Source organism: Nocardia sp. NPDC001965, from assembly GCF_053594175.1.
In genome coordinates this window covers 66,001-107,341 of record NZ_JBSFDZ010000020.1, presented here as the reverse complement: position 1 = coordinate 107,341, position 41,341 = coordinate 66,001, and the positions used below count along the sequence as shown (strand labels likewise).

Sequence of the window (41,341 nt, the reverse complement as noted above, 5' to 3'; positions counted from 1 at the left end):
GGTCAACGCGTTCGCGATCACCTTCGCCGACCGCTGGCCCGACGCCCGAACCTACTGAGAGAAACCGCCGGAAACACCGTTACCGAGATAGTCCCTGCCGCGCCGATTCACGCGGGTAAGCCCGGGTATCGGCTGGATTTGGATCGCAATAAGGACGGTGTCGCCTGCGAATGATCAGTTATGAAAGCGTCCCGCCTGTCCGCAGATTGAATGGGTGGGGCGGCTTCACGATTGGGTAATCGTCCTGACAACCGGTTGACGGTTGCCGCTATCGAGGTTGACACCCGCAGGCGAGTACGGTCAGTCTGGCATCAGTGACCCTGGTCGAAGCCCCCACTCCCGAAGGCATTGTTCGAATCCGAAAAGTCGACTCCGTTGAAGTGGAAGTTCACGACGCCAGCGATAGCGCGTGCGTCATCCTCTGAAGCTGTAGCGTCACCAGCGTTCGGTACCCGCTCCTCAATCTCCAGTGCGAGATCAAGAACCCGATCCCGAATCGTGTCTAGGATCTGTGAAAACTTTCGCCCAGAGACGTAGTAGTAGGTCCGGCCGGGCGTCTCGCGTTCGCGCAGACTACCCAGGTGCATACCGCCAACAGAGCTCGCTCTCCCGGTTCGGTATGTTCTTGTCTCGTACGCGGCCCGGACATCGTCTGGTTCGCCTTCCAGCGGCCAGAAAAACCTGGTTTGCGCCTTTTTGGCGTACTCCTCAAGGTCCGCGACCGATTCACGGAATGCCCGCGTGAAATACCATTCTCCACGGCTGGCTTCTGGCACCTCTTCCAACTTCAAAGCCACCACCCGACTGTCGCCACCCGCGGAGTACTCTCTGCGAGGACTCACCTCGATCTGCCCCCGATAAACCGGCAACAGGGTGCCGTGAGGGTATCCGCGGAGTTCGTGTTCGATCCATTCGAGCATGTCTTTCGCGCCCGCCCGGAACGCAACAACCTTCAGCTTCCGCAGCAGATCGCGAACCGGGCCGTTCTCCTGAGCAAGGTCGATAACCTCCTGGATCTGCGACATCGGCGCGCTCTACTCTCCGGTCGTTCCGACGGCACCTGGCAGCAGACCGCCTAGCATTTGACCGAAGCCACTTCCGCCGAAGGCGTTGTTCGCGCCCGACATGTCGGTTCCGAGGAAGTTGTAGTTGACAATGACCTGCCTCGCTTCGCGCTTTGTGTCGTCTGAGGCGTCCGGTTCACCAGCATCCGGCGCAACTGCCTCAAGCTCAAGCGCCAGGTCAAGCGCCTTGTTCCGAATCTGGTCAAGAATGCCAACAAACACATGATCCGGGACCGAGTAACGCACGCCCACACAGCGAAGCATGGGGTCGACATCACCCTTGCCCTGCTCGATGAGGTAGTTGTACATAGCCAGAGCTTCGGCCGGCCAGCCGAACGAGGTCTCGTCTTCGGACGCTGCGAAGCTCTCGATCTCGGCGACCGGGTGAGGCAACTTCATCTCGAAAAGATAGGACGATTGGGCTTCCTCCGGGAACACTGAACGGCGCACCACGTGATTCTTGACCGAAAATCCGGCCGGGCCTATGAACTGAGCCCGCGGCATCGTCGTGAAGGGGCCCCGATAGGTGGGCACCGGAGAATTTCTCGGGTAGCCGTTTAGCTCCTGATTCACCCATTGCAGCATCTCTGGTGCGCCGGTTCGAGTCGCCAGTACCTTCAGCTTTCTGAGAAGGCCAGCGACCGGACCTGTGCCTTGTGCATCGTTGATGACATCTTGCAGCAGTGTCATCGCTACCCTGCGGCCGCGAAGCCGAGGTAGCCGAACACTGCGGCGACAACTGCATTCATCGACGCCTCGGTGAGGGCCAGCCGGGCATCCGCCAACCATGCTTGCACGCGGGACCCGGCCTGACCGCCATGGATCGGACCGTCGACCTCGATCGCCCTGAGTAGGTTCGCGATGTTGTCGTCGGACACCCCCGCCCGGCGGAGCGAGCTTTCGAGTTGGTCTCGGTCACCGGCCTGCGGGGCTTGGTTGATGGTTTGATGGAACCCTTCGCCACCGAACGCGTTGTTCGACCCGGACATGTCGTTGTCTCTGAACGTGAACTTGTTGTCTGCCATACGGATTCCGCCCTGTTTGCCCGCCAACACGATTGTGGACAAGCCAGGCTAGCAGTCGGCAACCCGGTTGCGGTAGAGGCAATTTCACTCCACAGGGGTTTCTAGTTTCCCACCGCGTAACAGGTACAAACAATGCGTCGATATTTAACGCCGGCGCCGGTCCACACTGCGGGATACCTCCCGGTACAGCTACGGCCCACAAGGGGTACGAGGGGCCGTAGGCATGGGCGCGAGGGCTACACGGCACCAGATGCGTAGCCCAGCCTATGGCGTTAGCAAACATCCCGCAGCCAATTCAGGTCGCGGTTGGTTTCGCCCCTCGGACTGCACAAGGCGGGCGAGGAGTTGGTCCAGAATCTCAGGTCGCTCCCGGCAAATCTTGGCGATACGCGCATAGAGCTCGGGTGGCATCGGGCCGAGGCCGGGCAAATCGACAGGGTGGATCACGATTTTCGGCATGCCACATCGTCTGCGGTGCATCATGAACCGCTCGGAAGGTTCACCGGATGAGCACAGAGTTCACACTCCCGGCCTCGAACACCCACACCGGAATTCTAGCCACCCGGGCGCGCGTGATGCAGTCCTTTGTTCCAGCCGAGCGGCCTACGGGGAACGCACATACGAGATCGACCATCGCCTGATTCCGGAGCACGCCGACCTTCTTGCCGTGCGTCTTCCAGTCGGCGGGGTGTGCTTCTACCCGGAGGTTGCCGCCAGCCCAAATCTCGGCCGCCCGCGAGTCCGCTCCCGCGAAGTGAACGACGAACCGGGGGATCGTGCCTCCGATTCTCCGTGGAGTCGCATGGTCGCCCACCATACACGCTGAACAGTGAGCGGAGCGCCTGCGCCTGGCCGTCGGCCAGCGTGCCACCGCGTGTGGTCGTTCAAAACATTACACAGCGACGGCGGTGACCCCCCGACAACGCGAAACGTCTCCGCCGGCTTTGCCGGCGGAGACGTTTCGCGCTCTGGCAACCGACATCCTGATGTGGAAACCGTCTCGGCCCACTAAAGGCCGCTATCGATGCAAGTTTCCTACTTGAGCCGGACCATGCTCCGTGAAGATTTCCGGTGATCAGTAGACCCGGTGGCCAGTGGGTGTGGTTCGCCGGTGAGGTGCGCGACAGCAAGGGCGACTTCGGTGATAGTGGCGGTGGTGTAGATACCGGTCACTCCCCCACCTGTTTGGCTGTGGCGCGCGAATTCCCGGGCCACAGCGGTGCCGTAGTGGCGCTCGACCCAGGTGATGGTGGTGTGACGCAGCCAATGGATGGAGATCCCGTGGGTGTGCACCCACGGCAGGTGCTTACCGAGACGTTCGAACAGGTGGTTGTAGCGGCGGCGGGTAATCGGGTTGCCGTTCCGCGCGCGCAGCAGCGGACCGGAGGCGGGTGCGCCGCGTTGTTCGGCATGGCGGCACAGGGCCTGCATGAGGGTCGGTGAGATCGGTTGCCACAGCTGTGTGCCGCCCTTTTCGCGCAGCAGGATCACCGATTGCACCGGGTCGAGATCCTGGGGCCGCAGGGCCAGCGCTCCGGCGCGGCGGCAGGCGGTTTCGGTGTGCAGCCGCAGGATTAGGCTGTCCAGTTCCGGGTCGTTGCCGGTGGTGGCGGCAACTTCGACGAGCTGCGCCAGCAGATCGGTCGGGAGGGCGCGGCGGTTGGATCGGGTGCGCTTGGGTTTGGTCAGGCGTGCGGCGGGGTTGTCGCGTGGGTCGACGAGTCGGCTGTCCTCGGCGTGCCGATACAGCTTGCGCAGGGCGTCGATGACGTGGCGTACGACTTCGTTGCCGCCGCGATCGGAACGCCGGATCACCCGAGTGGCGCGGATCTGTTCACACAGGACCTGCAGGTCCGCGGTGGTGGGTTCGTCCAGTCGCCTCTCACCCCAGCCGGGTTGAATCAGGATCTTGTGCCAGTACGTGCAGTAGTGCTCACGAGTGCGGCCCGCGGGCATCCGGTCGATCGCGGCCGGGATGAACTCGGCGAAGGTCGGTGCGAGACGGGCAGTCTCGGCCGAGGCTCGGGCGTCGAGATCGGCGACGGTGAGGCCGAAGCGTTCCATCATCATCTGGACCGCAGCGATATCGGCCTGGGTACCAGCAGTCATTCGGGTGCTCCTTCGGCGAAGCGGCGAGCGAGGATGTCGTCGACGACGTCGGCGGGATAGACGACCAGCAGTGCCTGGTCGGGGTCGGCGGCGAGCAGGACGCGCTCGTGGATGCGGATTCCGGCGGCGTGGCGGACGGCGGCCGGGATCGAGATGTGGCCGTATTTGGTGACGCCGCGGCGGCCGTGCCCGGGTCGGGTGATCAGGACGAGGCCACTGGTGACGCGCCAGGACAGCAGGTCGCCGGGGTGCCAGTCGAGGGCGTCGACGATGGCTTTGTCGACGACGCGGCCGTTGGTGTCGACAGGCCGGATGCTGTGCACGGCCCTCGATCGCACGGGCTCCTCGAGGGTCGCCATCGGCAGGGCGGGACCCGAGGCGAAGACGGACGAATCGCCCAAGCCAGGTCCGGCAGCGAAGGAGGGAAGCAACGGCCGCAGTGTGTCATCGGTCACAAGTTTCACCCCCGCTGGGGGTGAAACCGCAGGTCACGGTGGTGACGGGAAAATGGGTGTCCAGGCAGTGCACGGACACGGTTTCTGGGGCACAAATGCAGCAAAAAAGTGTCCGGAGGGGGACTTGAACCCCCACGCCCGATAAAGGGCACTAGCACCTCAAGCTAGCGCGTCTGCCATTCCGCCACCCGGACCGGTGTGCTCAGCAAGAGTATCGGATCGTGCCACCGGGGCAAAATCGCGGGTCCCACCTGCGGATATCTACACAATTGTCAGCCGCTGACGAATTCGGGTCCGGCCGCTGCGGGTCGTCGGTAGATTATGGGCGCAACGGTGCAGTCGCGGTGAGGAGCGCCAAGTGGGACATGATGTCGCGGTCGTTATCGGGGTGGGCGGTATGGGGCGGGCCATCGCGCGCCGGATAGGGGGTGGGCGGCGGCTGCTGATCGCCGACTTCGACAGGGACAATCTGGACTCGGTGGTGGAGCTGCTCGCCGGGGAAGGGCATGAGGTGGTCGGGCGGCAGGTGGATGTGTCCGATGCCCGGTCGGTGGCTGCGCTGGCACAGGCGGCCGGTGAACTGGGGCGGGTCACTCATATCGCGCATACCGCGGGGGTGTCGCCCACGCAGGCCGTGACGAAGGCGGTGCTGGAGGTGGATCTGCTCGGGACGGCGCTGGTGCTGGACGCGTTCGAGGGGGTGGTCGCCGAGGGCGGGGCCGGTGTGGTGATCGCGAGTATGTCGGCGTATCTGGCGCCGCTACCGGACGACCAGGTCGCCGCGCTCGCGCATACTTCGGCGGGGGAATTGCTGGCGTTGCCGTTCCTCGACCACGACGCGCATCCGGGCATCGCCTACGCGACGGCGAAACGGGGGAATGTGGCGCGGGTTCAGGCCGCGGCGGTCGCGTGGGGGCGGCGGGGGGCGCGGCTCAATTCGATCAGTCCGGGGGTGATCTCGACGCCGATGGGCCGGCAGGAACTGGACGGCGAATCGGGGGCGGCGATGCGGGCGATGGTCGACGCGTCGGCGACCGGCCGGTTGGGGACACCGGACGATATCGCGCATGCGGCGGCATTTCTGCTGGATCCGGCCGCGAGTTTCATCGCGGGGATCGATCTGCTGGTCGACGGCGGGACGGTGGCGGGCGTGCGGGCGCTGACCGCCGGGTGAGGGCCCGGTCCGGGCGGGTTCACGGGAACGGGTTCACCTCCAGTGTCTCGGCACGGGTGAGGACAATTGTTGACGACGCCGGGACTCACGGATGATGATGCGGCCACCAGCCCCGACGTCTCGGAAGTGAACTGTGCCGCCCACCGGAGTTCCCGCAATCCATCTAGGTCCGGATCACGACCTCGCCCTCGCGCGCGGTATCGAAGCGGGCGGTGGCCGCCTGGTTCCGCTGGGCGAAGCCGAGGCGGTGGTGTGGAAGGGCGGACCCGACTCCTTCCCCGAACGACTGCCGGACACGGTGCGGTGGGTGCAGTTGCCGAGTGCGGGGATCGAACGGTGGTTCGCGGCGGGAATCGTCGACGACAGGCGGATCTGGACCTCGGCGGCCGGAGCGTACGCGTCGAGCGTGGCCGAGCATGCGGTGTTGTTGCTGCTGGCGGGCGTGCGGGGACTGGGTGAGCAGGCGCGCGCGAGTTCATGGCGCAAGACCGAGTTCGAAGCGCGGGTGGGTACGTTACGGGGCGCGACGGTCGCGATCATCGGCTGCGGCGGTATCGGCCGGGCGATGATCCCGCTGTTCACCGCATTCGGGGCGGAGGTGCTGGCCTCCACCCGGTCCGGGACGCCCGTGCCGGGAGCAGCCGAAACGGTGGATTCGAGCCGCAACACCGAACTGTTCTCGCGCGCCGACCATTTCGTGATCGCAGCACCGGCGACCGCCGAAACCGCGCGGCTGGTCGACGCGGACGCCCTGGCACAGATGAAACCGACGGCGTGGATCGTCAACATCGCGCGGGGATCGCTGATCGATACCGAGGCACTGGTGCGGGCGCTGCGCGCGGAGACCATCGGCGGCGCGGCGCTGGACGTCACCGATCCGGAGCCGCTTCCGGACGGGCACCCGCTGTGGTCGTTGCCCAATGCGGTGATCACGCCGCATCTGGCGAACCCTTCGGCCGGCCTGCCCGGTCTGCTGGCCGAGCATGTGCGGGCCAATGTCGAGCGGTTCGCGGCCGGCGAACCGCTGCTCTCGCTGGTGGAGATCGACCGCGGCTACTGAACCGCGTCTCCGGGCTCGTGGCCGGTCAGACCTCGAGGATTTCGGCTATCGGACGGCGCGGGGTATCGGCCAGCGGCGCGGCGCGGCGCGAACCCCAGCCGACCCGGACCATGGCCTGCGGGTAGGCGCAGTCGTGCAGCAGGCCGGTCCGGATCTCCTGCCGGGATTCGGCCACCCCGAGCGGTTCGGTCTGCACGCTGGTTGCCAGCCCCAGACCGGTCGCGGTGAGCAGGAGCGCGCTGGTCGCCTCACCGGCCCGCAGCTGTGCCCGCCGGTCGTCGCGGGTGGTCCCGACGACCAGCCATTGGGCGGCGTCGGGCTGATCCGCAGGATCCAGGAGAGCCGGGTCCGCGAAGGTCCGCACCGGGAGTTCACCGGACGGGCGCGCCGCGGGGGCGTTCTGCGACGGTACGCCGTCGGTGAGCCGGTTCCGTCCGCTCCAGCGGGCGATCTCCTCCTGGTATCGGCGGTCGGTGGCGTGGGCGGTGACAGCGCGCCGCAAGGGGGTGGCCAGGCGTGGCAGCAGCGTATCCGGGACCTGCCGGACGGCGGCGCCGTGCGCCGACACCTGAGCGGCCAACGACCTGAGATGGCGGGCCGGGACCGGCCTGGGCAGGAAGTGGCGCCGATCGGTGCGGCGCAACATGATCGCCGCGGCCATATCGACCTGGGCGGCACCGGCCGGACTGCGGGCCGTGTGGATGGTGGCGAGATGCTCCGGGTCGCGAGGATCGGGGCAGTAGTCCACGGTCGACGCCCAGCCCAGCGCGGCCAATGCGACGCGCATATGGTGCAGCGCCGCTCCGCAGCTGACCACCAGCGAGCGTTGGTTGAAGTCGGTGACTGTCAGCTGCCTGCCGGTATCGGCGAACAACTGGATACCGTCCGCAACGGGCCGCCAGCGCCAGGGCTGGGTGTTGTGGACGGACGGCGCTCGTACTGCCAGGCCGAGGGCGGTATCGGTGACCTCACGATCCAGGATCGCGCAGGGCATTGTGTTTCGTCCTTCCGGTTACGGGCGATGAGGAGATTTCCCGGCCGTGCAACCCGCCGGGTGGCCGCTAAAAGCGGCGTCGCCACCCCACCGCGGCTCGTTGCGGCACCGGCGCCGCCCACCTGCGGTGGTGGATTCACTGCGTTCGAGCGTAGACATTCTGCGCGTGGATGGCACGGGTCGGCCGCCGGATTTGCCGAAAGGTATCCGCGCGGCATAGATCTGTCCTGTCCGAATCCTGCACTGGGCGCGCGGATCCGGTTTTCTCCTGTTGACAGCAATACCTTCGGCAAGTCTGGTGTGATATTCGACACATAATCGACCGTTACCGAGCATTCGCCGGCACACGCGGCTCCGGCCAGAGCAGACACGAACGGTCCGGCGCTGTTTCCCGCACCGGATGCCGGGTAGATCGGCAGTACTCTGGCCTACTACCCCTGGTGACCAGCTGTGACAGATGCGATACACCGAGGAAAGGGATGCACATCATGCTGCTACGCCGGCTTGCCCGCCCCCTACTGGCGAGTGCGTTCGTCGTCAACGGAGTCGAATCACTGATGCATCCGGAATCCCGGGTGAAGGAGGCGTCGACTCTGGTGAACAAGGGCAAGGAGACGCTGCCGTCCGATATCGCGGGCAATCTGCCCGAGGATCCCAGCACGCTGGTGCGCGTCACCGCGGCGGTGCAGATCGCCGGAGGCACCCTGCTCGCACTGGGCAAAGCGCCCAGGCCGGCGGCTTTGATGCTGGCTGCGACAGTGGTGCCGGCGACGGTCACCGAACAGAACTTCTGGGCGGAGAACGATCCGCAGCGCCGGGCGGCCAAGCGAACGGCCTTCCTCAAAGACGTGAGCCTGCTGGGTGGCTTGCTGATCGCCGCCTCCGATACGGCGGGCAAACCCTCGCTGGGCTGGCGTGGGCGCCGGGCCGCACGCCGGGCGGCGACCACGGTGAGCGGTGCGCTCCCGGTCGGATCGTCCGGACGTGGCGGTTCCGGTGACGCCGTGCGGCAGCAACTGCAGCAGGCCTCCGAGCGGGGCCGGGATCTGGCGAGTACCGCGGCGAGCCGGGGTGCGGAACTGGCCGAGACCGCACAGCAGCGCGGACCGGTATGGGCGGAGGCCGCAAAACAGCGGGGTTCCGATTGGGCCGACGTCGCCAAGCATCGGGGTGCGGAGCTCGCCGAGACCGCACAGCACCGCGGACCGGAATGGGCCGAAGTCGCGAAGAACCGTGCCGCGGAGTGGGCCGATTACACCAAACACCGCGGCAGCGAACTCGCCGAGACCGCACAGCACCGCGGGCCGGAATGGGCCGAGGCGGCCAAGAACCGGGCCACCGAACTCGCCGACTACACCAAACACCGCGGCAGCGAACTCGCCGAGACCGCGCAACACCGCGGACCGGAATGGGCCGAGGCGGCCAAGAACCGGGCCACCGAACTCGCCGACTACACCAAACACCGCGGCAGCGAGCTCTCCGCGTCGGCGAAGGCACAGCGTGCCCAGCTGGCGAAGACCAAGGCCAAGGCGGCCAAGGCCAAGGCGAAAGCAAAGAAGAAGTGAGCCCGACCCCGCCGATCAGGTGACCGACACGACGCTGCCCGGGCTTCCGGCCCGGGCAGCGTCGTGTGACGGCGTCGTGTCACATACCGGGGAATTCGAGGATCGGCGCCGGGTAGTCCACCTGCAGCCGCCACGGCCGATGGATCGCCCTGCCCTCGATATCGGCGAGTTCGGGAACCCAGCGGCGGACATAGCCGCCGTCCGGGTCGTAGCGTTCGGCTTGACGCAGGGGGTTGAGCACACGGTTGGGCCGGGTGTCGTTACCGGTGCCCGCGACCCACTGCCAGTTGAGCTGATTGTTCGCCACATCGGCGTCGACCAGCCAGTACCGGAAGTGCCGCGCGCCGATCCGCCAGTCGACGCGCAACGATTTGGTGAGGAAGCTGGCGGTGATCAGGCGGGCCCGATTGTGCATCCAACCCTGGGCGCGCAACTGCCGCATTCCCGCGTCGACGATCGGAATACCGGTCCGCCCTTCGCGCCAGGCTTCGACCGCCTGTTCGTCCTCGCGCCAGCGGATCCCCCGATCGCGATAGTCCGCCCAGGCGGCATCGGGCCGGGCGGCCAGGACCTGATGGTGGAAATCCCGCCACGCCAGCTGCCGGACGAAGGCCGCGGTCCCTTCGGTGGAATCACCGGCCCGGCGGACCACTTCGGCCGGGGACAGACAACCGAAATGCAGATACGGCGAAAGCCGCGAGGTGCTGTCCCCAGCCAGATCGTCACCACCGGTCGCATAGTCGTTCGCGCTGCGGGAGAGCCAGTCCCGCAATATTTTCCGACCGGTCGTCTCGCCGCCGACGGACAACTCCGGCGACGGTTCCCCGGCACCGATATCGCCCGGCTCCGGAAGGAGCCCGGCCGGGATACCGGGCAACTCGAGGTGGTGTGGCGCGCGTAGCGGCGCCCGGCGCTGGGCCGCGGTCCACTGCCGGAGGTAGGGCGTGAAAACCGCGAAATGATCGCGGCCGGACGGGAGCAGATCGCCTGGTTCGACGACGGTCAGCGAGGCGCTGTGCACCCGCAGTTCGCGGCCGTCACGCCCCAGGCGGTCGTGCAGCCGCTGCTCACGCCTGCGGCTGAAGGCACTGAAATCGGCCGCGATATGGACGACCGAGGCATCGGCGTCCGCCGCCACCCGCGCCACTTCCTCGGCGAGATCACCGGAGCGGACGATGAGCCGGCCACCGAGTTCGCGGAGTTCGTCGTCGAGTTCGCGCAGGGCGGCCGCCAGGAAATGCGCGCGATTGGGCGGGCATCCGCCGCCGGCGAGAATGGCCTCGTCGAGTACGAACAGCGGGACCACCGTATCGGCGTCGCGATGGGCTGCGGTGAGCACCGGATTGTCCCGGACCCGTAGGTCGCGGGTGAAGAGAGCGACCGCCGCGGCGGTCACGCGAACCAGACCAGGCAGAAGGTGTGTCCTACCGGATCGGTGTACACCCGGAAAGTCGCTTCCGCGTGGACGAACGTGGCGCCCAGCGCCAGCACGGCCGGTTCGGCGATCTCCACGTCGCGCACCAGCACATCCAGATGGATCTGCTGGGAACCGGCCGGATCCGGGAAGCGTGGCGGCTCGTACTCCGGCGACAGCTGGAACGCGAGCCGGCGACCCTGCGGGTCGACCATGGCCACCCACGTGTCGTCGCTCTCTTCGCGTACCACCTCGCCGCCGAGCAGTCCCACATAGAACTCGGACAACTTCCACGGATCCGGGCAGTCCAGTACGACTGTCCGCAACCCCTCTACCCCGTCGGCCACCATGGACGGGCCCTCCTTCCGATTCTGATCAACGGTGTACACGTACCCGGGCGCACACCGGGAAAACCCGCGAGCGGTGCGCGCCGAGTGTAGGGCGATGATCCGGGTCCGGAGGGTAGGTGGATCAGCGCGTCGGCGTGGGTATCTCCTCGTAGACCTCGCCCACGGCACCGGCGAGCAACCGATCGGTCATCTCCTGCTTCAACACGGTCAGCCGGGCATTCTCGGCGGGACCGCGGTCGCGGCGCGCACCGAGCTCGATGAATTCGCCGGTGACGAAGCCGGCGTCGCGCAGTCGCAGCGTCACGACGCGCTCGCCGTGGGTGAATTCCCAGACGTAGCGGGCGAGTACCGGGCCGCGCGCGGTGTCCGCGAGTTCGGGATCCACCGTGAAGCGGTCGCCGGTGACTGCGCGCAACACCATCTCCACGGCATCCCGCCCGCCCGGGCCGGGAAAGGCTGTGCGGACCGCGATCTCCCGCCGCTCTATCTCGCCGAGCAGCGAAACAGCGTGCCGCACAGCGCAGTACGCGTGCGCGACGCCACCGGGAAATTCGGTGCCGTGATATTTCATCAGGTCGTCGAACGAGAATTCGATCGGCGTACCGGCTTCGAGGACTGTCAGCATGTCTTCTCTCTGTTCCTGGTGGCCCAGTGCAACGCCGAATAGAGCAGTTGGGTGGCGCCGGGCATGAATCCGGATCCGTGGTGGTACACCGGATCCATCGTGGTCACGAGCAGCTTGCCCGCGGTGGAGGTCTCGTCCAGGTACAGGATCGAGCCGTCCCGGACCCCTTCCTCGGTGTACAGGTCGACCAGGCTCACCGCGCCCGCCGGCGGTTCGAGCACACCGTGGTAGTGCCAGATCACCGATCGGTCGGCGAAGAACTCCCATGCGGGGTGGCCGGGTTCGAGTTTCCGCAGCCGGTGGTCCTCGCCGGTGCGCCACCACCAGAACACCGTGGGCCGGGCCTGCTCCCGGACACCGGGTAGCCAGCGCCCGCACTCGTTCTCACCGAAGACGAGAACCGTCGCGCCGCGCTCCAGCCCGGTCAGGACGGGTTCGGTCCAGCGCCGCAGCAGGTCCGGTCGCAGCCGGTCGGCGACCACGATCACCTCGGCCCCGGTGATCTCGTCCGGGGCACCGGTCCGGATGTGCACCGGCCGGATCCGGTAGGGCGCCAGTGCGGGATCGGCGAGAGTGGCCAGTTGCGCGTGGCTGCCGCCGTGCAGCAGGACTATCCCCGAAGCAGGGGCGGGGTCATTCATCGCGAGCCTCCAGCCACTGCAGGAGCTGGTCGTGCAACCGGGCGGTACCGCGGGCGGCGGTGGCAAACTGCGCCAAGTCGTTACCGCCGTGTACCAGTACCCGGCCGGCACCCAGCGGATAGTCGTAGTCGATCGGCGCCCGGGTCCGGCCGATCGTGTGCACCACCCGCGCGCCTTCGGGCAGGTCCAGATAGCAACCGCGCCCGTAGAACCCGGCGACCCCGATACGTTCCAGTTCCGCGAAGGGAACGGGGCCGGGGGTGCCGGTGTTGTAGAGGAAGGCGCGCGGATCGGTTCCGGCCCAGACCGGGTGTTCGGTCACCCGTGTCAACGCGAGATCGCTCGGGTTGCGGAATTCGAGTTTGCGCCATTTCGTCAGGCCGTCGAGGAACAACCGCTGGACATGGCCGTTCACCACGACCCGGCCGCCACGGGTGACGAACGCGTCGAGCAGCGGCCGCTGTCCGGCCAGGTACTCCTGGTCCACATCGCCGGTCAGATAGATACCGGTGACCTCGGCGGTGCACTCCCCCGGCAGATCGTAGACGTCGACCTCGCGGAACCCGCCCGCGATCTCCCCGGTGCGCGGGGCCATCACCGCTTTCAGCACCGTCATCCGATCCCCCGCCCGAAGTCGGGGACCGTCAGACGCCGTATCGCACTGGGTGTCTCGATATCGGCGGTCACGATCGGGACGCCGTACATCTGCGAGAGCAGCGCGCCGGTGAGCAATTCGCGGGTCGGGCCGATGCGCTGATCGTCCGGCGCGACCATCAGCATCGACCGCTCGGCCACGTGCAGGGCGTGATCGGGGTGATGGGTGGTCATCACGACGGCCATTCCTTCGTCGGCCAGCGCGCGTAGCACGGTCAGCACCTGGGCCTGGTTGCGCAGGTCCAGGGCGGCCGCGGGTTCGTCGAGAACGATGGTGTCGCATTCGGAGACCAGTGCGCGGGCGATGAGTACGAGCTGACGCTCCCCGCCGCTGAGCCCGGTGTAATCACGATCGGCCAGATGTGGCACACCGACCCGGCGCAACGCTTCCCGGGCCGCCGCGCGATCGACGGCGGTGGGTGTGCTGTAGATCTTCACCGTGCGGGCCCGGCCCATGAGCACGATATCGAGCACCGAGAACGAGAAAACGACCGAATGGCTCTGCGGGACATAACCGACTCCGCCGGACACCTCGACCGAGCCGGCGACCGGCCGGATGAGACCCGAGAGGCATTTGAGCATGGTCGTCTTACCGCGGGCGTTCGGTCCGAGCACGGCGAGCACCTCGCCCGCGCGGGCGCGGACCGAGACGTCGCGGAAGATCCACGGTCCCTTCTGGGAATAGCGGAAGGACAGCGAGCTGGCTTCAAGCATCGGCACCCCATAGGCGGGAACGGTTGCGGATCAACAGCACCACGAAGAACGGTGCGCCGATGATGGCGGTGAGGATGCCGATCGGTATTTCGGCGGTGCTGATCGTGCGCGAGAGGGTGTCGATGACGGTGAGGTAGGCGGCGCCGAGCAGCGCGCTGACCGGCAACACCAACCGGTTGTCCGTACCGACCATCATGCGCACCAGATGCGGTACCACCAGCCCCACCCAGCCGACGACCCCCGCGACCGAGACCGAACCCGCGGTGATCATCGCGACGCAGACCAGCAGGAAATTCCGCAGGCGTGCGGGTTTCAGGCCCAGCGCGGTGGCGTCCTCATCACCCATGGCGAGAATGTTGAGCCGCCAGCGCAGGGCCAGCACCACCGCACCCGCCGCCACGATCGGAACCGCGGCGGTCAGCACCTTCGGATAACTCGCGGTCGCCAGCGAGCCCATGAGCCAGAAGACGATCGAGGGCAGTTCGCTGTACGGGTCGGCGATATAGGTGATGAACGAGACCATGGCCTGGAACATCGCACCGACCACCGTGCCGCCGAGGATGATCATCAACAACGGCGCGCCCGGTACCGCCCGGGCGATCGTAACCACCAGAACCAATGCCAGGACACCGCCGAGGAAGGCCCCGCCGACCAGCGCCGCACCACCGAAGCCGGCGAGCAGCACCAGCACGCCGCCGAAGGACGCTCCCGAGGACACACCCAGTACCTGGGCGCTGGCCAGCGGATTGCGGAACACGGCCTGCATCACCGCGCCGGTGAGCGCCAGTCCGGCGCCGAGCAGGATCGACAGCAATACCCGCGGCAGCCGCACATCGAGTACCACGGTGCTCTCCTGTGGGTACCAGGTCTGCTCGAGCGGGAAGACCTGTGCCAGCAGGATGCGCACGATCTCGTTCGGCGGGACGGTGTAGCGACCCACCGCGAGCGCGGCGATCGCCACGACCAGCAGCAGGAGGAAGAAGCCCGGGATCGCCAGCAACCGGCGATCGAAGCGCGCGCGGCGCGGCGCCGGAACTTCCGGCGCCGCGACCGCGACAGGTTCAGCGGCGGAACTGGTCATAATCCGCGGCGTCTTTGTTCAGATCGAAACGCAGCACCTGATCGATCTCTTCGTCGGAGATCCGATACGCGAACAGGTCGTCGAAGGCGGCCCGGATATCCGCGCGGAACTTCCCGTCACGCGCGCCCGGGTACAGGATCTGGTGCATCCACTGCCACATCAGCGGCGATTCGGCACTGGGCACCTGCCAGCGGTAGCCGCCGAGCGGAGTCTTGTATACCCGTTTGTTCTGCACCGCGCTGACACTGGCCAGCCGCGGATCGGCGTAGATATCGGCGGGGGTGCTCTCGTCGAAACCGCTGAGCATGATCACTTCGGGATTCCAGGCCAGGATCTGCTCGGGGCTCACCTGCCCGGCGTCGGAGACGAAGCCCTTGGTCACCAGATCCGCGCCGACCAGGTCGAACTGGTAGCCGTCGTAGCCCTTCGGGCTGGTGGTGCTGTAGGTGTCACCGGCCCGGGACAGGATCATCGCCTTCGGCCGCGGGCCCTGCTGTGCCGCTACCCGGTCACGCATCTCGGTCTGCTCGGTACGCTGCCAGTCGACGAGTTGCCGGCCACGTTCGGGTTTACCCGCGATCTGGGCGAACAGGGTGATCCACTGTTCGAGGTCGTCCTGGGTGCCGTATTTCAGGCCCACGACCGGGAATCCCGCCGCCTCGATCGGCGCGGTGACATCGGGTCCGCGGTCGCCCCACTGCACCACGACATCCGGGTCGAGTTGCAGCAGCGTCTCCACATTCGGCACGAAGTCGTTGCCCGCGACGACGGCCGATTCGGCCGATTCGGGGAACATGGTCGCGAACATGCCGCCCTTGTTGGCCACCAGTGTGGACTGGTTGATGCCGACGATGCGGTCGTAGCTGCGGTCGACCGCGGCGAAGATCGACGGCGCCGGCATCACGGTGAACGCCACCTTCGCCGCCGGTCCGTCCAGTGCGACGGTTTCGCCACGCTGATCGACGATGGACAGCGCCCCGGTGGTCGCCACGTCCTCGGTCTGCGGTTCCCGGGTCGAGCACCCGGCGGTCAGCGCGAGGGCCCCGATCATGCCGGCGACCATCCATCGCCGTGGCGGCAAGCTCCGCTTCCACCGCCGTGCACGCTGCATATTCGATGCCATGCGCTTTACCGTCCTACTCTGAATCGTACAAATCGGATTCAGGTTAGCCTTACCTACAAAACCAGTGTGAACCGGGCCCGGCTCACTTATCCACGCGGGCACGCAGACTCCGCCCGGTCGCCTAGTCGGCCGGGCGCAACGCCTCGGAGATGCAGTTCGGAGAGGGTGACGTCGATCGCGGGGCGAACGAAGAGAGCACAGCAATCGGGCACAGCACACCCCGGGACCGGCTCGGTTCCGATCCCGACGAAGCGCCGGCCGACCCGCCGCTACATGAGCACGTAGAGCGTGAACACGACGACGAGGCTGCTCACCAGACCGGCACCGACTTCCACAGCGAGATAGCGGGGTGAATATGTGCCCTGCATCCACAGTGCCCACACCGGCGCGCAGATCCGTAACGCGGCGAAGAGCACGGCGAGGCCCAGCGCACCCGCCGGACCGCTCGACGGCAGCAGCGGATGCAACCACGCGTAGCCGACGGTCATGGCGTACACCTCGATCTGGTCACCCAGGAAATGCTGGGCGGGACCCCGCGCACCCGAACGCCCGCCTCCGGCGGCGACCCCGGTTCTCCGCTGCTCGGCATGGACACGCGCGACCCACGGGTTTCCGTATATCGCCGCCATGGCGACGATGTTGAGCAGTCCCGCGACCAAACCCCACGCGAGAATTCCTATGGCGGCCATTTCCTCGTTCCGGTGATCGGTTCCGCACCACACCACCGATACCCGAGGTGCCGTGATCTCTTCGCGCGAGCAAGCCCGGCAACGGTATCTCGCGACATCACACAGGGGCACATCACCGTTCCCAGAGGTGGCGGTCACCTGTCGCGCCGGGCTACGGGCATCGCCGAACGCATCGGTCACGAACGTCCGCGGTTGTTCCGCGGCAGGAAATTTCGCGACCGCGCAGGACCCGACACATTGTCACCGGTGGGCACAACCACGCGTGGCCGAACGCCTACGGTTGTAGGATACGGCCGAAAGGTGTTGCCGCCTGTATCTCCAGAAGAGGACCCGTTGTAGGTATGAGTGAGGGACCGCTGAACTGGTCCGCATCGCGCGAGCATCAGGTTGTCGCACTGCAGAAGACGCCGGTCGTCTCCTACCCCTTCGGGAAGCAGAAGCAACCGAAACCCCATCCGAGCAGCGGGGTTTCGACCGAAGATCCGAGAATCATGCACGGCCGGATCTCCCCGTCGGCAGAGCTGGACATCCCCGCCGAGGAACCGGACGACAAGGATGCACCCGCGCCGAAAAAGCCTTCCCCGTGGCACAGGAACACCGCCGCGTCTCCACTGGCGGGCGCCACCGGGAACGATGCCGAACGAGCCCCCGGACCGATACCGCAAGCGCTGGCCCTGGCACAGGTGCGTAAGGACATACTCGCCGGCGATTCCGGTATCGACCGGGCATTCTCCGGCAGGCTGGTCGCCGAGCGATTCAGTGTCGGCTGGGTCGTGTACTCACCCGCTGTCGGGAGACAGCGCACCACTGCGATCTACTTTGTCACCGACGACGGAGACATCGAAAAGACCACTTCCGTAGCAGATCCGTCTGCTTACCTAGAACACGTCGAGCAGCGGTTCTGGCAACGCCAGGCCCTGTTCGGGTAGTCCGATCCGGCTACCGAGCGGGTGCCACGCCGAGCTCGGTGAGAAGGCCGCGGACCCGGCCCTCGATGTCGTCGCGGATCCGGCGCACTGTCGCGAGGTCGGCGCCGGCCGGGTCGTCGAGTCGCCAGTCGAGGTAGCGGGTTCCGGGAAAGTAGGGACAGGCGTCGCCGCAGCCCATGGTGATCACCACATCGGAGGATTCGGCAGTATCTGCGGTCAGGACCGTCGGGGTCCGTGCGGAGATATCGATCCCGGCCTCGCGCATCGCCTCGATCGCGACCGGGTTGACCGTGCCGGCGGGTGCGGTGCCGGCGGAGCGGACCAGGACCCGGTCGCCCGCGAGGTGGGCGAGGAACGCGGCGGCCATCTGGGAACGCCCGGCGTTGTGGACACAGACGAACAGCACACTGGGAGCGGCGGACACGGCGGAGACCTTTCAGCCGGCCGGTGCCGAGAAGAGGCGCCGACGCAGGGCGAGAGAGAGATAGACCAGAGCGAGCAGGGCCGGGACCTCGATCAACGGGCCGACCACCCCGGCCAGAGCCTGGCCCGAGGTCGCGCCGTAGGTGGCGATCGCGACGGCGATGGCGAGCTCGAAGTTGTTGCCTGCCGCGGTGAACGCCATCGTCACGGTCCGCGCGTACCCGAGCCGCAGGATCGCACCGAGGGCGATACCGCCGCCCCACATGAGCGCGAAGTAGATCAGCAACGGCACCGCGATCCGCACGACATCCAGTGGCCGCGCAGTGATCTGCTCACCTTGTAGCGCGAACAGGATCACGATGGTGAACAGCAGCCCGTAGAGCGCCCACGGGCCGATCGCCGGGAGCAGCCGGGTTTCGTACCAGTCCCGGCCGCGGGCCTTCTCCCCGATCCGGCGGGTGAGATATCCGGCGGCCAGCGGGATCCCGAGGAACACCAGCACCGAGACCGCGACAGCGACCGGCGAGGCTTCGATCGCCGTCTGTTCCAGGCCCAGCCACCCCGGCAGGACCGACAGATAGAACCAGCCCAGGGCCGCGAACATGAGCACCTGGAACACCGAGTTGATCGCGACCAGCACCGCGGCGGCTTCCCGATCCCCGCAGGCGAGGTCGTTCCAGATGACGACCATCGCGATGCAACGCGCGAGGCCGACGATGATCAGTCCGGTTCGGTATTCGGGCAGGTCCGGCAGCAACAGCCAGGCCAGCGCGAACATCAGTGCGGGTCCGATCACCCAGTTCAGCAGCAGTGACCCGGCGAGGAGGCGCCGATCGCCGGTGACGGTGCGCACGCGGTCGTAGCGGACCTTGGCCAGCACCGGATACATCATGATCAGCAGCCCGGCTGCGATCGGCAGCGAGATCCCCTCGACCTCCACCGCCGACAGCGCTCCGCCCAGTCCGGGCACCAGGCGCCCGAGCGCCAGCCCCGTGGCCATCGCGACCCCGATCCAGACCGGCAGCAGCCGGTCCAGCATCGGCAACCGCGGGGCCGGCGCCTGCACCTTGATGCTCACACCCGCACCACACCGTTTCGTCGCGCCGTGGTCATCGGGCAGCACCAGCGGCCGGGGCACAGCACGCGGTCTCGGCCGGATCGCGGCCTTCGGTACCGCAGCATCCCGGCACCGCTTCCTCATCGGAGACCTCGGCGAACTCCGGCGCGGTACCGAAGGACTCCGAATCGGCCAACACCGTGTAGACCTCCCACCGCTGCGCACCCGGCCCGGTCACCCACACCTTGTCCTGGGTGGCGAAACAACAGGTCGTCGCGATCTGCTCCTCGGTGAACAGGCCTGCCGCCGACAGCCGGGCGATCTCGGAATGGACCTGCTCGGAGGATTCGACCTCGACACCGAGATGATTCAGGCCGCCGCCGTGGCCGGGGTTCTCGATGAGCACCAACTTCAGCGGCGGTTCGGCGATCGCGAAGTTGGCGTAGCCGGGTTTCACCTTCGCCGGTGCGGTACCGAACAGCGCCGAGTAGAACCCGACCGCGGTTTCCAGATCGTCGACGTCGAGCGCGAGCTGTATCCGGGACATCATGACCACCACCTGTGTGACATATATCGAATAGCTGACGGTGTCAGTCTGCCACCTTTACGACATAAGTCAATAAGCTCGGGTAGAATCCCTCGTATGCCGAAAGCATTGCCCGTCATCGATATCACCGCACCCGTCTGCTGCGCCCCCGTGGCAGCCGGCCCGGTCGACGACGAGGCGGCCCTGCACGTCGCACTCAGACTCAAGGCGCTCGCCGACCCGGTCCGGGTCAAACTGATCTCCCTGCTGCTCGCCGACCCCGATCTCGGCCGCACCGGTGGCGACCTGGCCGCCGCGGTCGGGCTGTCCGAGTCGACCGTGAGCCATCACCTCACCCAGCTCCGCAGAGCCGGATTCATCGACTCCGAACGCCACGGCATGAGCGTGTTGCACCGCGCCCGGCGCGATGCCCTCACCGCGCTGTGCGCAGTGCTCGACCCCAACTGCTGCCGCTGACCCCGGCCGAGCGACCAAGGGGGCTACCGCCGCTGCCCCGCGAGTTCGGCGGGCGAGGCCTCGGCGGCGCTCCCGGTGAGACCACTGGGCCACCACACCTTCGGACCGACGAGCGCGAACAGCGCGGGAATGACGACGGTACGCACCAGGAAGGTATCCAGCACGATCCCGATACCGACGATGATGCCGAGCTGGGTGAGCGTGATCAGCGGTAGCACGCCCAGCACACAGAACACCGCGGCCAGCACAATCCCGGCACTGGTGATCACCGCGCCGGTCGCCGAGACCGCGCGGACCATACCGTCGACAGTGCCGTGCCCCGGTGTCTCCTCGCGTGCCCGGGTCACCAGGAAGATCGTGTAATCGATACCCAGCGCCACCAGGAACAGGAAGGCGAACAGCGGCACCGTGGTGTCCAGCGCGGGGAAGCCGAAGATATGGGCGCTCACCAGACTGCCCAGCCCCAGCGCAGCCAGGGCGCTGAGCACAGTGACACCGATCAACAGCACCGCGGCGGGCAACGCGCGCAACAGGACGAGCAGCACCGCGAACACCACCACCAGAATGAGCGGTATCACCAGCAGTTGATCGTGGCGGGCGGCGTCCCGGGTATCGAGTGCCTTGGCGTCACTGCCGCCGACCATCGCCTCGGCGCCGGGAATTCCGGACAGAGTCGTCCGCAATTGTTCGATCGTGGTGTAGGCGGCCTCGGATTCGGGGGCCGCTTCGAGGGTCACCATCCACCGGTCCACACCGTTGTGACTGCCGGTGGGCATCACCGCGGAGACTCCGGGAGCGGTTTCCAGGGCGGGCCGGACCGCCGCGGCGGCGCTGTGCTGGGTGAGTACGACAGTCGGATCTGAGGCACCCGAGGGGAAATGCGCGGCCAGGGTGTCCAGCCCGTCGACCGATTCGGCGCGCACCCGGAACTGCTCGGTCTGCGACAACCCGATATCTGCGCCGGTCAGACCGGCCGCGAAGACGAGCAGGAGCGCGATCGCCCCGCCCGCGACCACCGCGGGCCGGGCCACCACCCGGGTGGCGATCCGGTGCCATACCCCGTGCGTAGCAGTCCCGTCGGCGCTCGCGTGCGGAACGAACGGCCAGAAGATCTTCCGGCCGCACAGGGCCAGGGCGGGCGGGAGCGCCAACAGGACGAACGCCACGGCTACCAGCAGCCCGGCAGCCGCCATGAGCCCGAGCGACCGGGTGTTGGGCAGTGTCGCGAGCAGCAGCGTGCAGAGCGCGAGAACCACGGTCACATTGCTGGCGAGAATGGCCGGACCGGCGCGGCGGACGGCCTCGCGCAGGGCGCCGCGGTGATCGCTGTGCCCGTGCAACTCGTCGCGATAGCGCGACACCAGCAGCAGCGCGTAATTGGTTCCCGCGCCGAAGACCAGCACGCTGGTGATACCCGAGGTGGACCCGTCGAAGGAGAGGTCGGTGATCCGGGCGAGTGCCGTGCCCACACTGGTTGCGGTGCGGTCGGCCAGTCCGATCACCAGCAGCGGCACCAGCCACAGCACCGGCGAGCGATAGGTGACGATCAGTAGCAGCGCGACCACAAGTGCGGTGACGGCGAGCAGGGTCACATCGGCACCGGCGAACGAGTCGGCGATATCGGCGCCGAAGGCCGGGCCGCCGGTGATCTGCACCGTGAGCCCGGGCGGTGCGGATTGCGCGGCCGATTCACGCAGCCGGTCGATCTCGGCGGTGAGATCCTCGCCGCTCAGCTCGGTGGAGACCGTCGCACGACCGAGCGCCGCGCTGCCGTCCGGCGCGACCACGAGCGCGTCGGCTCCCGCGCCGGCGACCTCCTGCACGGTTTCCGCGGCGACGGCGCGGTCGGCCTCGGTCAGTTCGGCGCCGTCGGTCCGGGTGATCACCAGGATGGCCGGCGCGTCGCGGCCACCCGGGAAATCCGCCACGGCAGCCTCGACCTTCGCGGCTTCGGAGTTCTGCGGTAGCGAGGTCGGAGCCTGCCCGGCGTCGTCGTTCGCGCCGACACCACCGATCACCGCGCAGGCGGCGGCGAGGACGGCGACGAGCAGTACCCATGAGCGGCGGCCGGTGACCACGGCGGCGAAGCGTTCCCAGGCGTTCACACGGCAACTATTTCAGAAACTGAAATAACTGGCAATCCCGGGCACCCCCGGGCACCTACACTCTTGCGAGCGGGATCAGGGAAAGGACATCGCAGGTGACACACGAACCGCCGGAGGAGCCGGGGCCATCGAACCGGGAACACGCCGAAACCGAGATCGCCACCGATATCCGCGCCCTCACCGCCGTCTCCGAACAGATCGGCCACCTCTTCGCTCATTCGCATTCCCTGCGCAGCAACGATTTCCGGGCCCTCATGCATATCGCCACCGCCGAAGCCGAGAGCCGGCCCCTCACCGCCGGGCAATTACGCGAACTCATGGGCCTGTCCTCCGCGGCGATCACGTATCTGGTGGAACGGATGATCGCCTCCGGCCATATCCGTCGCGAAACCGATCCCGGCGACCGCCGGCGAGTCCTGCTGCACTACTCCGACCACGGCATGTCCGTGGCCGGCGAATTCTTCCACCCGCTGGGCAGGCGCACCCGTGCGGCGCTGGCCGAGCTGCCGACCACCGATCTCGCCGCGGCGCACCGGGTGCTGGGCGCCGTCGTCACCGCGATGCGTGACCATCACCTCGCACTCACCCAGGAGTCGACCGGCCGCTGAACCGATTCGCCGAGCCGGGAACATCGGTGCATATCACCGCGGGTACGGGGTAAGACGCCCGACGACCCGCGGTCGACCAGCATGCTGATTGCCCCGGCCCCGCGCGGGTATTCGGCCGGGCAGACAGGAGGTGTGTGTCATGCCGAAGGAATGGACGAGCAAACAGGAACGGCAGTACGAACACATCAAGGAATCGGCTGAGGAACGCGGGGCCGGGACGAAGCGGGCCAAGGAGATCGGCGCGCGCACGGTCAACAAGAACCGCGCCCAGGCCGGTCAGTCCAGGACCGCGAGCCGCTCGTCGACCCGTGATATCTCCCCGCAGCGGCGCGGCGGGCTGCGCTCGGGTACCGACAAGCCCAAGGGCCGCACCCGCGACCAGCTGTACAACGAGGCGAAGAGCCGCAACATCAAAGGTCGCTCCAAGATGACCAAGGACGAGCTGGCCGAGGCGCTGGGACGGTCGTAGACCCGAGCACCCTCGACCCCGCGAATTCGGGTCCCGGCCGCGGAATCGACCTGAACCGACCGCGCGGCAGCGTTGGCCACGACGGGCACAGCCGCGGTTCTGTCACGGTAGCGGGCCCGAGCAACGGCCCAGAGTCCGCTACCACGGCTCGCCGGTCAACGACCCGGCCCGAGATCGAGCCGCCGGGTGACGCGATCCACCAGGTCCGGCGGCATTCCGGGTTCCCGGCGCGCGGCCTGCGCCTCGCGCCGGCCGGCCTCGGTCACCTCGGCCCGGATACGTTTGACCGCGACCGCCATCCGGGCGTCCCGCTCCGCCTGGGCGCGGGCGTCCTCGTCGGCCGCTTCCGGATCGGCTCGGGCCAGCCGGCGGCGGATGCCCTCACGGAGCCGCTCGTAGAGTTCTTCGGGTACGTGCTCGGCCTCCGACAGCTCTTTCAGCCGGGCCAGTTCGGCCCCCACCACCCGCTCCCACAGCTGCCGCTCCAGCCGGCGCTCGGCCCGCGTATCGGCGTGCACACCGGTGAGCCGGACGATCAGCGGCAACGTCGGACCCTGGACGAGGAGGGTGAACAGCACGACCGCGAAGGCGGTGAAAAGGATCTGGGTGCGGCCCGGGAAATCCGCACCCGCCTCGGTCGACAGCGGTATGGCCAGGGCCAGCGCCACCGTCGCCACCCCGCGCATACCGGCCCACCAGGTGACCACCGTTTCGCGCCAGGTGTGGGGTTCGTCGGTGTCCTCGTCGGGCCACAGTTTCCGGCGCAGCGACCAGGTCGTCATGAGCCAGAGGAGCCGCAGCACCACCACGACGGCGACCACCGCGCCCGCACCACCGAGCAGTTGCGGCCAACTGTTCCCGGTGGCCGCGAGTACCGCGCTCAGTTCCAGGCCGATCAGGCCGAAGGCGAACCCGCTGATGAGCAGCTCGGTGATCTCCCAGAACGAATTGCCGACCACGCGATAATCGGCGTCGGCGAATTCGGTGACGGCGTCGGTCAGGTACAACGCGCACACGAGTACCGAGAGCACCCCGGAACCGCCCCAGGACTCCGCCAGCCCGTACGCCGCGAAGGGCAGCAGCAGACTGAGCGCCACCTGCCAGCTGGCTTCCCCCAGATAGCGGGTCAGCCGGCTTCCCGCCATACCCAGTACCAGCCCGACCGCCACGGCCACCACCGCCGACACCACGAACTCCAGCGCAGCACGCGGCGCCGAGAACTGCCCGGTGAGTACCGCCTGCACGGCCACCGTGTAGACGACGATCGCGGTGACATCGTTGAACAGCCCCTCGCCGCCCAGCACCACCACCAGCCGGCGCGGTAGTCCGAGCCGTCCGGCCAGCGCGGTCGCCGCCACCGGATCGGGTGGCGCGACGATGGCGCCGAGCACGACGGCCGCGGCCACCGGGAGCCCCGGGAACCACGCGTGGAACACCGCCGCGACCGCGGCCGTGGTGGCCAGCACCAGTCCGACCGCCCGCAGCACAATGGGTTCCCAGCTCTCCGCGAACTGTCGCCACGAGGTGCGCCGGGCCGCCGCGTAGAGCAGCGGGGGCAGTACGAGCGGCAGGATCAGGTGCGGTGGCACCGCGATCTGCGGTACGAACGGCAGCAGCGCGAGCGCGCACCCGAACAGCGTCATCAGGACCGGGGAGGCGATGCCGATCCGCCGCCCGATCGCCTCGGCGAGTATCGCGGCGAACAGGATCACGAATGTCAGCACCAACTGGTCCATGACCGTCCAGTCTGCTGCCACCGGGCCGCCCCGGTCACGCGCAATGCCGGAGGCGCGCGAATCGGCCGGTCGCCGCACCGCCCGCCGCGCAGTCGCGTGCGCGACCGTGGGGCCGGCGCCGTGCACCGGCCGCATCCGCCGTTGTCGGCAGCCCCGTCCGGGAGCTCGTCCGACACCGGTGGGCCCGACTCCGCCGCTTTCCGCCGCCGCGTCGCGGCGGCGGTGATCACCGCGGTCGTTTTCCGGTATCCGATGACCGGAAGCCCGCCGGAGCACGGTAAACACCGCCGCGGCCACTCGAACGACCTGTCCCCCAAGCTATCTCACGGCAATCACCGAACCGGCCGATCAGTTGTCCAGGCGAACGACTTCGGGGCACACTCTTAGGTGACGACGTTCGACGCGCCGATCGAACGCGGGGGCGAGGACACAGAATATGAGAATTAGGCCGCGGCAACAGCTGCTGGATCTGTGGCGGGCCGTGCTGGCCTGCTCCTACCGGGACAAGACCTGGAGCTGGGGCGGCCGGGACGGCACGAACTCGATCAGCGACGCCGAACAGTTGCTGTGCCTGCTGTATCCGGCGACCGAGCTCGAGGCCTTCGCCCTGGATCAACCCGACGATATGGCGACCGACGCCCGGCGTGCCTTCGGCCCCTTCGGCGACGAGACCCGTATCGGCGGAGCGCTGGTCGGTCTGCTCGAGGACTATATGGCGCGCTATACCGGTCCAGACGGCCAACCGGACTTCGCGGCCGGTTCCTACCTCCGTACGGCCGACGAGCGGCCGCCCACCGACGCCCAGCTGGCACTGGATATCGTCGACTCCTATTCCATGTCGCTGAGCCTCTGCATCGCCGCGCTGCGCTTCCTGCGCGGATTCCAGCGCTTCGTCGGTGGCGAGGTCCGGCGCGAGGCCCGGCAGTTGAGCGAGCGCATTCCGCCGGTGATCGACGCGGTGGGCATCCGCCTCACCGCGGCCATGGCCGGTCTGGTGCGCAGTTTCGTCATCCACACCCCCGAGCCGAAATCCGAGGCCGGGCAGGCGATCCTGCACATGATCAACCAGAACGACGCACCCGCCGACGAGGTGATCCGCCGGTTGTCGGCACGTCTGGAGCGGCTGCGGGTCCAGGCGGCGAACGAGGTCCGGCTCAGCCAGGCCACCGAAGTGGATGTCGCCGACGACGAGCGACTGTTCGAATGTGGTTGGGGCTGGGGCATCGTGCGCACCGCCGAGCCCATCGAATTCGTACCCGGTGGCGCCGGGCAGGCGCCCGGCCACGCCGAACCCCGCCCCTATCTGTACTTCACCGCCGTCGCACTCGACGGCATCATCGACCTGTCCTCGCAACGTATCCGGGAACTGGACCTGCTCACCGACGATCAGCGCAAACTGGCCGACGCGCTGCAACTCCGGTTCGAGCTCGCCCGCAACTACTGGGCGACGGTGGCCCGTTTCGGTGGTGGACGCTGGCCGTTGGAAGACATTCCGTGGCGGACCTCCGACGGTGAGGAATCGGACTATTTCAGTCTCACCGTCACCGCCATCCTCATCCAGGACCTCGTCTACCGGGACAGCACCGAGGATCTGGCCCGGACGGTGGCCGTATTCGACCAGCTCGCGCGCCGCGGCCGGATCACCAGCCGCCTCACCGCCGGGGACGCGGCCGCCGTGCTGCACTATCCGGGGGTCCGGCTGGGTCTGGCCGGTAGCGAAAACATCGGCGGCGGCCCTGCCCTCGAGTGGTACGTCCCGGATTTCGTGACGATGATGCTCAAACGCTGCCTCCAGGCGGCCCGTCTGCGCACCGACGTCGACACCCGCGATCAGCTGATGGCCCTGGCCGAGGCGGCCATGGATCATCTCGCCCAGCGCATCCAGCGCGACGGACCGGCGGCCGGACTCTGGGACGACCCGGCGGCCATCCTCGATCCCGCGCTGCCGATCCCCGCCGGCCCGTCCTGGTTCGTCACCGAACGGGTCATGGAATGCCTGGTGATCGCCTACGACACCTTCCGTGAACCGCCGCTGGCCCCCGCGACCATGGTCGCTCGCGCGGTCGATCTGCTGAGCGAGGCCGAACACCTGCTCAACCAGGAGGAGCTCGAGGTCGGCGGGGACGATCTGACTCCGAAACAGGCCGCGGTGAACCGGATCCGCCAGTCGCTGGACCGGGCGCGCGGTGTGCTGCACGAACGGCCCGGCACCGCCTACAGCCTGGCCACCCAGGCCCTGATCCAGCTCGACGAACTGGCGTACGCGCGCCAGGACGCGACCCGGTGAGGAGGGCGTAGGTGCTGGTTTTCTCCACTTCCGACAAGGGCGGCACCGGACGTTCGGTGACCAGCTGCAATATCGCGTACCGGTTGTGTATGTCGGGGCGCAATGTCGCCTATGTGGACTTCGACTTCGGATCACCCACCGCCGGCGCTCTTTTCGAGATCAGCACGGTCGAACGCGGTATCGCCGACGGCGGCGTGCACTCGTATCTGCTGGGTCAGACCGGTACGGCGGCCCGGGTGGATATCGGCACCGCCACCGACCGCCCGGAACTCAAGCGGGTGGCACCCCGCTCCGGCCGGCTGGTCCTGTTCCCGGGGGACGAGGGCGGCGCCGAATTCCTCACCGCGGACGACGCAGTGGTGACCAGGTGCGCGGAACTGCTGGTAGCGCTGGAACAGGAGTTCCGGGTGGTGGTCGTCGATCTGAGCGCCGGACGGTCGGTGGCCCTGGAGATCGCCCTGCAGGCGACCGCGCTCCCGCAACTGCGCCGACGGACCGCGCGCTGGCTGATCTTCCACCGCTGGACGCGTCAGCACATCCTGGCCGCGGCGGGACTGGTCCACGGACCGCACGGTCTGCTGCAGACCGGCGCCGCCTGTGGCCACGACCCGGACGAACTACTCGGCTCGACCCGCTATATCCGCACGGCCGTCCCGGCCGCCGATTCGCATCTCACCGCGCAGCGCGCGGCGCAGGCGGCCTGGCTGCAGGAACAGGATGTCGCGCTGCGGCGGCTGGCCACCGCCAACCGTCTCGGCTCGACCGCCGTCCTGGGGGCCACGCCGATGGAGCCGATACTGCAGTGGCGTGAACAGCTCATCCTCGACAGCGATGTCAACGCCCATATCGCCAATCACGAAACCGCGCAGGCCTATACCGAACTCGCGCGGCGTCTCGTGGACGTCGCCAGCTGGGAGAGGCTCTAGATGCGGGAGAGGCAGGTCTACACCGAGGCCACCGAACAGCCCTGGGTCGCCCCGGTTCCCTTGTCACATCTGTCGATCGAGGTCGGGCACTTCTATCTCAACGACCTGCTCGGCGACCCGGAACGGGTGCGGCAGGAGTTCCGCCGGATCGTGCCGCTGGTCGCGGCGTTCACCGAATCGGCCCGGGTCCGGTTCGGTCCGCAGGTCCGGGTCAGTACCTGCTATCTGATCGACGACTACTTCCAGCCCGATACCGATCCGGCCGAGGTGCTCGGCAAACTGCTCGCCGCCGCCGCCGAATCCGGTCTGACCATCGACTATCTCGCGCGCGAGTCGGGCTGTTGGCAGACCTCGCAGTTCGTGGACGGGGTACCGCTGGGCGAACCGATACCGGTGGCCGAGATGGTGGCCGCGCGGATCGTCGCCGAACCGGCACCACCCGACACCGGGCGCCGGCCACCCACCGCCCAGTCCGGGTGGCTGTGCAACGGCCGCCGGTCCTCCGAACACGAACCGGCCCAGGCGATGCGTGGCCGCAACTACGAACCGCCCGAGGAATTCGGGCGCCGGGAACACTCGATCTTCCTCGATGTGCAGCTGTGGAGCACCCAGGTCGCCGACGGCGTGACGGTGACTCGCTGGTCGTGCCCGTTCCTGGCCGCGGTCTGGCATCTGCTGCGCTTGGGGATGCTGCGGTATCACGGTGCCGCCGTGGTGGATCCGCAGCAGTGGAACGGCGAACCGTGGCCCCGCCGGTGGCAGGAGGTACCGCCGGTGGTGCAGTTGAACCCGGAGGCCGCGCCGTTCGCGGCCTACCAGACCCTGTCGATGCTGCCCAAACGCTATCTCGGAATCGAGCACGCGGTGCGGTTGGTGCTCGATCACCTCGACCTGGACGAGGACGTGCTCGCGCAGATCATCGCGGCCGGGGCCATCGAAGACGTGGTCGTGCCGCGCAAGATCAGCGAGCGGTTGTCCCATCTGCTGCTCGACGGGTCCTGAGATGGCCGCGAGCACGCCCCTGGTCGTCCTCGGCGAGGTACGCACCTGCCTACTACCGTCGGCCACGGCGCTCACCCGCGCCGAGGCCGGTGAACTGCTCGCGCTGTTACCCGGCTGCGGGGTGCGGTGGCGGGAGCGGCCGGGCACCCTGGGCCTGTCGCCGACCACAGCGGTGGGAGTCGATTGCGATCTACGGCTGGGTGAGCAGAACGCCCGGATCGTCGGCACCGTCGCTACCAGTCTCGCGCTGGCCGGCGGCCGCGTGCTGCAGTCCTCGGCTCGCACCCGCGTCGTCCGGGCCGCCGAGCGCCGCCGCCAGACCTGGTCGCACTACATCAGCCAGAAGGGCGTCACCGAGATCGTCACTCGCATCCCCGAACGGATGGCGGCCGGTAACGGCCTGGCCGATGGCTATCTCGCCGCCGCACCTCTCCCCGGTTCGGCACCGCTGGACCTCGCGTCCATCAGTGAGCGCCTGCTGGCCCGGGTGCGCGCCGATTCCCGGCTGGACCAGAGCCCGCCGGTGCAGGCCGGTACCACCAGGCTGCGCTGGACCGCCCGGGTCGGCGGCAGCAGCGGTCCGGCGGCCACGCTGCACATGGACGACGATACCGTCCGCTCGGTGCGGTTGATCGTGCGCGACGAAGTCGATCTGGATGCGGCGCAACGCTTCTGCGAAGACCTGGCCGCACACGACTGGTTGCTGACAGTGCTGGCCGATGTACTCGACGAAGCCGACCGCTTCGCTCCGCACAGCCGCGAACGCATCGATATCCTCGCCCCCGCCCTCGAACATCTGGCCGGACTGTGGATGCCGGGTGCGCATACGCCCCCGGTACTGCGCGCACTCTGGAAGGATCTACAGAACGATCCAGGTTTCTCCCGGCAGTGGAACACACTGGTCGGGCGGTTACGCGACAATATCGCGGTGGCGACACTGTCCGCACTGCGGCACAAGATCTTCGACGCGGAGTGGTGAGGCCGCTACATCCGGAACCATTTGCGGACCAGTAGCGCGAAGAAGACCGACATCGATACCGCACCCGTCCATGCCTCGATCACGAACAGCACCCGTACTGCGCCGTGGAGTTCCCGGGTGTCGCCGGGGCCCGGCGGGTTGAGGAAACCGGTCACGCCCATATAGATCGTATCGGCGGGTGGCTGGACCTTGTCCAGCAGCAGCGCGACTCCGGTGAAGAGCAACATCTGTAACACCACCCAGCCCAGCAGCCACGACGGGCGATACCCGTGCCCGCACAGCAGATAGGAACCCTGGCCGGCCCACCGCCGGACCCCGCGCGGCAGGGCCCGCGTATTCGAGCGGGCGAGTTGCAGACCGCAGCGGTCCTCGGCTTCGTCGTCCTCGTTCACCCGGTACAGCGCCATGGCACGACGGAACGCGAGGGCCGCGTGGGTGGCCAGCCCGACTGTCGAGAGCTGCGCGCCGATCCGCTCGTATTCCTCGGCCAGCAGGGTGTTCTGCCGGGCGCTGAGCCGTAGTGGACCACGGAACTCCACCTCCGCGGCAATGAGCCCGGCGAGTACGGCGCTGGGCACCCGCCAGCCCTCCTCGTCCGCGCTCGGCGTGCGGGCCGCGCCGTAGAGGTGGGGGAAGACCAGAGTGTCGGAGTGCCGACGCCGCGCGCTGGGCGGATCGTAATCGTCGAGCACGGCCTCCACGTGCACGGCGAAGGAGTCCGGTGACATCCGCTCGGGATGCTCGGCGGCATCCAGTTCGGCGGTGTAAGCCGCTGCGTGCCGGGCGATCCGGGTGGAGACCGACGCCACGAACGGCGAGATCTCGCCCATGTGGGCCAGTCTAGCGGTCAGGGATGAAGCCGGTATTCGTAGAGATCGCGGGGCTCGCCCGGCCCGAAATAGCGATCGTCGTGTTCGACGAACTCGAAACCGGCCTGTTTGAACAGGTTTCCGGCCGGGTGGTTGTCGGGGCGGACCGTGAGGTACACGGTATCGGCGCCCAGTTCGCGGCATACGCGCAGCGTCTGGTTCAGTAGTGCGCGGCCGAAACCGGCGCCCTGATACCGCTTGGCCACCGCAAAGGTGAACAGCAGCGCGCGCCCGGATTTCTCCAGGGTGAGCGCGTAGCCGATGACGGTGCCGCCGACCTCGGCGACCAGCCATTCAGTTCCGTGCAGGTCGTAGAGCTGGCGCAACATCAGGTACAGGTACGGCTCGCCGAAGACCTCGGACTCGATGGTAGCGATGTCCTCGAGGTCGGCGAAGCGGGCCTGCCGGTACACCGGTTGTGACGCCTCCGCGATATCCATGTGCTCCCTAATGCCAGGGCATAAGCCGTCCGATACCAGCCTAGAACGTCGACTCGCCGACCGCGTCAGTGTAGAGCTCGCGCAATCGTTCCGTGATGCGCCACGTTCTATCTTCGGCATACCCGCTCACCGGCACCCGTCACAATACCGGCCACCCACCCCTTGACCTGAACAATAGTTGAGGAATCAGAGTGGTTCCCGGAACGGCGCAACCGCCGCCCGGAACCTTCTGGAGGAATCGTGGACAACGCCATCGCCGAGACGCTCGGCACCGCATCCGGTACCGGACCCCTGCGGGTCGCGGTCATCATCGGCAGCAGCCGGGACGGCCGGTTCGCACCCGCGGTCGGCGACTGGTTCCTGGCCAGGGCCGCACGCCGGGCCGATCTCGCGCCGATCACCGTGGATATCGCCACCACCGAACTCCCCCACACGTTCGGGGCTCCGGCTCCCGTCATCGCCGAAACCCGCGAGACACTCGACGCCGCCGATGCTTTCGTGGTCGTCACTCCCGAGTACAACCACAGTTTCCCGGGCACGCTGAAGAATTTCATCGACCTGCACCACGCCGAATGGCAGGCGAAACCGGTCGGATTCGTGAGCTACGGCGGGATCTCCGGCGGCCTGCGGGCGACCGAACATCTGCGTACCGTCTTCGCCGAACTCCACGCGGTCACCGTCCGCGACACCGTCAGTTTCCACAACCCCTGGGAGCAGCGCGACGAGACCGGCGTGCTCGTTCCCGGCACCGGGGCCGATACCGCCGCCACCGCACTGCTCGATCAGCTCGTCTGGTGGGGCGAGGCATTGCGCACGGCCCGCGCGACCCGCCCCTACGGCGGCCGCTGAGACCGCCGGCCCGCCCCGGCCAAGGTGACCGATACCGCCGAAGCTGCCGTCACACCTGGCCATACGATGCTCCGGTGACCGAATACGACCACCTCGACACCTCGACACTGCCGCCACGCCAGCGCCGGATCCTCGCGGCGATACAGGAATGGGTGGTACGGCACGGTTATCCGCCGAATACCCGCCAGCTCGGCGACGCCGTGGGACTGCGGTCGCCGTCCTCGGTGTCGAAACATCTGAAAAGCCTCGAGGAGAAGGGATTCCTGCGCCGCGGCGACGGCGTCTGTCGGCCGATGGATATCCGGCTGTTCCTGAACGCCGGAACGGAGCCGCGCCCGGACCGGGACGCCGTGGCCGTACCGGTGGTCGGCGATATCGCCGCGGGCACGCCGATCCTCGCCGACGAACATACCGACGACATCCTCACCCTGCCCCGCGAACTCGTCGGCCGCGGCACCGTGTTCGGGCTGCGGGTGCGCGGGGATTCGATGGTGGACGCCGCCATCTGCGACGGGGACATCGTGGTGGTGCGCCGCCAGCCCGACGCGCAGACCGGGGAGATCGTCGCCGCGATGCTGGACGGCGAGGCGACGGTCAAGGTGTTCCGCCGGCGGGCCGGCCATGTGTACCTGGAACCGCGCAACCCGGCCTATCAGGTGATCGACGGGGACGAGGCCGTGGTGCTGGGCAAGGTGGTGTCGGTGATGCGGCGGATGTGAACCCGGCGCCCACCGCCCGGCGGTAGGCCGCCGATGGTGCATGATCGAACGTATGGGAGCAGACCCGGGACCGCGGGTCCCCGACAACCTCGACGATTTCCGCACCACGGCACGGGCCCGGCTGTCGGTGTTCCCGCGGATCGCGGTGCCCGATACCGAGGGGCTGCGCCGCGCCGCCGTGGTGTTGTGTGTGGCCGACACCGGTGGGTCGCTCGCGGTCCTGGTCATCAAACGCGCCTACCGGGGTCGCAATGCCGGGCAGTGGGCGCTGCCCGGGGGGCGCCTGGAACCCGGGGAGACGACACAGCAGGCCGCCCTGCGGGAGCTACACGAGGAGCTCGGCCTGACGATCGGCTCCGGCGATGTACTCGGCACCCTCGACGATTTCCCGGCCGCCTCGGGCTTCGCCATCACTCCCCTCGTCGCCACCGTGTCCGATCTCGAAAGCCTGCGCCCGAGCCCGGACGAGGTCCATTCGGTGCATCACGCCACGTTCGATCGTCTCGCCGACGACGACGCACCGCACTGGGTGCTACGGGACTCCGCCCGGATGCACGCCGCCGGCCCGGCGGTCGACGCACCGCCCGGGGAGCCCGGTCTGCTGCAGATGCGTCTGGGCCCGGATATGACCATCCACGCCCCGACCGGGGCCATGCTCTGGCAGTTCCGCGAAGTGGTGTTGCTGGGCAGCGATCCGAAAACGGCCCGGGTCGCGGATTTCGCCCAGCCCGACTGGACGCACCACTGACCGATCACCGGGGTGGGAGCACCACCACCCGCCCTGTTCTCCGGTCCTCGACACCACGACCGCGGCGGCTGCCGTCGTAGGCGGACTCCCGGAGCCGCTGCACTGCCCGCGGTAGCAGCGCCACTTCTGCGGGATGGTTGAGGACCGGGTCGTAGAAATCGGTCCGGTGCTCGCCCGGATCCGCCGCACGCAGGACCAGACGGCCCACCGTGCGCCGCCCTGTCCCGAACCCGGCGACGGATACGGTGTATCCGGCGCGGTGCGCGTGCACATAGCGCTCCAGCGCCGGCAGCGATGTGGTCGCGGGCAACCCGGGGTCCGGTTCCGCGAGAACCCAGAGCGGGCCGGAACCGGCCCACCGGTAGGGCAGCAGACTACCGAACCGCGCGCTGTTCCAACCACGGGCGAGGGTGAGGGACAGCCGGGCGCCCACATTCTGTCCGGTGGTCGCCAGCGCGAAATCCCACGGCCGCTCGTCCCGGTCGAGTACTCGGAAGGCGAGGCCGAGCACATCCGGGACGCCGCCCGGTGTACCCACACCCTTGGACAACCGCGCGAGGGTGGCGCGCTCACCCGCACCGAAGAGTGGCACGAATTCGGGTTCGGCGTGGAAGCGGCCGGTCAACCGGACCCGCGCGGGTGGAAGAAACGAGCGTGCCGCAGCCGTGCTCCGGTGTCGAAGGCACCGCGGACGAGCATCGGCAGCGGATTCGCCGGCAGTTGTCCGGTCATGGTCGGACTCCCTTCGTCGCGTCCCGTCGGTCGAGCAGCGATAGTTGCGATGGGGAGCGGCTACCCAGATGAACCGGAACCACACCATCGATTGCGCGAGGAGACGCCGGTGCACCCGGCGCGACCGAAGGTTCGCACCCGTCTGGGTGGGTTCACCGGCGCCGAGGCCTCCGGTGGCCCGGTTCCGCCTCAACCCGCCAGGATCTGCGGGGAGAGCACCTTGAGCATGGCATTGGTCCAGCGCAGCTGACGCTGGGTTCGTGGACGGCAGTGCTCGGCCAGTTCCAGCAGTTCCGGTTCCCGTGCCGCCTGCGCACCCTGCGCGAGCAGCTCCCAGTCCACCGCGACGCCCGCGGCCAGCTGATGCAACCGGCGCAGATCCCGCAACAGTCGTACGCCGGGATCCAGGGTCCGGCCGCCGGCCCCGCGCAGCCGCGGCCGGCCGAGCCGGGCCCACCGCCGGCGCCGGTCGGCGGCCCCGAACCGAGGTGCCAGCACATCGAGTTCGCGGAGGTGATCCTGCGACCAGCCCGCCAGATCCTGGGCGGTGTCGTGGATCTCGTGCTCGGTACGGTGCCGGACAGCGACCGCCGCCAGTTCACCGGCGAGCTCGCGTTCGGAGAACTGTAGTTCCTCGATGACGATATGCAGTCTCATCGGCCACCTCCCGCGTCGAGGCCGACCGCACCGAGCATTCCGGTGCTTCGGCCCGACCGGACCCCTTCCGCGCAGAGTACGGTCACGAGGCCGACACCGACCGGCCCCGGGGCGGCGCCACCGGGCGCCGTATCGGCACCCGGACCAGGCCGCATACCGTCACCGCGCGGCTGGGCGATACGGTCTCGAATCTTCATATGCCGCAATTACCCAGCGCCACCGCGGTTCACCGCGGTGGTCCCGCTCAGGGGACTCAGGCCCCCGGCCGGGCGCCCGGGGCGCTCGGCGCCGAATGCCCCGGGAGTACGCAGACCGCGTCGAGGCCGAGTACATGGTTGAGCCGGCCGAAGGCCAGCCAGGAGCCCAGGCACATACTCAGTTCCACGATCTCGGCCTGGCTGTAGTGCGCGGTCATCCGGGACCAGAAGTCCTCGTCGAGATTGTGGTGGTCCAGGGCATAGCGTTCGGCGTACTCGGCGGCCAGCCGGGCCCGGTGGTCGAGGACGCCGGTATCGCGCCAGCCGGCGACGGCGGTATCGAAGCCCTCCTCGACCTTCACACCGTCGCGTTCGGTCCGCCAGTCCAGGCAGAACACGCATCCGTTGATCTGGGCGATCCGCAGTCGCGCCGCCTCGAATTCGCGCAGCCCGAGGGTGGTGTGGGCGTACACCGCCAGCGAGAAGTTCGATGCGGCGACACCGATCTCGGGCACCATCTCGCCCCAGACGTAACCGATCGGATCCTTGCCTTCGGGGATGTCAACTCTCATGACCGTTCCTTCCCAGCTTTCCGGCCGCCGGACGCAGCGGCACATCGAGCGCGTCGTAGAGGCCCGGCTCGGCCGCGGCGAGCCAGTCGATAGCGCCGACCAGCCGGCCCACGGCGGTCGCGTTGCCGCCCGCCGCGTAGTTGCCGCCTTCGTCGGTCGCCTCGACGGTGACCTCGATCCGCGGACGTCCTTCGATGATCACCCGATGCGCCCCCTCGCCGTTGGGCGGCGCGGGCCAGTCGGGCGCGCAAGAGGGATGGATCCGGGTGATGTGTTCGACGACGATGCGCGGTTGGCCGGCCACGATCCCCTGCACCTCGAAACGCATCGCCCCCTGGGTACCGGCCTCGAACTTTCCCATGGTCGCGGTCTCGACGGTGGTCTCCAGGGCGAGCCGTTCCACCGTCTCGCGGACCTCGTCCAGTTCGACCCCGAGCGCCCGGGCCATCAGCCGGACCTGGCCGCCCCACACCATGGTCGGGACAGTGGGCATCACCATGGGCGGCACCTGGTCCATGGGCTGGCCCATCCCCACCAGGTAGCGCACGGAATCGGGCTGGTCGTAGGTGGAGTAGTCGAAGATCTCCTGGCAGCGCACCACCTCGACGACACTGCCCAGCCCGCTGACGAGCAGCGGCAGCACATCGTTGCCCCAGCCAGGGTCGATTCCGGAGACGAACAGTGAGCCGCCACCGGATCCGATCGCGGCCAGCACCGGCTCGCGCATCTCGGGCGGGGCGTTGCGCTGGTCGTAGAGCGCGTAGAGCGCCGGTGTCACCACCACCGCTCCGACGCCGATCGCACGGACGATATCGGCGAGGGCGTCGTCGGGTCGGATTTCACCGGAGGCGGCGTACACCACCGCGCCCGGGCCGGCGGCCAGCACCGTGTCGATATCGGTGGTGGCGGCGATGCCCAGCGGCCGGTCCAGCCCGGCCAGGTCGCCCGCGTCCCGGCCGGCCTTGGCGGGATCGTGGACGAGGACAGCACCGAGTTCGAGTCCGGGGTGGGCGTCGACCGCCCGGATGGCGGCCCGGCCCACATTGCCGGTGCCCCAGACGACCGTGGAGATCATCGGCGAATTCTAACAAGCGCTTGGTTGTGAAGGGGCGAATTCGGCGGCTTCGGCGGCGATACCCAGCCGTTCGCCGGGTGGCCCATATCTCCGCAGGCGGGAATGCCGCACTGCCGCAACCCCCGTATCGTTGACCTGGTGACGGAATTCCTCACGGACACAACGGAATCGGACTTACCGTCGGTTACCCGGATGTTACTGCGCGCTGACGGATCCATGACGAGACTGCTGGAGGCGCTGGTCGGCCGCCCACTGGCACTCGATCTCACCGATCAGCACACGACCATCGGACGCGACCTGGACCCCACCGTGCGGGCGGCACTGCGATGCGCCGACGCCGACCCGGTGGTGGTCCGCCGCTCCACCCTCACCACCGGGGACGGCGCCGCCGTCTCCTGGAACAGTGTCGCGGTGGTGGCCACCGACGACGAACTCACCGCCCTGCTCACCGACGAACGGTTGCCCATCGGGCACAGCCTCGCCGCCGCCCGTCGCCATCTCGTGCGCACCGTACTGGGCGCGGGGGTCACCCGATGGCCGGTGGCCGGGAATCAGGAAGACCTGGCCTGCGCCTACAAGGAGAGTGTGCTCTCCGACCACGGATCGACGGTGGTCGCGCATTTGCACGAGCGTTTCAATCCCGCCTACGTACCGTTGCTGGACCCGGCCCGGTGAGGGTCCTGATCGTCGGTGCCGGAATCGGCGGGCTGACGACGGCGTTGAGCCTGCACGCGGCGGGTATCGACGCGCAACTGATCGATCGGGTGCAGACATTGCACCCGCTGGGGGTCGGCATCAATCTGCTGCCGCACGCGACCGGCGTCCTCGCCGAACTCGGCCTGCACGACACTCTCGCCGCGCAGGGGGTCGCCACGTCCGAGCTGGTGCACTACGACAAATTCGGCAACGAGATCTGGCGGGAACCACGCGGCCTCGCGGCCGGGCATCGGTGGCCGCAGTATTCGGTACACCGGGGGCGGTTACAGGCATTGCTGCTGGACGCGGTACTCGGGCGCCTCGGGCCCGGCGCGATACGGACCGGCCACCGGTTCGTCGGCGCGGTACAGGAGGACCGGCGAGTCCGGGTGACCGTGCAGGACCGTGCGGCCGGCACCACCGTAGAGCTGGACGCGGATGTGGTGATCGGCGCCGACGGACTGCATTCCGGAGTCCGCGCGCACCTGTATCCGGGCGAGGGCCCACCGCGCTGGAACGGAATCCGGATGTGGCGCGGGGTCGCCACCGCACCGGCGTTCCTCAGCGGAACGTCGATGCTGATGGCCGGTAGCAATCACGCCGCGAAGCTCGTCGCCTATCCACTCACCACCGCCACGACCGGCGACGTTCTCGTCAATTGGGTCGCGGAGGTGCGGACACCGCAGGACGAGCAGGGCGAAGCCGAGTGGACGCGAACCGGACGGCTCGACGATGTCGCGCCGCACTACCGTGACTGGCGTATCGCGGGTCTGGACGCCGCGGCCCTGCTGGCCGGCAGCGAGCCGCTGCTGGAGTATCCGATGGTGGACCGGGATCCGCTGCCGCGCTGGAGTTTCGGCCGTATCACCCTGCTGGGCGACGCCGCGCACCCGATGTATCCGGTCGGTTCCAACGGTGGTTCCCAGGCGATTCTCGACGCCCGGGCGGTGGCCGCCGGATTGGCCGGCACCGGCGATCCGGTCGCCGGACTGGCGGCCTACGAATCGGCGCGCCGCGAATCCGCCAACACCGTCGTACTGGCCAACCGGGATATTCCGATGGACCGCGCCCTGCGCATCGTCGCGGAACGGGCACCGGCCGGCTTCGATCGCATCCAGGACGTGCTGAGCGAAGCCGAACTGCGCGCGATCACCGACGGCTACCGCCGGACCAGCGCGACCCGGTAGCCGGCGAGCCCGGAAGCAGGCCGGCTGTCGCGATCGGTCTGCTACCCGGATTCGGGGAGCTGATCTCCCTGTACGACCTGGATATCCAGGTCGATCTTGACGGTGGTCCCGATCGCCGCCACGCCCGCACGCACCATCGCGTTGTAGTCGATGGCGAAATCGTCACGCCGCAGCGTGGTCTCGGCGTGGAACGCGGCGCGCACTCCGCCCCAGGGATCCGGGCCGAACCCGCCGTAGGTCAGCGCCAGATCGACCGGGCGGCGCTGCCCGTGCAGCGACAACTCGCCCGACATCACCCAGGTGTCGCCGCCGGTGCGACTGAATCCGTTGCTGATGAACGAGATCAGCGGGTAGTTCTCGACGTCGAGGAAATCACTGGACCGCAGATGGGTGTCGCGCATATCGATACCGGTATCGATGGTGGCCGCCTTGATCTCGGCGTAGCCGGAGGTCTGTTCGAAGCGGTCGGCGATATCGAGCCGGCCGCTCACCTCGGCGAATCGCGCCTTGATACTGGAGATGCCCAGATGGCGCGCGGTGGCGATCACCGAGGAGTGCACCGGATCGATGGTCCACGGGCCGGCCGGCGGCAGCGCGACGGCGTCGACGACGGGCGCCAGCGCGATATCCCCCAGCATCCCCGATCCCGAGGACGAGATCTGCACCGCCCGCGCCGCGGGCTGGTAGCCGGCGGCGGTGATCACCGCCGTGTGCACCCCCGGACGAACCGGTTCGGTGGACACCGCTCCGTTCTCGTCGGATATCGCGCGGCAGATCTGCCGACCGCGCATATCCGTCACGGTCAGCACCGCTTCGGGTACGGGCCAGCCGTCGGCGCCGTGGATGCGGCCGGTCAAACCGGACATGAGCATCACCTTTTCACCACTCAGAGTTGATTAGCACAAGCAACTAGTTGCCGGAGCCGAATATACCCACGCCACCGGACCGCCGACAGGGGCGCCCGCCTCACCGCTCGATGACCGAGAGCGCGCCGCCGATCCGGACGAAGGCGGTGGGCGTGAGCCCGAACATCGCCCGGAAAGTATCGCTGAAATGCGACGGTGAGGCGAACCCCGCATCCGCGGCCGCCCGGGTCATATCGTGGCCCGCCGCGTGGGAACGCGCGATCCGCACCATCCGCGCCCATTGGACATAGCGGCGGAAACTGGTCCCCGTCTGCGCGGCGAAGGTGCGCAGGAAATACGAGGTCGACAAGCCCACGCCGCCCGCACAGGTGGCGGCCCGGTGGGGATGTGCGGGGTCGGCCCGGATCGCCGCCGCCACCGCGGCTATCCGCGCGTCGTGGATCGCCGGTAACGGCACGCTGGCCAGCGCCAGGATCTGTTCGATATCCGGATCGGGAGCGCGGCACAGTGCGGCGAGTTCGTCCTCGTGCCGGTGGGCGTAGGCACAGCCGCCGGCCTCGGCGGTCATACCGCCCAGGCATCGGGTCATCCGGGCGCTGGTCGGATCGAAGAAGCAGAACAGCATCCGCCCGTCGGTCTGGACCACATGGTGGACCACTCGGGCGCGGAACAGGAAACTACGGGCCGTGATGTCCACCGATTCGCCGGCGCGTACCCGGAACGGCGCGTCCACCCCCAGCCCCAGCGAAGGGATCGCCGTGGAATGCGGGGCCAGGCCCAGCCCGGGACCGAGATAGACAGCATGCCCCAGCCGCACCCACAGGCGCGCCGTCGACCCGGGCGCAGCGCACGTTTCCGGAAGTGCCGACAGGGTCATACGCGCGACGATACCGGCGCGTGATCGACCAGCGGTTCGAATGCGATACCCACCGTGGACCACTCCCAGGAGGCAGCGATGACCACCGATCGAATCGACCCCGCCGCGAGCCGGCCCCCGGTGATGTACGAGACCGCCGTGGACGGAGCGCGGCTGTGCTACGCCGCGGCAGGGTCCGGAGACCCGCTGGTCCTGTTACACGGTTGGCCGCAATCACATCTGGCCTGGCGATACCAGATCGGGCCGCTCGCCGAGCACCGGCGGGTGATCGCACCGGACTGGCCCGGCTGGGGTGATTCGGCCCGCGATATCACTCTGTCCTGCGACTACGACAGCGAGGTCGACCGGATCGCGCGTATGCTCGACGCCCTCGAACTCGACCGGGTCGATCTGGCCTGCCACGATTACGGCGGCTTCCTCGGATTGGGTTTCGCCCAGCGCCGGCCCGACCGGGTCCGGCGGCTGGCGCTTCTCAACTCACGGGCACACGGCACTTTCGTCGCACCGTATGCCTTGCTGTTCGGGGCGTTCACCGTCGCCGCCCGGCGCCGGATCGGCCGCCGCCTGATCGCGATACCACCGGTCCATGCCGTGCA

General features: G+C 68.2%; 46 protein-coding genes and 1 tRNA gene (1 of these 47 cut by a window edge). 18 read left to right on the top strand and 29 right to left on the bottom strand.

Translation table 11 applies throughout. The features are described 5' to 3' along the window. The first annotated feature begins 33 nt into the window (after positions 1-33). On the top strand, positions 34-174 hold the full coding sequence (locus ACWCPQ_RS24795; RefSeq protein ID WP_449902894.1) for an excalibur calcium-binding domain-containing protein: 141 nt from the start codon (positions 34-36) through the stop codon (positions 172-174). Between the two features lie 137 nt (positions 175-311). Here the strand turns inward: ACWCPQ_RS24795 and ACWCPQ_RS24790 are convergent, their stop codons facing one another. The 6 genes from ACWCPQ_RS24790 to ACWCPQ_RS24765 all read right to left on the bottom strand — a co-directional run bounded on the left by ACWCPQ_RS24790 (position 312) and on the right by ACWCPQ_RS24765 (position 4,847). Then, positions 312-1,025, bottom strand: a complete 714-nt coding sequence (locus ACWCPQ_RS24790; RefSeq protein ID WP_449902880.1) for an AbiTii domain-containing protein — start codon at positions 1,023-1,025, stop codon at positions 312-314. Between the two features lie 9 nt (positions 1,026-1,034). Further along, on the bottom strand, positions 1,035-1,754 hold the full coding sequence (locus ACWCPQ_RS24785) for an AbiTii domain-containing protein (protein WP_449902878.1): 720 nt from the start codon (positions 1,752-1,754) through the stop codon (positions 1,035-1,037). A gap of 2 nt (positions 1,755-1,756) precedes the next feature. After that, complete coding sequence (locus tag ACWCPQ_RS24780) at positions 1,757-2,089, bottom strand: hypothetical protein (RefSeq protein WP_449902876.1); 333 nt, start codon at positions 2,087-2,089, stop codon at positions 1,757-1,759. A 1,035-nt stretch (positions 2,090-3,124) separates the two neighbouring features. Then, complete coding sequence (locus ACWCPQ_RS24775; protein ID WP_449902875.1) at positions 3,125-4,198, bottom strand: tyrosine-type recombinase/integrase; 1,074 nt, start codon at positions 4,196-4,198, stop codon at positions 3,125-3,127. Continuing rightward, positions 4,195-4,536 (bottom strand): hypothetical protein, encoded by a 342-nt coding sequence (locus ACWCPQ_RS24770; protein ID WP_449902873.1) that lies wholly within the window; start codon positions 4,534-4,536, stop codon positions 4,195-4,197. The genes ACWCPQ_RS24775 and ACWCPQ_RS24770 overlap by 4 nt, the downstream gene beginning before the upstream one ends. 226 nt (positions 4,537-4,762) lie before the next feature. Next, positions 4,763-4,847, bottom strand: a tRNA-Leu gene (locus tag ACWCPQ_RS24765). 164 nt (positions 4,848-5,011) lie between these two features. Between ACWCPQ_RS24765 and ACWCPQ_RS24760 the strand changes: the two genes are divergently transcribed. Together ACWCPQ_RS24760 and ACWCPQ_RS24755 are read left to right on the top strand one after the other, a co-directional pair. After that, the gene (locus ACWCPQ_RS24760) at positions 5,012-5,827 is read left to right on the top strand and encodes an SDR family oxidoreductase (protein WP_449902870.1); all 816 of its coding nucleotides are present in this window, start codon (positions 5,012-5,014) and stop codon (positions 5,825-5,827) included. Positions 5,828-5,960: 133 nt separating this feature from the next. Next, positions 5,961-6,887: a D-isomer specific 2-hydroxyacid dehydrogenase family protein gene (locus ACWCPQ_RS24755; protein ID WP_449902868.1), complete on the top strand. Its 927-nt coding sequence runs from the start codon at positions 5,961-5,963 to the stop codon at positions 6,885-6,887. Positions 6,888-6,912: 25 nt separating this feature from the next. Here ACWCPQ_RS24755 and ACWCPQ_RS24750 read toward each other — a convergent pair whose 3' ends face one another. After that, a complete protein-coding gene (locus ACWCPQ_RS24750; protein ID WP_449902866.1) occupies positions 6,913-7,881 on the bottom strand; it encodes an Acg family FMN-binding oxidoreductase in 969 nt (322 codons plus the stop codon). Between the two features lie 479 nt (positions 7,882-8,360). Here ACWCPQ_RS24750 and ACWCPQ_RS24745 point away from each other — a divergent pair, with 479 nt between their 5' ends. Further along, the gene (locus ACWCPQ_RS24745) at positions 8,361-9,446 is read left to right on the top strand and encodes a DoxX family protein (protein WP_449902864.1); all 1,086 of its coding nucleotides are present in this window, start codon (positions 8,361-8,363) and stop codon (positions 9,444-9,446) included. 79 nt (positions 9,447-9,525) lie between these two features. On the opposite strand, the gene ACWCPQ_RS24740 is transcribed toward ACWCPQ_RS24745, so the two are convergent. The 9 genes from ACWCPQ_RS24740 to ACWCPQ_RS24700 all read right to left on the bottom strand — a co-directional run bounded on the left by ACWCPQ_RS24740 (position 9,526) and on the right by ACWCPQ_RS24700 (position 16,737). Beyond that, positions 9,526-10,842, bottom strand: a complete 1,317-nt coding sequence (locus ACWCPQ_RS24740) for a cryptochrome/photolyase family protein (protein ID WP_449902862.1) — start codon at positions 10,840-10,842, stop codon at positions 9,526-9,528. Then, positions 10,839-11,210 carry a VOC family protein gene (locus ACWCPQ_RS24735; protein WP_449902860.1) on the bottom strand — a complete coding sequence of 124 codons (372 nt, stop codon included), beginning with the start codon at positions 11,208-11,210 and terminating at the stop codon, positions 10,839-10,841. Before ACWCPQ_RS24735 ends, ACWCPQ_RS24740 begins: the two co-directional genes overlap by 4 nt. 121 nt (positions 11,211-11,331) lie before the next feature. Beyond that, positions 11,332-11,835 (bottom strand): hypothetical protein, encoded by a 504-nt coding sequence (locus ACWCPQ_RS24730; protein WP_449902858.1) that lies wholly within the window; start codon positions 11,833-11,835, stop codon positions 11,332-11,334. Beyond that, on the bottom strand, positions 11,829-12,476 hold the full coding sequence (locus ACWCPQ_RS24725; RefSeq protein ID WP_449902856.1) for a hypothetical protein: 648 nt from the start codon (positions 12,474-12,476) through the stop codon (positions 11,829-11,831). Before ACWCPQ_RS24725 ends, ACWCPQ_RS24730 begins: the two co-directional genes overlap by 7 nt. After that, positions 12,469-13,092: a hypothetical protein gene (locus ACWCPQ_RS24720; protein WP_449902854.1), complete on the bottom strand. Its 624-nt coding sequence runs from the start codon at positions 13,090-13,092 to the stop codon at positions 12,469-12,471. Before ACWCPQ_RS24720 ends, ACWCPQ_RS24725 begins: the two co-directional genes overlap by 8 nt. Beyond that, on the bottom strand, positions 13,089-13,844 hold the full coding sequence (locus ACWCPQ_RS24715; RefSeq protein ID WP_449902852.1) for an ABC transporter ATP-binding protein: 756 nt from the start codon (positions 13,842-13,844) through the stop codon (positions 13,089-13,091). The genes ACWCPQ_RS24720 and ACWCPQ_RS24715 overlap by 4 nt, the downstream gene beginning before the upstream one ends. Next, positions 13,837-14,925 (bottom strand): FecCD family ABC transporter permease, encoded by a 1,089-nt coding sequence (locus tag ACWCPQ_RS24710; protein WP_449902850.1) that lies wholly within the window; start codon positions 14,923-14,925, stop codon positions 13,837-13,839. Before ACWCPQ_RS24710 ends, ACWCPQ_RS24715 begins: the two co-directional genes overlap by 8 nt. After that, complete coding sequence (locus tag ACWCPQ_RS24705; protein WP_449902848.1) at positions 14,906-15,976, bottom strand: ABC transporter substrate-binding protein; 1,071 nt, start codon at positions 15,974-15,976, stop codon at positions 14,906-14,908. The genes ACWCPQ_RS24710 and ACWCPQ_RS24705 overlap by 20 nt, the downstream gene beginning before the upstream one ends. Positions 15,977-16,317: 341 nt before the next feature. After that, positions 16,318-16,737, bottom strand: a complete 420-nt coding sequence (locus ACWCPQ_RS24700; RefSeq protein WP_449902846.1) for a hypothetical protein — start codon at positions 16,735-16,737, stop codon at positions 16,318-16,320. 341 nt (positions 16,738-17,078) lie between these two features. On the opposite strand from ACWCPQ_RS24700, the gene ACWCPQ_RS24695 reads away from it, so the two are divergent. After that, positions 17,079-17,666 (top strand): hypothetical protein, encoded by a 588-nt coding sequence (locus ACWCPQ_RS24695; protein ID WP_449902843.1) that lies wholly within the window; start codon positions 17,079-17,081, stop codon positions 17,664-17,666. Positions 17,667-17,676: 10 nt separating this feature from the next. Here the strand turns inward: ACWCPQ_RS24695 and ACWCPQ_RS24690 are convergent, their stop codons facing one another. The 3 genes from ACWCPQ_RS24690 to ACWCPQ_RS24680 form a co-directional block, all read right to left on the bottom strand. Next, positions 17,677-18,090 carry an arsenate reductase ArsC gene (locus tag ACWCPQ_RS24690; RefSeq protein ID WP_449902841.1) on the bottom strand — a complete coding sequence of 138 codons (414 nt, stop codon included), beginning with the start codon at positions 18,088-18,090 and terminating at the stop codon, positions 17,677-17,679. Positions 18,091-18,102: 12 nt separating this feature from the next. Further along, the gene (gene arsB, locus ACWCPQ_RS24685) at positions 18,103-19,128 is read right to left on the bottom strand and encodes an ACR3 family arsenite efflux transporter (protein WP_449902892.1); all 1,026 of its coding nucleotides are present in this window, start codon (positions 19,126-19,128) and stop codon (positions 18,103-18,105) included. Positions 19,129-19,198: 70 nt separating this feature from the next. Then, entirely contained in the window at positions 19,199-19,693 is a 495-nt protein-coding gene (locus tag ACWCPQ_RS24680) for an ArsI/CadI family heavy metal resistance metalloenzyme (RefSeq protein WP_449902890.1), read from the bottom strand. A 96-nt stretch (positions 19,694-19,789) separates the two neighbouring features. Here ACWCPQ_RS24680 and ACWCPQ_RS24675 point away from each other — a divergent pair, with 96 nt between their 5' ends. Next, positions 19,790-20,149, top strand: a complete 360-nt coding sequence (locus tag ACWCPQ_RS24675; RefSeq protein WP_449902839.1) for an Rv2640c family ArsR-like transcriptional regulator — start codon at positions 19,790-19,792, stop codon at positions 20,147-20,149. A 23-nt stretch (positions 20,150-20,172) separates the two neighbouring features. Here ACWCPQ_RS24675 and ACWCPQ_RS24670 read toward each other — a convergent pair whose 3' ends face one another. Continuing rightward, positions 20,173-22,254, bottom strand: a complete 2,082-nt coding sequence (locus ACWCPQ_RS24670) for an MMPL family transporter (RefSeq protein WP_449902837.1) — start codon at positions 22,252-22,254, stop codon at positions 20,173-20,175. A gap of 95 nt (positions 22,255-22,349) precedes the next feature. Between ACWCPQ_RS24670 and ACWCPQ_RS24665 the strand changes: the two genes are divergently transcribed. Both ACWCPQ_RS24665 and ACWCPQ_RS24660 read left to right on the top strand, forming a co-directional pair. Then, positions 22,350-22,862, top strand: coding sequence for a MarR family winged helix-turn-helix transcriptional regulator (locus ACWCPQ_RS24665; RefSeq protein WP_449902835.1), 513 nt, complete (start codon positions 22,350-22,352; stop codon positions 22,860-22,862). Positions 22,863-23,001: 139 nt separating this feature from the next. Next, the gene (locus ACWCPQ_RS24660) at positions 23,002-23,331 is read left to right on the top strand and encodes a plasmid stabilization protein (RefSeq protein WP_449902832.1); all 330 of its coding nucleotides are present in this window, start codon (positions 23,002-23,004) and stop codon (positions 23,329-23,331) included. A gap of 155 nt (positions 23,332-23,486) precedes the next feature. On the opposite strand, the gene ACWCPQ_RS24655 is transcribed toward ACWCPQ_RS24660, so the two are convergent. After that, positions 23,487-25,067: a Na+/H+ antiporter gene (locus tag ACWCPQ_RS24655; protein WP_449902830.1), complete on the bottom strand. Its 1,581-nt coding sequence runs from the start codon at positions 25,065-25,067 to the stop codon at positions 23,487-23,489. A 436-nt stretch (positions 25,068-25,503) separates the two neighbouring features. Here ACWCPQ_RS24655 and ACWCPQ_RS24650 point away from each other — a divergent pair, with 436 nt between their 5' ends. From ACWCPQ_RS24650 to ACWCPQ_RS24635, 4 genes are read left to right on the top strand one after another with little or no spacing between them, the layout of a single operon-like run. Further along, positions 25,504-27,354 (top strand): SCO2524 family protein, encoded by a 1,851-nt coding sequence (locus tag ACWCPQ_RS24650; RefSeq protein WP_449902827.1) that lies wholly within the window; start codon positions 25,504-25,506, stop codon positions 27,352-27,354. 11 nt (positions 27,355-27,365) lie between these two features. After that, positions 27,366-28,280: an SCO2523 family variant P-loop protein gene (locus ACWCPQ_RS24645; protein WP_449902825.1), complete on the top strand. Its 915-nt coding sequence runs from the start codon at positions 27,366-27,368 to the stop codon at positions 28,278-28,280. Beyond that, positions 28,281-29,282 carry an SCO2522 family protein gene (locus ACWCPQ_RS24640; RefSeq protein ID WP_449902823.1) on the top strand — a complete coding sequence of 334 codons (1,002 nt, stop codon included), beginning with the start codon at positions 28,281-28,283 and terminating at the stop codon, positions 29,280-29,282. It abuts the gene before it with no gap. 1 nt (position 29,283) lies between these two features. Beyond that, positions 29,284-30,261, top strand: a complete 978-nt coding sequence (locus tag ACWCPQ_RS24635; RefSeq protein ID WP_449902821.1) for an SCO2521 family protein — start codon at positions 29,284-29,286, stop codon at positions 30,259-30,261. A gap of 5 nt (positions 30,262-30,266) precedes the next feature. On the opposite strand, the gene ACWCPQ_RS24630 is transcribed toward ACWCPQ_RS24635, so the two are convergent. After that, the gene (locus ACWCPQ_RS24630; protein ID WP_449902819.1) at positions 30,267-31,091 is read right to left on the bottom strand and encodes a hypothetical protein; all 825 of its coding nucleotides are present in this window, start codon (positions 31,089-31,091) and stop codon (positions 30,267-30,269) included. A 17-nt stretch (positions 31,092-31,108) separates the two neighbouring features. After that, entirely contained in the window at positions 31,109-31,570 is a 462-nt protein-coding gene (locus ACWCPQ_RS24625; RefSeq protein WP_449902817.1) for a GNAT family N-acetyltransferase, read from the bottom strand. Positions 31,571-31,810: 240 nt separating this feature from the next. Between ACWCPQ_RS24625 and ACWCPQ_RS24620 the strand changes: the two genes are divergently transcribed. The 3 genes from ACWCPQ_RS24620 to ACWCPQ_RS24610 all read left to right on the top strand — a co-directional run bounded on the left by ACWCPQ_RS24620 (position 31,811) and on the right by ACWCPQ_RS24610 (position 33,886). Beyond that, complete coding sequence (locus ACWCPQ_RS24620) at positions 31,811-32,419, top strand: NADPH-dependent FMN reductase (RefSeq protein ID WP_449902814.1); 609 nt, start codon at positions 31,811-31,813, stop codon at positions 32,417-32,419. Positions 32,420-32,493: 74 nt separating this feature from the next. Beyond that, positions 32,494-33,138, top strand: a complete 645-nt coding sequence (gene lexA / locus ACWCPQ_RS24615; protein WP_449902812.1) for a transcriptional repressor LexA — start codon at positions 32,494-32,496, stop codon at positions 33,136-33,138. Between the two features lie 52 nt (positions 33,139-33,190). Then, a complete protein-coding gene (locus ACWCPQ_RS24610) occupies positions 33,191-33,886 on the top strand; it encodes an NUDIX hydrolase (protein ID WP_449902810.1) in 696 nt (231 codons plus the stop codon). 4 nt (positions 33,887-33,890) lie between these two features. Here the strand turns inward: ACWCPQ_RS24610 and ACWCPQ_RS24605 are convergent, their stop codons facing one another. From ACWCPQ_RS24605 to ACWCPQ_RS24590, 4 genes are all read right to left on the bottom strand, one after another. Then, positions 33,891-34,511: a phosphodiesterase gene (locus tag ACWCPQ_RS24605; RefSeq protein WP_449902808.1), complete on the bottom strand. Its 621-nt coding sequence runs from the start codon at positions 34,509-34,511 to the stop codon at positions 33,891-33,893. A 296-nt stretch (positions 34,512-34,807) separates the two neighbouring features. Further along, the gene (locus tag ACWCPQ_RS24600; protein WP_449902805.1) at positions 34,808-35,275 is read right to left on the bottom strand and encodes a hypothetical protein; all 468 of its coding nucleotides are present in this window, start codon (positions 35,273-35,275) and stop codon (positions 34,808-34,810) included. 253 nt (positions 35,276-35,528) lie between these two features. Then, on the bottom strand, positions 35,529-36,044 hold the full coding sequence (locus ACWCPQ_RS24595; RefSeq protein ID WP_449902802.1) for a carboxymuconolactone decarboxylase family protein: 516 nt from the start codon (positions 36,042-36,044) through the stop codon (positions 35,529-35,531). After that, positions 36,034-37,119 carry an NAD(P)H-dependent amine dehydrogenase family protein gene (locus tag ACWCPQ_RS24590; protein WP_449902800.1) on the bottom strand — a complete coding sequence of 362 codons (1,086 nt, stop codon included), beginning with the start codon at positions 37,117-37,119 and terminating at the stop codon, positions 36,034-36,036. The genes ACWCPQ_RS24595 and ACWCPQ_RS24590 overlap by 11 nt, the downstream gene beginning before the upstream one ends. 102 nt (positions 37,120-37,221) lie before the next feature. Between ACWCPQ_RS24590 and ACWCPQ_RS24585 the strand changes: the two genes are divergently transcribed. Both ACWCPQ_RS24585 and ACWCPQ_RS24580 read left to right on the top strand, forming a co-directional pair. Continuing rightward, positions 37,222-37,794, top strand: a complete 573-nt coding sequence (locus ACWCPQ_RS24585; RefSeq protein WP_449902797.1) for a chorismate--pyruvate lyase family protein — start codon at positions 37,222-37,224, stop codon at positions 37,792-37,794. Beyond that, positions 37,791-39,002 (top strand): flavin-dependent oxidoreductase, encoded by a 1,212-nt coding sequence (locus tag ACWCPQ_RS24580; protein ID WP_449902795.1) that lies wholly within the window; start codon positions 37,791-37,793, stop codon positions 39,000-39,002. The genes ACWCPQ_RS24585 and ACWCPQ_RS24580 overlap by 4 nt, the downstream gene beginning before the upstream one ends. Before the next feature lie 41 nt (positions 39,003-39,043). Here the strand turns inward: ACWCPQ_RS24580 and ACWCPQ_RS24575 are convergent, their stop codons facing one another. Beyond that, positions 39,044-39,868: a YceI family protein gene (locus ACWCPQ_RS24575; RefSeq protein WP_449902793.1), complete on the bottom strand. Its 825-nt coding sequence runs from the start codon at positions 39,866-39,868 to the stop codon at positions 39,044-39,046. Between the two features lie 100 nt (positions 39,869-39,968). Then, a complete protein-coding gene (locus tag ACWCPQ_RS24570; RefSeq protein WP_449902791.1) occupies positions 39,969-40,745 on the bottom strand; it encodes a helix-turn-helix domain-containing protein in 777 nt (258 codons plus the stop codon). A 78-nt stretch (positions 40,746-40,823) separates the two neighbouring features. Here ACWCPQ_RS24570 and ACWCPQ_RS24565 point away from each other — a divergent pair, with 78 nt between their 5' ends. Further along, positions 40,824-41,341 carry the 5' portion of an alpha/beta fold hydrolase gene (locus tag ACWCPQ_RS24565; RefSeq protein ID WP_449902789.1) on the top strand. It continues 358 nt past the right edge of the window, so 518 of the gene's 876 nt are visible here — the first part of the coding sequence; its start codon is at positions 40,824-40,826; the stop codon falls past the right edge of the window.

What these genes read in the sequence shown, in the direction of transcription:
- ACWCPQ_RS24650 (WP_449902827.1), top strand. Translation starts at nt 25,504, where the DNA reads ATGAGAATTAGGCCGCGGCAACAGCTGCTGGATCTGTGGCGGGCCGTG.
- ACWCPQ_RS24790 (WP_449902880.1), bottom strand. Translation starts at nt 1,025, where the DNA reads ATGTCGCAGATCCAGGAGGTTATCGACCTTGCTCAGGAGAACGGCCCG.
- ACWCPQ_RS24600 (WP_449902805.1), bottom strand. Translation starts at nt 35,275, where the DNA reads ATGAGACTGCATATCGTCATCGAGGAACTACAGTTCTCCGAACGCGAG.
- ACWCPQ_RS24630 (WP_449902819.1), bottom strand. Translation starts at nt 31,091, where the DNA reads ATGGGCGAGATCTCGCCGTTCGTGGCGTCGGTCTCCACCCGGATCGCC.
- ACWCPQ_RS24675 (WP_449902839.1), top strand. Translation starts at nt 19,790, where the DNA reads ATGCCGAAAGCATTGCCCGTCATCGATATCACCGCACCCGTCTGCTGC.
- ACWCPQ_RS24745 (WP_449902864.1), top strand. Translation starts at nt 8,361, where the DNA reads ATGCACATCATGCTGCTACGCCGGCTTGCCCGCCCCCTACTGGCGAGT.
- arsB (WP_449902892.1), bottom strand. Translation starts at nt 19,128, where the DNA reads ATGCTGGACCGGCTGCTGCCGGTCTGGATCGGGGTCGCGATGGCCACG.
- ACWCPQ_RS24715 (WP_449902852.1), bottom strand. Translation starts at nt 13,844, where the DNA reads ATGCTTGAAGCCAGCTCGCTGTCCTTCCGCTATTCCCAGAAGGGACCG.
- ACWCPQ_RS24695 (WP_449902843.1), top strand. Translation starts at nt 17,079, where the DNA reads ATGAGTGAGGGACCGCTGAACTGGTCCGCATCGCGCGAGCATCAGGTT.
- ACWCPQ_RS24730 (WP_449902858.1), bottom strand. Translation starts at nt 11,835, where the DNA reads ATGCTGACAGTCCTCGAAGCCGGTACGCCGATCGAATTCTCGTTCGAC.
- ACWCPQ_RS24575 (WP_449902793.1), bottom strand. Translation starts at nt 39,868, where the DNA reads ATGTCCGGTTTGACCGGCCGCATCCACGGCGCCGACGGCTGGCCCGTA.
- ACWCPQ_RS24680 (WP_449902890.1), bottom strand. Translation starts at nt 19,693, where the DNA reads ATGTCCCGGATACAGCTCGCGCTCGACGTCGACGATCTGGAAACCGCG.
- ACWCPQ_RS24610 (WP_449902810.1), top strand. Translation starts at nt 33,191, where the DNA reads ATGGGAGCAGACCCGGGACCGCGGGTCCCCGACAACCTCGACGATTTC.
- ACWCPQ_RS24585 (WP_449902797.1), top strand. Translation starts at nt 37,222, where the DNA reads ATGCCGCACTGCCGCAACCCCCGTATCGTTGACCTGGTGACGGAATTC.
- ACWCPQ_RS24705 (WP_449902848.1), bottom strand. Translation starts at nt 15,976, where the DNA reads ATGATCGGGGCCCTCGCGCTGACCGCCGGGTGCTCGACCCGGGAACCG.
- ACWCPQ_RS24710 (WP_449902850.1), bottom strand. Translation starts at nt 14,925, where the DNA reads ATGACCAGTTCCGCCGCTGAACCTGTCGCGGTCGCGGCGCCGGAAGTT.
- ACWCPQ_RS24735 (WP_449902860.1), bottom strand. Translation starts at nt 11,210, where the DNA reads ATGGTGGCCGACGGGGTAGAGGGGTTGCGGACAGTCGTACTGGACTGC.
- ACWCPQ_RS24725 (WP_449902856.1), bottom strand. Translation starts at nt 12,476, where the DNA reads ATGAATGACCCCGCCCCTGCTTCGGGGATAGTCCTGCTGCACGGCGGC.
- ACWCPQ_RS24640 (WP_449902823.1), top strand. Translation starts at nt 28,281, where the DNA reads ATGCGGGAGAGGCAGGTCTACACCGAGGCCACCGAACAGCCCTGGGTC.
- ACWCPQ_RS24590 (WP_449902800.1), bottom strand. Translation starts at nt 37,119, where the DNA reads ATGATCTCCACGGTCGTCTGGGGCACCGGCAATGTGGGCCGGGCCGCC.
- ACWCPQ_RS24750 (WP_449902866.1), bottom strand. Translation starts at nt 7,881, where the DNA reads ATGCCCTGCGCGATCCTGGATCGTGAGGTCACCGATACCGCCCTCGGC.
- ACWCPQ_RS24720 (WP_449902854.1), bottom strand. Translation starts at nt 13,092, where the DNA reads ATGACGGTGCTGAAAGCGGTGATGGCCCCGCGCACCGGGGAGATCGCG.
- ACWCPQ_RS24660 (WP_449902832.1), top strand. Translation starts at nt 23,002, where the DNA reads ATGCCGAAGGAATGGACGAGCAAACAGGAACGGCAGTACGAACACATC.
- ACWCPQ_RS24625 (WP_449902817.1), bottom strand. Translation starts at nt 31,570, where the DNA reads ATGGATATCGCGGAGGCGTCACAACCGGTGTACCGGCAGGCCCGCTTC.
- ACWCPQ_RS24785 (WP_449902878.1), bottom strand. Translation starts at nt 1,754, where the DNA reads ATGACACTGCTGCAAGATGTCATCAACGATGCACAAGGCACAGGTCCG.
- ACWCPQ_RS24700 (WP_449902846.1), bottom strand. Translation starts at nt 16,737, where the DNA reads ATGGCCGCCATAGGAATTCTCGCGTGGGGTTTGGTCGCGGGACTGCTC.
- ACWCPQ_RS24635 (WP_449902821.1), top strand. Translation starts at nt 29,284, where the DNA reads ATGGCCGCGAGCACGCCCCTGGTCGTCCTCGGCGAGGTACGCACCTGC.
- ACWCPQ_RS24780 (WP_449902876.1), bottom strand. Translation starts at nt 2,089, where the DNA reads ATGGCAGACAACAAGTTCACGTTCAGAGACAACGACATGTCCGGGTCG.
- ACWCPQ_RS24775 (WP_449902875.1), bottom strand. Translation starts at nt 4,198, where the DNA reads ATGACTGCTGGTACCCAGGCCGATATCGCTGCGGTCCAGATGATGATG.
- ACWCPQ_RS24570 (WP_449902791.1), bottom strand. Translation starts at nt 40,745, where the DNA reads ATGACCCTGTCGGCACTTCCGGAAACGTGCGCTGCGCCCGGGTCGACG.
- ACWCPQ_RS24595 (WP_449902802.1), bottom strand. Translation starts at nt 36,044, where the DNA reads ATGAGAGTTGACATCCCCGAAGGCAAGGATCCGATCGGTTACGTCTGG.
- ACWCPQ_RS24655 (WP_449902830.1), bottom strand. Translation starts at nt 25,067, where the DNA reads ATGGACCAGTTGGTGCTGACATTCGTGATCCTGTTCGCCGCGATACTC.